Origin of the sequence: Stenotrophobium rhamnosiphilum, from assembly GCF_003052265.1 — a bacterium.
In the GTDB taxonomy this organism is placed as follows: Bacteria; Pseudomonadota; Gammaproteobacteria; order Nevskiales; family Nevskiaceae; genus Stenotrophobium; species Stenotrophobium rhamnosiphilum.
In genome coordinates this window covers 341,417-399,087 of record NZ_QANS01000003.1, presented here as the reverse complement: position 1 = coordinate 399,087, position 57,671 = coordinate 341,417, and the positions used below count along the sequence as shown (strand labels likewise).

Below are 57,671 nucleotides of genomic sequence, written 5' to 3'. Positions count from 1 at the left end.
GCTTCAGCATGATGGTGGTTTCCATCATTTCTAGCGGCGCGGGATCTGTTGCGGATTCTGCACGACCCATCTTGCCGAACACGCGCTCGACTTCCGGAAAGGTTTTCAGAATCCTGTCAGTCTGCTGCAAAATTTCTGCGGCCTTGCCGGAAGACAAACCGGGCAGTGCTGTCGGCATATACAAGACATCGCCCTCTTCCAGCGGCGGCATAAATTCACTTCCGAGTCGTGATGCGGGCCATGCAGTAATCAGCAATAACACTGTAGCGATTGCGATCACCAGCTTGGGACGATCCAGTGCCCAATGAATGATCGGCTTATAGCCCGCAATCAGCGCGCGATTGATCGGGTTGGCAGTTTCATCTGCGATCTTGCCGCGGATGAAATACACCATCAGCACCGGAATCAATGTGATCGACAAAGCTGCCGCTGCCGCCATCGCATAAGTTTTGGTGAAGGCGAGTGGCGCGAACAAACGGCCTTCTTGCGCCTCTAGCGTGAACACCGGCACAAACGACAGCGTGATGATCATCAAGGAGAAGAACAGCGCTGGACCGACTTCTGCCGCTGCGGACGCCATCAGGTTTACTTGCTGCTGCGTATTCGGCGACAAGCCCGGATTCTTGTGTCTCCACTCTTCCAAATGTTTGTGCGCGTTCTCAATCATCACCACCGCCGCATCGACCATTGCGCCAATCGCAATCGCAATACCGCCCAGCGACATGATGTTGGCGTTGATACCTTGCCAACGCATCACGCTGAAAGCCACCAGAATGCCGATAGGCAAGGTGATGATAGCCACCAGCGCGGAACGCAGATGGAACAAAAACAAAACGCAGACGACCGCAACGACAATGAACTCTTCAATCAGTTTTTGTTGAAGATTGTCGACCGCGCGCTGAATCAAAGCCGAGCGATCATAAGTCGGCACAATCTCTACGCCTTTGGGCAAACCTTTCTTCAGGGTTTCGAGTTTGGCTTTAACGGCGGTGATGGTTTCCATCGCGTTCTTGCCGGAGCGCATGACGATGATGCCGCCAACTACTTCGCCTTGACCGTCAAGCTCCGCGATACCGCGACGAATTTCCGGGCCCTTCTGCACCCACGCAATATCCTGCAACAAGATCGGCGTGCCGTTACTGCCGAGGCCTACAGGAATTGCATTGAAGTCATCAATGCTCTTCAGATAGCCACGCGCACGCACCATGTATTCGGCTTCGCCAAGATCAAGCACTGATCCGCCCGCTTCGCTATTAGCTTTCTGGATCGCATCAACCACACGATCCTGCGTGATGCTGTAAGCACGCAAGCGATCAGGACGCAGCACAATTTGATACTGCTGATTGAAGCCACCGAGCGTGGCGACTTCGGCTACATTCGGAACGGCCTTCAGCTCATAGCGCAGAAACCAATCCTGCAAAGCACGCAACTGTCCGATGTCATGTTGTCCTGTTCGATCAACAAGTGCGTACTCGTAAATCCAACCAACGCCTGTTGCATCTGGACCCAACTCGGCTTTTGCAGTGGGTGGCAAACGTCCTTGGACCTGCGACAAATATTCGAGCACACGCGAGCGCGCCCAATACAAATCGGTGCCGTCTTCAAACAGAACGTAGACATAGCTATCACCAAAGAACGAATAGCCACGAACGTTCTTAGCTCCGGGCACAGACAACATGGTCGTCGTCAGTGGATACGTCACTTGATCTTCCACCACTTGCGGCGCTTGGCCCGGATAAGTGGTTTTGATGATGACCTGCACGTCGGACAAATCCGGAATGGCATCCAGCGGTGTGGTCTTTGCCGAGTAAATGCCAATGGCGACAATCAACGCTGTCGCCATCAAAACCAGAAAGCGGTTGTGAACCGACCAATGAATCAGACGCGCGATCATGGCTTGTGCTCTGCATCTTGCATGCGCGCCAACGTACCGCGAAGGCTCGCTTCGGAATCGATCAGGAACTGGCCCGACACAACAACGGTTTCGCCTTCTTCAATGCCAGACAAAATCTCGCTACTGCCATTGCGCTCTTCACCGACTTGCACAACAGCAGGACGGAACTTGCCTTGGCCCAAGGCCAAGATCACAACATTGCGCTCACCTGTGCGGATCACAGCTTCGCTAGGCACTGATAAACCATCTTTCTGCGCAGAATTACCAGCCAGCGCCACATCCGCATACATGCCAGGCTTGAGCATCAACTTCGGATTATCAAAAATCATGCGTGCGCGAACGGTGCGTGCCTGTGCATCAAGACTGGGGTAAACGTAATCAACCTTGCCCTTGAGAGCTTCACCCGGCAGCGCACTCACTCGCGCTTCTACGACTTGCCCAATGCTTAAAGATGCGCTGATTGATTCCGGCACTTCAACGACGATCCAGACTTTGGACAAATCCGCCACGCGCATCAGCGGCATCCCCGGCGTAACCTGCTGGCCTTCACGCACATTGAGCTCTGTCACCACACCATTTAGTGGCGCGGCGATTAATGCACGACGTTGTGCTTGCCCGCTCTTAAGCACGGCAGAAACTTGAGCCGTAGAAAGTCCTTGTAGCGATAAGCGCTGACGTGCGGCATCAACTAGACGTTCATCCTGAGAACGCGTTGCCAATGCGAGTTCCTGCTGCGCTGCATAGAGATCGGGCGAGTACACACCCGCAACACTTTGTCCGCGCTTGATCGTATCGCCCACTGCATTGACGTTGAGCTGCTCGACCCAACCCGCCGTGCGAGATTCAATAACGACGATCCGACTCTCATCAATCTGCACAGAACCTGTTGCGTGAATTCCTGTATTCGAGGAGCCACGTGTCACTTTCGCAGTGCGTAAGCCAAAGTTCTGCACCATCTGCGGATCAATCTTGACGGTGCCGCCAGTCGATGCCGAGACAGGATCTGCCTCTGCACTTTCATCGGCGTACATCGGCACCAACTCCATATCCATGAAGGGTGACGGGCCGGGCTTGTCGAAGTGCGCGTCTGGCTTCATTGGGTCGTACCAATAAAGCGGTTTTCGTTCTACAGGTTTTGCGGCCGCTATCTTGTTATCCGCAGAACTCGGGGCGGCGGATGAGTGATGACTCGCAATCCACCAAGCTTGTCCGGCAATCACAGAGATGGCCAGCGTTGAAAGAATGAATGTGCTGCGTTTCATGACGCATCTCCAATGAAATAGTCGAGGGCCAATCGATTGCGCAGAGCATCAACGGCGAGAGTGAGGCGTTGCAGTTGCACATCCAGCAAGCTGCGACGCGCATCGAGCAGCGAGGCGAGCGTGCCGCGACCTGCGCTGTAGGAAATCAAGGCGGCATCAACACGGGCACGCGCTTGCGGCAGCACCTTGTCGTCGAAGTTTTTTACGCGCTCATTCACGCGTTCCCAATCGTGATGAGCGACGGAGGCCTGCGCGGTGAAATCACGCAACGCGTCTTCACGTCGTGCGTCTGCTTGCTCAGCATCGGCACGTGCGGCGGCGGCATCGCTGTCTTGTCGATTAGCGGTGAAGACCGGAAGGTCAATGCCGACTCTGAGCGTGACAAGATCGGCATAGTCAATGCGATGCCCATAGCCAAGCTCCATACGCCAGTCCGGTTTATAAGCTTGCTTGGCTTGCGCGATTTCGTTTTGTGCGACATCACGACTGCGCTCAAACATGCGCAGCGCCGGATGCTGAGGCAATGTGGACAGCACATTAGCCAAGGGCTGCGGCTCTGCGAGCATCGGCATCATTGAACCGACGGGTCGATTGGCGGCGGCGCCAATCCAGCGCATCAGATCTTCACGCGCATGGCCGGCCATCTGCTGATACTCGGCTTGCTTGTCGAGTAGCAGTGACAAAGAAACATCCGCAGCCAACACGTCGGCCTGCTCATTCTTGCCAGCGCGATAAGCGATCTCGGCGGCTTTCTGACTGCGCTCAGCCTCGATCAACATCGCGCTCACCAAGCGCTGCGCCTGCTCTGGAAAATACAGATCCAAATAAGCCAGACCGGATTCACGCTGGATACGTCGCTGAAGCTCTTGCAGTTGATCTTCTGCGCCACGCGCCATCAGACGCTGCTTTTCCCCACGCAATTCGCGCTTGGCGGCACGCGGAAATTCTTGCGTGATGCCGACACCAATCATCGTGAAATCATCGCGACGCAGACTGTAGGCGTCCTCGCGATTGACCGGCAGATCTTGCACACCCGCCATTAACTGCGGATCGGGCAACTGACTTGCCGAAACAGCGCGCGCATCAAACGCACGCACTTCGGCCGCCTGCGCTGCGAGCTGCGGCTGATCATTAATTGCCAGACGCTGCACTTGCGCCAGCGTTAACGCAGGCGATGCCAGATCAGCAGAAGATTGCTCATGTATCTGCGCTTGCACAGCGCCGACCACGAACAGCGTGACAAATCCCAACGGGGACATTTTTCGCGCAAGCGCGCGACGAGTATTTGAAAGCATTGATCCATCTCCACAGGAAACACCAACGACGCACGAGCGCCGCTACGGGTTTAGCTGTGGAATGAGATCGGTGGCCTCAGGAGTGAGGTCGGCGGGCGTACAGCCGCAATGGGCGCCTGAACTGCTGGCGCATTGTGTTCAATCGAGGAATGAATCATCGGCACAACGACTGCGGCCAATGCTGGTTGTGCATGTGCACAGCGCGACATATCGGGGCAGGCTTTGCCATCGCAGCACTTCGACGGACATTTGCTGGGCTGGTCTTGATCGCCCATATCCATCATGTCCATGCAGGGCGCGTCTGCGGCCATTTCCATCTTCATGGACGAAGTTTTAGCAGGCGCTTCCATCGGGCTACTTGCCAATGCCGCAGCCACGAACATGCTCTGGGTCATTAATGACAACCCTAGTAGCAAGCTCAGTAGTAGACGGAATCGGCGCATGAGGCTTCGACTATAGGCCTTAAATTTTAGTTCCGCAGCCTTACTGCGGGGCAGCAGGCGCAGGAGCTGGTGCGGGAGTTGGAGCAGGCGTTGCCGCAGGCGGAACCGGTGTAGCCGTCCACGACGGCATGGTCGCTTCGCTCACTTCTTCAATGCCGGTCACAAAATAACTGGTGTCGCCAAAGCAGGAAGTCGGCAGGCCCACTTTCTGTTCATAGTGCAGCGACACGCGATGTCCCATCAGTTCTTGAATCTTCTTGGCGACTTCCGGATCACGAACCGTGAACAGGAATTTTTCTGGTGCCGCGCCAGGCACTGCGATGAGCGACAACTCGCCTTCATCGGTTTTGCAGATCACGCCCTTGTGCGAAAGCTTTTGCAGCCAGCCCGCGCGCTCGCCGGTGGAATAGCTCCAGCTCAACATGGCCCAGATGTAGAGCACCGGCAGAATGATGACGAGCGCCAACACAATAAGGCCTATACGTTTGGCGTAACCCTGCTGTAACTGGTATCCGTTTGAAAGGCGCATCGGCAATCACTCTAAGGTTGTGCGAAAAATCGTTAGTGAATACTAGCAGGCCCTTTCTGCGGAGTGATGCCCGCGACCGTCGTTAAAAGAACCCAGCACATGAAAAAGGCGATGGAGCACGCTCCATCGCCTCTATTCCATCTATTTCGCTCTCTACGGTCTTACCATATCTTGATGCGCTGCTCCGGCGCCTTGTACATCTTGTCGCCCGGTTTCACGTCAAAAGCTTCGTAGTAGCCCGGCAAATTGATCACGACACCATTAGCGCGATATTCGCTCGGTGAATGGGGATCGGTTTTGATGCGGCTCACCAGATTGGCCTCGCGATAATTGCGGCGCCAGACCTGTGCCCAACCCATGAAGAAGCGCTGATCACCGGTGAGGCCATCCAACACCGGTGCGGGCTGGCCATTGAGTGAGAGCTGGTAGGCCTTGTAAGCGATGGTCATGCCGGCCAGATCGGCAATGTTTTCGCCAATGGTGAATTCGCCGTTGAGCTTGTAACCCTTCACCGGCTCGTACTGGTTGTATTGCTCGATCAGCGCTTTGGTGCGCGCTTCAAAATTCTTGCGATCATCGGCCGTCCACCAATCACGCAGTACACCGTCACCGTCGTACTGACTGCCTTGATCATCAAAGCCGTGACTGATTTCGTGCCCAATCACTGCGCCGATACCGCCGTAGTTCACCGCATCATCTGCTTTCAGATTAAAGAAAGGCGGCTGCAGAATTGCAGCAGGGAACACGATCTCGTTCATCTCCGGGTTGTAATAAGCATTCACGGTTTGTGGCGTCATATGCCACTCCTCGCGATCAATCGGTTGGCCGAGCTTGTTGATGTCTCGCTGATAGTCGAACTCGTTTGAACGATAAACATTGCCAAGCAAATCATCCGGCTTGATCGTCAGCGCGGAGTAATCGCGCCACTTAGTTGGATAACCAATCTTGGGCGTGAACTTGGCAAGCTTCTGCTGCGCAGCCTTGCGCGTCTCCGGACTCATCCACTCCAAGCCATCGATGCCTTCTTTATAGGCAACGATCAAGTTCTTCACCAAACCATCCATACGCTGCTTGGCTTCTGGCGGGAAATATTGCGCGACATAAATCTTGCCGACGCTTTCACCCAATGCGCCTTCTACCAACGCCACACCGCGCTTCCAACGTGGGCGATCTTCTTTGATGCCATTGAGCACGCCACCGTTGAACTCAAAACTCTCAGCCGCAAAGTGTTGATCCAAGTAAGGCGCTGCATCACTCAGCACACGCCAGCGGAAATAGGTTTTCCATGTTTCCAGTGAAGTCTTATCAATCAACTTGCCGAAGCCTTTAATGTAAGACGGCTGACTGACGACTACGCGCTTCTGGCTGCCCGCGCCGACTTCTTTCACAAAAGTCATCCACGCAAAATTCGGCGCCAAGGTTCCAAGCTTGTCGACGTTGAACGGGTTGTAACCCTTCACCGCATCGCGCGCTTCAACCTTGGTCCACTGCACTTTGGCTAGCTCTGTTTCCAGCGCCAGAATTTTCTTTGCGGCTGCTTTGCCATTAGGCATGCCTGCGAGGCGATAAAGATCTTCAATGTGCGAAAGATACTTGGCGCGAATGTCTTTGAACTTGGCATCGTTCTGCAAATAGTAATCACGGTCCGGCAAGCCAAGACCGGCTTGATAAAAGTCGATGATGTATTTGGTCGGATCCTTCGCGTCCTGATGCACACCACCCAGAACCGGCACGTTGATGCCGATGCGCTGGAGATGTGCCATCAAAGCTGCGATATCTTTTTTGTTATTCAGCGCATCGATACGCTTTAACTCCGGCTGCACCGGACGCGCGCCTTTGATGTCTGCGGTTTTTTCATCCATGAAGCTGGCATAAAGATCGCCAACCTTCTGCTCATCCGTGCCCGGCGCTTTGTCCGTCTTTTCTGCCGCCGTCTCGATAATGCCGCGCAGCTGCGCTTCGGCATCGTCGGTCAACTTGGTAAACGCGCCATAGTTGGATTTATCAGCTGGGATTTCAGTCTCGCTGAGCCACTTACCGTTTACAGCACGATACAAATCGTCTTGCGAGCGAACCGCTTTGTCTGCATTGCCAATCTCAATGCCCGACAGCGGGTACGTCTTGTCATAACTCAGCGCAGGTTTACTCGCAGGCACATGGATGCGTGCAACGGCCTCATTAGGCTGCGGCGCAGGCGTGCTGCACGCCGCGACAAGCAATGCACTGCAAGTACCCAGCAAAATCTTATTCATAAATCCTCGCAATATTTTTCAGCTTTATTATGTAATGCAGCTCGCACCTGATCAGAGCGTTGATTCTGTCAGAGGTTCCAACATCAGTCCGTAAATCACGCCCACAGTTGTGGACTGCTGCGGCCCTGTTCGATTCCATGTTAACTTTTGTCAAACAAGATAAGGGCATGATTCGCATAAACATGGGCATTCAATTTCCAAATTACATGCGCACGCGAGCAGGTCATACGACATCCCGGGTTCCATCAAAATTGTTGTTTGGAATTTTTATGGCAACTATCTCAGTAAATTCTGCAGCAGCTGTCGTTCTTTCCATTTTCAGCACGGCCGTGATTGCCGCTCCGACTGACCGCGACAGCCCACCGCTAAAGCAATGGGCTGACACACACGTCATAAGCGACAAGTTCACACAAGATGTGCTTAAACCATTGCGCTTGGAGGGAGCAACGGTTCGGCTAGCGATAGGACGACTGGTTGATATTGGTTTTCGCTGTGGAATCGAAAAGGGTAGTTACGACTCAAGGTTCAAAGAAATTCCTTGGATGTCAACTCACATGCCCTATGTGAGATGCACGCGAAAATTGGCGGGGGGCTTGACCGGATACCCCACTCTCAACGTGACACTTCAAGTTTCGTCTTGGACCAAATACAGCGATTCAGTAGAACAACTTTACGATACCTTGGAAACCGCAGTCGTTGAAGATGCTCATTCGTCGACTCTAGCGATACCTGCTGATGATTTTGGGCCTGTGTTCTCCTCCGACGGTGCGGCACAACTAGAAAAAAAACATAGGAAGCTGATCCAGCAGTCAGCCCTAATGAGCGATGTTGCGCGAACTCTAGTGCTGAACGGGTTTTATTGCGGCGGCCAACGACCACAGGATCGCAATGATTTCGACGAAGAAACGACCGAAACCCCAGCCTTAGTGTGTTCAATTAACGGAGGCTCGGATCAATGCAGAGTGGGCTTTGTATCAGTCCAATCTACATCTGACATAGCTGAGGCGCCCTCCTCAATGCTGTCTAAAAGCGCACTGCATGTTTTGCGCACAAAATGGCAATGCCTCGCAAAACAGTCCTAGCCTGACCTGGCATTCGACACAAAGTCCTGCATCCAGAGGAAGCCTCGCTATCAAGGATTCCGGTGACTTACGCGTATGGCATACATGATCTCTGGGATGTTGTTCCTGAATTCAAGCAACACTTTTAAGGCGCCACGATGAAAACGCTTGTCAGCATTGTTGTTGGAATCTTAGCCGCGTATCTCACGCTGGCGTGGGCGGTTGGCCACTTGGATGCGGTATCCAACACAACATGCAATCAGGAATTCACGCTGCCCGCTATCGCCTGCGGGTTTGTCGGGTTGGGCATCACGATCTTGCTGATTCCAATTGCTGGAATCGCAGGCTTCTTTGGCACACGATGGGCGCTCGCAAAAAAATCGTGAGCGCCCATCGCGCGGATTTAAACCGTTAGCGAAAACGCCATCAATCCAATTGCTGACCAGTACGTGCTGAGAATCAGCGCTTGCGCGCCGCGATAGCTGCCGACGAATTTACGTACGGATAGTGCGGAATCTGAAATCACAAACAGGATTGCGCCAACAAGTGCGAGGCGTGCTGCTTCTGTCGGCGCTACGTTCCATCGCGCGATTGCGGCTAATGCCAAAGACATCAGAATCGTGCCGTAGACCAGCACGGCTGGCTTGAGTGGGCCCGTCTTTGGCAACAGCCAGATGAAGAAGCCCAAGCCCCAAAGCACGATACCCGCGCTCCACAGCGGCAAGGTTGGTGAATCAACGCCATAGAGCAAAGCAGGAATGAACGCGAGGTGCGCGAGCAGAAAACTGGAGAGGCCCCCAACAAACCAACCATTGCCTTCAAACATCAAACAAATATCGCCGATCAAGGACAACACCAAGGCCAGCAACATGAACGCGCGCGCATTGCCTTCTGGCACGGTTGCTGCGATGCCAATGATGAAAATAGTGGTGAGCGGCTTGAGGACGTAGAAGGTGAAATGACGACGCTCGTTCCAATCCGCGATGATCGCGGCTAGTGCCGAGATGGCGGCGACTATGGCAAAACCAACTGCAATAGGCATGGGCTCTCCTTGATTCTTATCGTATGGGCCGCAGTATAGTTGTACAGCGGGCTGACTTAGGAGTGGGTGATGAGCAAAATCGAAAAATCTGACGCGGACTGGAAGGCACAACTCACGCCTGAACAATATCGCGTGACCCGTCAGCACGGCACCGAGCGCGCTTTTACCGGTGAATATTGGAACCACGAAGCCGACGGTGTTTACGTTTGCGTTTGTTGCAAAGCGCCGCTATTCGATTCGCTGCACAAGTTTGATGCGCACTGCGGTTGGCCGAGTTTTAATCAGCCACTGAGCAAGTCCGCGCCCGTCGCCGAGAGCCACGACAATAGCCACGGCATGGTTCGCACCGAAGTGCATTGTGAACATTGCGGCGCGCACTTGGGCCACGTATTCAACGATGGCCCACCACCAACGGGTCTGCGTTATTGCATCAACTCGGCTTCCATCGATTTTCAAGAACGTAAGGTCTGAGCTTGCGCGTTCACTGGCTACAACACGCGGACTTTGAAGACTTGGGCTGCATCGCGCCCTGGCTTGCATCGCGCGGCGATGTGGTCACGCAGACGCGCTTATACGCAGGCGAACTCCCGCCATCGGCCGACGATTTCGATTTTCTGATCGTGATGGGCGGACCGATGAATATCTATGAATACGATATTCATCCTTGGCTCAAAGCCGAGAAGGCGCTGATCAAGCAAGCCATCGCTGCGGGCAAACGTGTACTCGGCATTTGTCTGGGCTCGCAGTTGATCGCTGATGCGCTGGGCGCGCCGACCACACGCAATGCGCACACTGAAGTCGGCTGGTTCCCTGTGGAGATGAATGACAGCGCACGGCAATCAAAATTATTCGCGGGCTTCCCCGAGCGCTATGTAGCGTTTCACTGGCATGGCGACACCTTTGCGATTGCAGAGGGCGCACGCAATCTCGCATCCAGCGAGGCTTGTGCGCATCAGGCTTACGATTACGGCGAGCGCGTTGCTGCGATTCAGTTTCACTTGGAAGTCACCGCCGCCAATGCGCGTGACTGGTTTGCACACGAGCGGCCCGCGACTGCGGCCTATGTGCAGACGCCGGAAAGCATTCTTTCCGATATTTCCCGTTTTGCCGAAAACAATCGGCTGATGATTCGATTACTGGAAAATCTGACATCTTCTGGCTGAGTTCTGCCTTAGTGTGAGGACACTATAAGAACACTCAGTCGGGGAGTGCATGTCGAGATATTTCGTCGCCGATCATGGCGTGTCTACGGGGCCGTTTAATTTTGAGCAGATTCGCGAGAAGGTCCGCAAGGACGAGATCAACGCGTTTACTTTGATGTGGAAAGACGGCATGGCTGACTGGGCCATTGCCCAGAATGTGCTGGCCAGCGCTGGCTTGTTGCAACCCAAGTCGTGGCCAGAAGAAGCCGTCGCTGTCGAAATCGATCAGCCGGTTATCGCTGCGTTTGGGCGTCGCATTGCAGCGGCGTTAATTGATGGCTTGGTGATGTTCATTCCAGCCACCATCCTGATCATCTTGCCGCAGGCATTTTTGGCAGACACATCAGCGATGATCGTTGGTCAGCTGCTGGCGGTGCTTGGCAATCTGGCCTACTTCACCTTGTTACATGGCGGCTCTCACGGCGCCACCATCGGCAAACGCGCGTTGGATATTCGTGTGGTACGCGATGACGGCAGCCAGCTCGGCGACATGCTCGCGCTCGGTCGATATCTGTTGCTGATGCTGTCTGCGCTGATGGTGATTCCACTCTTGGTGCCCTTGTTTAATCGTCACCGCAAAGGTCTGCACGACATGGTTTGCGGCACGGTCGTGCTGGAAGCCAGCAGCCTAACGAATGAAAATTTGGATCTGAACGAAACCGTCATCGGCACCTGGGGCTCGTTGAGCTGGGTGATGGTGGGTTTGATGGTTGTGATTCCATTTGCGGGCGGCGTAGTTGCAGCAGTCTCTGTGCCCGCTTACCAAGACTATGTGATTCGCTCAAAGGTCGCGATGGCGATTGAGCAGGCACGCGACACCAGTGAAAAGGTGGTGGCGTATCGCAGCGAGCACGGCCAGTGGCCGACCAAGCCAACAGACATCGGCTTGCCAGATGCCTTGGATATTGCGGATGTAGCGACTTTGCATCTCGACGCTAACGGCACCGTGGCGCTCAATTTCACATCGACACTGATCCGTGGACGTGCGCTGCACATTCGCATGAGCGAAGACGGTCACCGTCAATGCACGACTAATTTGCCACGCAAATATACGGACCGTGCTTGCTCGCGCTCGGCACAGAGTCCGTCACTCGCTAGAAGCACTCAGCCCACGATGTAATCAGGCGTTGGCAATAACCGCAGCTTTGCGCTGCGGTTTTTTAATGTGAACTTTCACCGCTTTTTCGCCGTGTGTTAGCTCGGCGATATAGCGCTGCAAAGTTTCAATCGCTTCGGCGCGGCCATCACCGGCATGCTGACGCATATTGGATCGATACCAGTCGCCGTGCCCGAGAAAACTATCTACATCGCTGGGCGTTAGCTGGTTCATCTCGGCGCGCATGCCGACACCCATGCGCTCAATCATCTGTGCGTTGAGGCGTTGCTCAAACGCATCTTCCGGCATTGCCAGAATCGGTTTGCCGAAATGAATCGCCTCGCCAATCAGCTGATTGCCTGCGGTTGAAAGCACGCCGCGGCAGCTGGCGAGATCGCGCACAAAGCCTTCACGACTCGGCGCGCGGAAGTCGAGGTTGTCGATCTTGTCGCGATAAGGCGTGCCGTAAACCACAACCGGGCAATCCAGTTGGCGCAGCACGCCATCCAGTCGCGGCAGATATTGATGTTGGCCTTTATTGAAGTAGGCCAGCAGGAAATCGCCCTTGCTTGGTTGCACGCGCAGAACTTCGTCTCGCAACATCGGGCCAACAACTTTCACACCGGGATAAGCGCCTTCTGCCGGATAAAAGCTCGAAATCAAAATGCGTTCAGGAATGCCCATCAACGTGCGATAGCCCCAGGCATCACGCTGGCCAGCCAACCAAAGGTCCGGCGGAAAGTGAGACTTGCAGTAGGCGATGATGCCGACGTGGTCAAAGCTGATGCGTGGAATCTTCAGCTTTTGGGCGACGCGGTGTGTCCACGCTTCTGAATCCGAAATCACCAGCTGAATGTCGCGTGCCTTGAACTCGCGCTCGACCTGCGCCATGCCTTGTCCGTGGAACAGCAAATCCGCCACTGGCGAGAAGTTGCTGGCGATGGTTTTCGGAAAGGAATGGCTGCCGCGGTCGTTGTACTGGTAGCCGATGATGGGAATTCGCACCGTCGGGAACCGGGGCGCCAGCTCCTCGTAGGCGTCGCCGCCCGCGAAAACGGTGACCTCATGCTCCTTCATCAGCGCCGGCAGCACCGCGCTGGTCCGCATGGCGTGGCCACGTCCGTAACCCATGACGCCGTAAGCTATACGCATGGTTTGGCTCCATTTTCCATGCGGACAGACTGATTGCGCGGTGTAACAATTGCGTTACATTTTCACGAAACTTGCGTGACAAACGGGCGTCCAAGCCGCCGCACCGTTATCATATGCATAATCTTTACAGGAAATTTACGCGATGGAAGCTTTAGCACAACCCGAACTTTGGATGGCCTTACTGACGCTGACTGCACTCGAAATCGTGCTCGGCATCGACAACATCATTTTCTTGTCGATCATCGTCGCCAAACTTCCCGTTGAACAACAGGCCCGCGCCCGCTTCCTCGGACTTGCTGGCGCGCTGCTGACGCGCGTCGCCCTGCTGTTCTCACTGGCTTGGTTGGCCAGCCTGACGCAAACCATTTCCTGGCTTGAATTTATCCCGACCGAAATCTCCGGTCGCGATCTGGTGCTGATCCTCGGCGGTCTGTTCCTGCTCTATAAAAGCGTCAGCGAAATCCACGAAAGCATTGAAGGCAATGGCGGCGGTGGCGAAACCCCCACCGTGCGCGCCGTCACCGGCTTTGCCAGTGCGATTATCCAGATCATGATTCTCGACATCGTGTTCTCGCTCGACTCAGTCATCACCGCCGTCGGCATGACCAACAATCTGCCAGTGATGGTCACCGCGATCGTGATCGCCATCATCACCATGATGTTCTTCGCCGCCCCGCTCTCCGCATTCGTTGATAAACACCCGACGGTCAAAATGTTGGCACTCGCCTTCTTGATCATGGTCGGCGGCGCACTGGTTGCTGAAGGCTTTGGCGCACACGTGCCTAAGGCTTACATCTACTTTGCGATGGCGTTCTCGGTGGGCGTGGAAATGCTCAATCTGCGTTTGCGTCCGCACGCTCCTAAGCTGAAGTAACAAATGCTTTCAAAAAGCCCCGGCGCTCTGAGTGCCGGGGCTTTTATTTTGCCGGTCTATTTTCAATCAAAGCGTCAGAGCAGCGGCCAAGCCGGTAAAATCAGCGAATGAATGATTTTGCTGACGATCTTGCACCCCTTATTGACCATCTCAACCCTGCCCAGAAAGAGGCGGTAACGGCGCCGACTGAGCATCGTTTGGTTTTGGCTGGCGCGGGTTCAGGTAAGACGCGCGTGTTGGTGCATCGCATTGCTTGGTTGATCGCGAAAGAAGGCGTATCGCCGCTGTCGATTCTTGCGGTGACATTCACCAATAAAGCGGCTGCTGAAATGCGTGGGCGCATTGAGCAGTTGGTGACCATTCCAGTTCGCGCGATGTGGGTTGGCACTTTCCACGGCACCGCGCATCGCATGCTGCGACTGCATTGGAAAGAAGCCAAGCTGCCGCAGAATTTCCAGATTCTCGATTCCGACGATCAAGTGCGTTTGGTTAAACGCGTATTGCGCGCGATGGAATTGCCAGAAGATAAATGGGTTCCGAAAAGCGTCACCGGCTTTATCAACTCGCAGAAAGAAGAAGGTCGCCGCCCGCAGCATCTGCAAGATCAAGGCGACTTCACGCAGCGCACGTTGGTGCGTGTTTATGCCGCGTATCAAGAACAGTGTGAACGCAATGGCTTGGTGGATTTTGCAGAACTGCTGCTGCGCGCTTACGAACTGTGCCGCGACAACGTTGAAATTCAGCACCACTATCGCAATCGTTTCCGTCATGTCTTGGTCGACGAATTTCAGGACACCAATACGCTGCAGTATCAGTGGCTGAAAGTACTCGCAGGCAAAACCGGCATCTTGTTCGCCGTTGGCGACGACGATCAGAGCATCTATAGCTGGCGCGGCGCGAAAGTTGAAAACATGATGAAGCTGGATCGGGATTTCCCCGGCACAGAAACCATCAAGCTGGAACAGAACTATCGCTCCACTGGCACCATCCTTAAGGCTGCGAACGGCTTAATCGAGAAGAACAGTTCACGACTCGGCAAAGAGTTGTGGACGGATGGCAACGAAGGCGAACAGATTCAGCTTTACGCTGCGTTCAACGAATACGACGAGTCGGAATTCGTGATCAGCCGCATGAAGGAACACATCGACGGTCGCTCGCGTTACTCCGATCTCGCCGTGTTGTACCGCATGAGTGCGCAGTCTCGTGTGCTAGAAGAAACGTTGATCCGCGCGCGCATTCCTTATCGTATCTACGGCGGCCTGCGATTCTTTGAACGCATGGAAGTTAAAGATGCACTGTCGTATCTGCGACTGCTGCACAACCGCGACGATGACACCAGCTTTGAGCGCGCCGTAAACACGCCGCCGCGCGGCATTGGCGCCACCACCATCGAGCGTTTGCGCTTGCTGGCGCGCGAACAGAATATTTCGATGTGGGTTGCTGCAAAGACTGGCCTGCCTTCACTCGGTCGCTCTGCGAATAGCGTTGGCGCGTTCTTGTCGATGATTGAAGAGCTGCATGCGGATACACGCAGCCTCACGCTCAGCGAAGCTACCAAGATGGCGATTGAGCGCAGTGGCCTGCGCGAGCACTACAAGAAAGAGAAAGGCGAACAGGCTGAAGCGCGTCTCGAAAACTTGGACGAATTGATCAACGCCGCGCGCGGCTTTGAAGAACTGCCGCCGGTTGAAGGCGAGCCAACGCTCGAACCTTTAACCGCATTTATTACGCACGCCTCGCTGGAATCTGGCGACGGACAAGCAGGCCCGGGCGAAGACTGTGTGCAGTTGATGACGCTGCACGCGGCAAAAGGTTTGGAGTTCCCCGTCGTATTTATGGTCGGCCTTGAGAACGGTTTATTCCCGAGCCAGCGCACGATGGATGAAGGGAATCTCGAAGAAGAACGCCGCCTTTGTTACGTCGGCATCACGCGTGCACGCGAGCGCTTGTACATCAGCTACGCCGAGATGCGTCGCTTGCATGGCCAGGAACAAATCAATCTGCCGTCAATGTTCCTCAAGGAAATTCCGCCTGAGTGCGTCAGCGAAACACGCCCGCGCGCCGGCATCGTGCGACCCGCTTTTGCTGCGCGTAGCAATACATCATCGTGGAGTGGCGGCGGCAACTTCGGTGGCAGCAGCTATCGCAGCCCGAGTGTTGACGGCAGTAGCTACAGCAAAGATGGCTATCCGGCGCGCGGGTCCGCGCCAGCTGGACGAGTCACTGATGTTGGCCCCGGTGGTTACAAACTCGGCCAACGTGTTTCGCACGAGCGCTTTGGTGAAGGCACGATTCTGTCGTTTGAAGGCGATGGCGATCGCGCTCAGGTCGAAATCCGCTTTAAGGCGCATGGCACTAAGCGCTTGATGATCAGTTACGCGAATTTGACGGCGCTTTAGGCTTAGTCCATGTCATCCCGAGCGCAGCGAGGGATCTCGCTGTAACGCTCTGCTAACTGGCGAACGGCAAGATTCCTCGCTGCGCTCGGAATGACAAATCCCGGCCAAACCGTCCGTGCAGGCGAGCATGACGCGCAGGTCCGAAACCCTTCTTTACCCAATCCGGCTTGCTTTAGGCTTAGTTAAGATATATCTTAAGATCGTTACTTAAGACTAATCTTGAGTAACTCATTCAAGATTTTTTAGGAGTACCCCATGAGAAACCCTTTCTCTACATCAGACCGCCACGACCGCCGTTCACACGCCGAGGCACATTTTTCACACCGTCATGGCCATCACCATGAACACCACCGCCCCGATCACCACATGATGATCGGCCGTCGCGGCCACGGGCCTTTCGGACGCGGTGGCGCAGACTTCCCCGGTGACGAGCGCGGCGAGCATCGCGGCGGCGGGCGCATGGGCCGCATGTTCGGCCAAGGCGACCTCAAGTTGCTGCTGCTCGCGTTGATCGAAACCCAACCACGTCATGGCTACGAATTGATTCGCGCGATTGAAGATCTTTGCGGCGGTGCTTACTCACCTAGCCCCGGCGCGATTTATCCGACGCTGACTTTTCTCGAAGAAGCAGGCTACGCCACTGTGCAGATCGCAGATGCCAACGCGCGAAAGCAGTACGCGATTACCGATGAAGGTCGACAGCACCTTGAGCAGAACCGGCTCGATGTTGAAGCCGTGATGCAGCGACTCAAACTTTCATCTCGCATGATGGCCAAGCTCAGCGTTCCAGAAACGATACGCGAGAGCATGCATCAACTCAGACATGCACTGATGGGACATGACCGCGCTTGGGATGCCGCAGAAGTGAAACGCGTAATTGCGATCATTGAGAAAGCAGCAAAAGACATCACGTCTGTTTAATCGTCATCAGGGAAGATCCACATGTATTCGATAACGCCCGCAGGTGAACGCCGCCTGCTCTGGCTGCTCGCACTCACGCAGTTCACCATCATCATGGATTTCATGGTGATGATGCCGCTGGGCCCGCAGATCATGCAGGCCTTTCAGATTTCGCCTGCTGCATTCGCGACAGCGGTGTCGGCGTATTCATGGTGCGCGGGTTTGTCGGGATTATTGGGCGCGACTTATGTGGACCGTTTTGATCGACGCAAATTGTTGCTCGTCGTGTACGCGCTGTTCGCTGTATCCAATCTGATCTGCGCCTTGGCACCAAACTTTCACTTGCTGCTGATCGCACGTGCGTTTGCTGGCATCACGGGTGGCGTTCTGGCTTCCGTGATCATGGCGATTGTTGGTGATGTGATTCCGGCACAACGTCGTGGCGCTGCGATGGGCACGATCATGACGGCGTTTTCACTCGCAGCCATTGCGGGTGTTCCCGCAGGCGTCTTGCTTGGCGCGCACTTTGGTTGGGCGACGCCATTTTTTATGCTGACTGCGATGTCCGCTCTCATCTGCTTTGCAGCTTCAAGCATCGTGCCTTCGCTAGCGGCGCATCTACAGCAGAAACAACCGGCACTGAAAGAAGTGCTGCCAAACCTTGGGCGTTTGCTCACCAAACCTGATCACGTCAAAGCGTTTGCGCTGACGTTCACGCTGATGGTTTCGCACATGATGGTGATTCCATTCATCTCGCCAGTACTCGTCGCCAACTACGGCGTAGCACCTGCAGATTTATCGTGGATTTACATGGCGGGTGGTGCGGCCGCTTTCTTCAGCTCACGCATCATCGGACGCATGGCGGATCGTTATGGCAAGCGTGATCTGTTCCGCGTGCTTGTGCTGTTGTCGATGTTGCCGGTGTTGTTCATGACGCACATGCCACATCTGCCATTCATTGTGATGCTGTTGTTCTTTCCATTCTTCATGGTGCTGGTGGCTGGGCGCATGATTCCGATGCAAGCGCTGCTCACCACTGTCCCCGTGAATACACAGCGCGGCGCATTCTTGAGTGCGAATAGCGCGCTGCAAGCACTCGGCAATGGTTGTGGTGCTTGGCTCGCCGGGCTAATGCTCAGCACGACAGCGACAGGTCAGATCAGTGGTTACAGCACTGTTGGCTTAGTCGCCGTTGCGCTGTTGCTGCCCGTGCTGTGGTGGGTCGGCAAAGTGAAAGCTGCAGACGATCAAGCGCTTCCGACCTAAGTCGGAGCGATGATTATTTGAGCTTCATCAAAACGGCTTGCACGCCGTTCTGTTCAAGACGTGCCATCAGCGTATGCGCTTTAGCGAGACTCTTTTCAGGGCCAACACGGACACGGTAATAAGTGTCTTTGTTGTCGATGGTGACTTTCTCGATGCGTGATTCCATGCCGAGTAAAGCGAGCTTCGCTTTTTCGGCATCGGCATCCGCTTGCGTGCGATACGCAGCAACTTGAATTACATAAAGGCCGTCATCTCCTGGCAGCGCTTTGCCTGCGGCCGCGGCGACGTTGGACGGCACCACCACTTCCTGACCCGGAAGAATGTCGTAGAAGGTGAAGCGTGGTTTTTCTTTAGGCGGCAATTTGATTGCGCCTTTCTTGCCTTGTGCATCTGCCTTGGCAGATGACTTTGCGTCGGGCGTATTTTTGTCGCCGCCCTTTGCGGCTACTTCGTCTTCGTTGTCTTGTGATTGCTCAGCGGCTTGGCCGGGCATCGGCTGTGGCGGACGCGTGATGTAAACCAGCGCAGCGATGGCCAAGCCAAACGACAAGCCCAGCACCATCCAGATCCAACCGGGCATGCTGCTACCGCCCTTGCCTTTACCTTTGGATGAACGTGCCTGGTTGCGGCCGTTGCCACGCTGTGCGTAATCACCACGTGCCATTACATTTTCTCCGGCGCAGATACGCCGAGTAGCGTGAGACCAACATGCAGCACCTGACGCGCCGCACTTATCAGCGCAAAGCGTGCGGATTGCAGCTCTGCATCATCAACGATGAATTTGTGCGCGTTGTAGTAGCTGTGGAAAGCATCAGCCAAACCATCACGCAAATAGAACGCAAGCGTGTGTGGTTCGTACTCGGCTGCCGCTTTGCGAATCACTTCTGGGAAGCGATTCAACTGCACCAGCAATGCTTTCTCGTGTTCGTTGTCGAGACGATGCAACGCCGCAAGGCCTGCGGCCTCATCGTAGTTGCCACCTTTTTCTTTGAGCTGTGCAAACACACTGCACACGCGCGCGTGTGCGTACTGCACGTAGAACACTGGATTGTCATTGCTCTGCGAGCGCGCGAGATCAATATCAAATTCCAAATGCTGTTCGTGTGAACGCATCAGATAGAAGAAGCGCGTGGCGTCTGTGCCGGCTTCATCAATCAAATCTTGCAGCGTGACGAAGTTGCCACTGCGCTTGCCCATACGACCGGACGAGAGCGTGACGAACTGGATGAGCTGCACGTTGAGTGCATCTTTGCGGTCTGTGAGCGCTTCAATCGCTGCGCGCACGCGTGCAATGTAACCGTGGTGATCAGCACCCCACACGTCCATCAACAGCGGGTAGCCGCGATCCAGCTTGTCGATGTGGTACGCAAGGTCGTTGCAGAAATAAGTTGCGGCACCGTCAGCCTTCACCAACACGCGATCTTTTTCGTCACCGAACTCTTCGGTGCGCATCCACTGCGCGCCATCTTTTTCGTAGGTCAGGCCTTTCTCAGCAAGACGCGCGAGCGCCTTTTGCACGAAGCCGCTGTTGACCAGCGCGGCTTCTGAAGACCACTGATCAAAACGTACGTTGAAGGATTGCAGCGTGCTGCGAATCACTGCGAGCTGATCATCCAGCGATGAGCGAACGATGGCTGTGTAGCCATCACCGAGCAGCGACTTGGCGCGCAAGATCAATGCGTCGGCGTAACTTTCCTGACGCAGCTTGATTGCATCTTTTTCTTTGTCGCTCGCGCCTTCAGGCGCGACGGGTTCTTCTGGCAGATCGGCCATCACGACTGATGCTGCGTGACGGAATTTTTCGCCATGTGCATCTTTGATTTTCTGCGCGGCGCGATTGATGTAATCCGCTGGATAACCGCGCTTGGGGAAAGGCAGCGTCTCGCCGCACAGTTCCAGATAACGAACCCACGTCGAGATCGCGAGAATATCGACCTGACGACCGGCATCGTTGATGTAGTACTCGCGCCACACATTCCAGCCGGTGGCGGCCAACAAATTCGAAATCGCATCACCGTATGCAGCGCCGCGGCCATGACCGACATGCATCGGGCCGGTCGGATTGGCAGAGACAAACTCCACCATGATCTTGCCTTTGCTGCCGCTGTCGTCGCGACCAAACTTGTCGCCCGCTTTCAGCACGTCCGCAACAATCGCTTGGAAGGAATCTGCAACGAGGAAAAAGTTGATGAAGCCAGGGCCTGCGATTTCTACTTTGGAAACACGCGGCGAAGCAGGCAGGTTTTTGACCAACAACTCAGCGACTGCACGCGGCGACTTGCCGAGTGGCTTGGCCAGAATCAGTGCGAGGTTGCTGGCAAAATCGCCATGCGTTTTGTCTTTGGCGGAGTCGATCTGGATGCTGTCGGGCACACGCACCTCTGTCCCGGCAATGACCGGTAACACGGCGGCACGCAACAGCTCTTGCAGATGGGATTTCATCTTGGGAATCTAAATAACCTGATAAGGGCGCGAATTTTACTTGAGTAGGGTGCGCCGTGCGCACCGTTGACGCAGGACCTAGGCTTTTGCAGCTACCGGCAGAATCAGGGTCATGCTCAACCCGCCACCTTCGCGATTGGCCGCCAAACAACGGCCGCCATGAACCTGCACGATACGTTCGACAATCGCCAAACCCAGCCCCTGCCCATTCGCGCGTAAACCATTGCTGCCACGATAGAAGGGGCTGAATAGCTGCGGCAGTTCAGCCTCTGGCACGCCGGGGCCGCGATCTTCCACGCTGATTTCTATGCTCTGCGCCAGTGCGGCGACCCGCAATTGAATCTCGCTGCCCGCAGGGCTGAACTTGATAGCGTTGGAGATCAAGTTATCGAGCGCGCGGCCCAACAGAACCGAGTGACCCTCCAGCACGGCCGTCTCTGGCGCATCCAGACTGGCTTTCAACCCGCGGTTATCGAGTTCGATCTGCGCTTCGGCGAGGCGATCACGCGCCATTTCGGCGAGGTCGACCGCTTCTGGCGCCATACCGGCCGCGCCTTCTTCGGCACGCGACAAGGCCAGCATTTCGGCGATCAATTCATCAAGCCGGACAATCTCGCGGCTGGCGCGCTCAAAGTAAGGCTGCACTGTGGACTGCGCTTCACCGCGGCCCAGTTCCAACGCTAATTGCAGACGCGCCAGTGGCGAACGCAATTCATGCGATATGTCGCGCAACAACCAGCGATTACGCTCAACCAGCGATTCAATGCGATTCGCCATGTGATCGAAATCGCGCGCCAACTGACCCAGCTCATCTTTTGATTGCGCCAGCGGCGCGCCGATGCGTGCGCTCAAATCGCCTGCGGCAACACGTCGTACCGCGCGCTGCAGTTGCTCCACTGGCTTACCCATGCTGCGTGCGATCAGCCACGACACCACGCCAATCACAAAGAGTGAAACCAGAATTTCGATCAACATTGGTAACTGGCCGCGCGGCGAGAAGAAGCGCGGGCCCGCACCACGCGGAGGCGCGCGCATCGCTAAAAATCTCAGCGTCCGATCACCGCTGACAACGTCCAGGCCGACCAAGGTGACATCTGACTTGGGGTGCAAAATGATTTCGGAGTCGCGCATCAGTCGTGGAAGGCTGTCTTCCATCGGCGGCGGCAACGGCGACATCAACAAATTGCGGCCGTTCTCCAACAAAGCGATTTGAATGCCACGCCGCTGCAACGGCCGCGCCCATGACGCTACGGCGTCGATACCAGCGGCGTCATAAATTGCTGCGGTATCACTGGCGAGGTCATGCCAGTCTGGCGTCAGCGTGGTGTAGTTCTCGCGCGCGATGCGGCCCATGACGAGCGCACTGATCATCAGCGTCACCAGATTGGCGACACAAAACCAAAAAAATAATCGCGCGTGGAGACGGTTCAAAACTTATGCGCTGGGCCGGGTTAACAGATAACCAGAGCCTCGCACGCTCTCAATGCCCGGCGCTAGTGCCGAGGCCGTGCTGAGTTTGCGGCGCAGGCGACTAACGTGGACATCGACGCTGCGGTCAAAACGTTCAATCGGTCGGCCCAAACCTTCCTCCGTCAACGAAGCTTTATTGACGACATTGCCCGCCTGTCGCGCCAGTGCCAACAGCAACGAATATTCTGCGCCAGTGAGTTTTAACTCTGTCTCGCCAACCCAAGCGCGGCGCTCGGTGGGCTGCAAACGTAATAGTCCAACGCTCAACGGCTCATCCGAACCGGCACTGCCACGGCGCAGCAAAGCACGCACGCGCGCCAGCAATTCTCGTGGTAAAAACGGCTTGGACAGGTAATCGTCAGCGCCCAGCTCAAGGCCGACAACGCGATCCGCAGGATCACCACGCGCAGACAAAATGATCACGGGGAGTTGATGGCGCTGACGCAGTTCGCGCAGCGCGGTGAGGCCGTCTTTGCCGGGCATCATCACATCGAGGATCAAAAGATCAGGCGGATGTTGATCGCGGGCAAAGCGCGCTAACGCGGTCTCGGCGTCATGCGCCAGTTGCACTTCAAAGTCTTCACGCCGCAGATAGTCCGCCAACAGCGCGCAGAGCTCGAGGTCGTCATCAACAATCAAAATCGTCCGCATGTCCTGTTCCACTCAAGGTGTCCAGCATTTCGACCATGCTGAAGCAAAGAGGTTGCTTTAATTTTTTCTTTACTCATATTTACGGCGTCGCGACGATCCTTTACACGCCCTCAGCCTATAAATCTCCCACCCCCACAGGAGATTTCAATGCTTAAAAAAATAACCCTCGTTACCGCCCTTGCCGCTGGCCTGATTGCATCGACCGCCGTCCTGGCCCATGACCCCGGCTCGCGTGGCGATCATGGCCGCCGCGGCCACGGTGGCCCCGTTGCTGGACTCAGACAGCTGGACCTTAGCGAAGCTCAGCGCGATCAAGTTCACAAAATCATGCTGGACCACCGCAAGGCTTCCGAGCCTCTGCACGATGAACAAAAAGCGCTGCACAAGAGCTTCGCCAGCCTGAATCCCGGCAGCGCCGACTACGCCAAACAAGTCGCCGCCCTGCAAGACCAGTCCGCAAAAGTCGCCCGTGATCGCGTCAAAGACATGGCCAACCTCAAAGGCCAAGTCTACGCCGTACTCACCGACGCCCAGCGCACCAAGTGGGCTGAACAGAAAACCAGCTTCCGTCGTCACGACGACAAGGATCATCCAAAAAACTAAGGCTGCAAATAAAAAAACCCCGCCGATTGGCGGGGTTTTTTTTAACTAGCCAACTAACTTAGTTGGTGTCGTAAACCATCAAGCGTGCGTTGTTCGAATCGACAATGTAGATGCGGTTCGAACCGGCCGTGGCAAAGGTTGCCATGCCCAGCGGGTTGCTCAGCGTACGCTCAGAAGCTTCTTGCTTACCGTTGCCGTTGTTCAGCAGGTCAGGCGAGTTGTTCTGATCGTCATCGTTGGCGGTCACGTGGTTGTAATCACCCTGACCATAAACAGCAATAGCGCTAGAACCATCAGCGGTTGGCGTGTTGAAAGCCAGAACGCGGTTGTTGCCAGCGTCAGCTACGTAGATGTAGCTGGTGTTCTTGTCCAACCAAACGCCACGTGGCTGCTTGAGTGCCGAAGGGCCGGAACCAAAACCACCCTGGTTCTTCATGTTGGACTGACCGATTACGCGAGCAGCGGCAGTCTGATTGGCAGCTGGAACCTGCGTGAAGTACAACACGCGGTTGTTAGCCTGATCGCTCACAACGAGCTTGGAGCCGTTAGACCACACGTCGGACGGACCGCTGATCGAGTCTGCAGTGATCGCGAAATCGAGGGTGCAATCTGGGATCGCAACCGTGTCTTTCGGGCAGTTCGGGGTCAGCTGGCCGGTGGTGAAGTTACGCTGGCCGAGGACGACGTTTGCTGATGCGAGAGCGCTGATGGTGTTGTAGATCAGCACGCGGTTATTACCCGTGTCTGCAACCACCAGCTTGGTGCCTGCAAAGGTCGCGCCGAGCGGACCAAACAAGGTGTCTGCTGCTGCTGGCTTGCCAGCGCCATTACCGATGGTGAAGCTTGGAGCAGCATTAGTTGCCGGCAGCGTGTTCCAAACCAGAACGCGGTCGTTACCAGAATCAACCACGAGCAGACGGCCTGCATCAATGCTGACTTTGCTAGGTTGGTTCAAGCTCGACAGGGTCGTGCTGATCGGGCAATCGCTAGCAGCAATTGCGATGCATGGATCGTTCTTGGCGAAATTGCCGTTAGGCTGACCAATCACGAAATCGGCGGTCGCCGACAATGACGTCGGAATGCTGTTAAAGCCCAGCACGCGATTGTTGTTGGTGTCAGCGATGTAGAACTTCACGCCGTCCGTCGCGACGCTAGCGGCGCCGCTGAGCGTGTTATTGCTTGGAGCAACACCGCGATTCGGGGTGATGTCTTTGAAATCGGCCTGACCGAACTGATAAATCGCTTTAGCAGCTTCGTTCGATGCTCCGTCCCCACCACCACAACCCGCCATAAAAACGGTTAGTGCCAGAGCTGCGCTGATACCAACGCTCCGGACCAATTGCATATTTCGCAGCATCTGAGTCTCCGTTCCAAATAACCCGCTTCATGCGGGTGTTAAAAGTAAATTCTATCGGTAAATCCGATGATCTTTAAGGTAAAAATTTGTAAATCGATACTGCGTCAACTGATTACCCGGCGCGCAAGATAGCACTACAGGCACCCCACAGGCTTGTCAGTGACAGCCCTGAGGACAAAGCGTTCAATGTGTTTGGCTGGATGCCAGCTCCAAGCCTTGGCGATACAGCTGCACAGCCTGTTCGCTATTCTGCGTCTCTGCGCTGAGTTTGGCGAGTTCTAAATAAGCGACCGGGGTCGGCGACACCCGCAGCACGGCCTCCAGATAGCTGCGGGCCTTACCCCAGAGCTTGTTACGCAGGCAGACCCGCCCGGCGGTGGTCAAAAGCTCCGGCTTTTCACCGTACTGGCCCAACCAGCTTTCGATCGTGGCCAGCTGGCTCAGGGTGTCGGTGGCGTGCAAATCGCCAAATAAGGTGACCAGCTCGCCATCCCAAACTTTGCGGAGCGTCGTGGTAATCAGGGCCAGTGCCTCGGCGTCGGCATTGAGACGAGCCAAGCCACGGGCATAGATGCGACGCAGATCCGGGTCGACGCGGAACTCTTCAGCGGCAGCGTCCCAAATCGCTTTGAGTTGATCGAGCTTAGCAGCGGCCAGCGCCTGCGCCATCAGCTCGCGCAGAGCTTGCAGCATCAGCTCGTTATAACGTGCGGGCGCCAATGCTTTGAGCTTGGCGGTGTCGGCCAGCAATTCACGCAGCGCGACCCAATCACCCAACTCGGAATAAGACTCGGCCAACAGCTCAATCGCATAAGGATGTTTTGCGTCCTGCTCACGCAATTGAAGTGCGGTGTCACGCACTTGCAGATTCTCGCCACGCTCACGCTGCAGCTCAGCCCGCGTCAGCATGGTGGCGAACTCCAGCTCTGGCGCGCTTTGCGCGGCGAGCTTGAGGTAATGATCGCGACGATCGCCAGCGCCCATGCGCTGTGCGGCGCGTGCGGCGCCGAGATAATTCAGGTGACGCGCGTGATGATCAGCAGCGCGACGGACCAGCTCAATCTCAGCCAGCTTCCAGTTGCCTTCCAGCAGTTTCAGTAAGCCACTTTCAAATGAATCACGAGCGCGATTGGCGCGGCGGCGGCTGACATTGCGGCGCATTCTGGCCGGCAGACGCACACCCGTCATCACTAGCTTCAGGCCGTAATACACCGACATAAAACCCACGCAAACGCTCAGGATCAAACCGAGCAGCGAGGTCTCAATAATCCAATCGCGATAGCTGATCAGCACATAGCCAGTTTCAGCGCGCAGATAAAACGCTGCCGCGGCGCCCGCTGCCAGCATCAACACGGCCAACAGGAAAAAACGAATCATCGGACGCCCGGCTCCATCTGCGCACGCAGCAGAGTTAAGCTGCGGCTGATGTCAGGAATCGGCGCGTTGAGCTGCAAGGGTCGCAGACGTTCCAGCTCTGCTTGCGCGGCGAGTACGCCCGGATCATCTGGACGGAAATAATCTTTGATCCAGCTACCTGCGGAATCGCAAAGATCACGGAAGCTGGTGGCATCACCACGCAACAGCGCCAGACGTGCGCCTTCAAGCTTGATCATCAGCACCTGATAGACCAGCGATTCCTGATCTGGAGGCAGCAAGCGTGGCGCGGGGCCGTTGTTACGGCGCACATTAAATACACCGGTCATCGCTTCTTTCACGCTGGCCCACATGCGAGCAGCCCAACCGGATTCTGGCGCAACATCTTCATGCTCTACACGCGCTTCAAAATGATCGGGCACTCGTGCCCGCAGCGGTAAACGAGCAACGCGGCTGATCAAGCTGGAGAAAGTGAGCGCAGCGGCAGCGCGATCCACATGCGGCACTGCACGTAACGCAGCACGCTCTTCGCTAATCGCGCGACGCACTGCAAACAAACGTGGCTCGCCGAGTGCGCCGAGACGTTGGTCCGCCAACTCCAAAGCTGTGGCGGCGCCATCCAAATCATGTTCCAACAGCAGACGGTCATTGGCCGTCAGCAACAGATGCTCAACCACCGCCATCTGCGTACGCGTGCGGCCGCCTTCGTATTGATCATTCAGGCGTGAAACGATTTGGCTCTGCTCGTCCAAGCGTTTGTTCAGCGCCGCAACTTCCAGACTGTTGTTGCGTGAGGCATCGATGATGTCGGACTGACGCCCTTCAAGCTTGGCGTTTTGCACTTCCACTTCATTGAGGCCACGAACCAAACCACCGAGCTGCTGGTTGTTGTCGCGAATCATGTGAACCAGCACACCAATCTGCCAGGCCACGAGGGCCAGCACGGCCAGCGAAACCAGCCACAGCCAGTAACGGCGGTGAGGGGTGGCAGTGGCGGAGGTGTCTTGATCGTCTGTCATTTAATTTCTATTACTTACTTAAGTGGTCTGCGCCTGTTCCAGCGATTGAACAATGCTGGCATCGGACATCTTTTCTGGCGCGATCAGGGCGCGAAAGCCCAATTCGGACGCTTTTTCTACCATACGCGGCCCCGGCACAACTAGTTGCTTTTGTAACAAAGCCTTACGCATGGGCTCCGGCGTTAGCCGCAGGAGATGATCCAAGGCCTGACCGCTGGTGATGACGATGGCATCAATCGCTCGCAAGGTTTCACCAATGCGCTCGCCGTCATACGGCAATGCCACGCGCCGATAAACCTCAGCTAACTCAACCTTTGCGCCACGTTCACGCAGGGCCGGGCCCAGCACCGCCAAGCCGTCTTCGCCTGTGACAATCAAAATGCGCTGACCGTTCACTTGCTGAAATTGCGGTAGCTCCAACAAGCCCTCGCTGGAATACGAACCTAAAGGAGTCGTGGCCGATTGCCCTGCATTCTGCAGCGCCGCCGCAGTCGCCGCGCCAACAGCCGCCAGATTCGTCGCCCATGGTTCCACGCTCAAATTGCGCGCGTGTTGCACGGCGTTAACGCTGGTGAAAATCCACCAATCCCAATCGCGCGCGCCTTCCAAAGTGCGCCGCGCCGCACCCGCTTGTGGCACCGGCACAATCGACAGCAGCGGCAAACGCACGGCTTTGCCGCCACGCGCTTCAATCAGTCGGCACAAGTTATCGGCCTGATGCGCAGGCCGCGTCACCAGCACCCGCAGCTTGCGCAGAGAATCCGAGCTGTCGGGCATGGTCATGTTATTCGCGAATCAGACTGCGACGCCGATGCTACGCAGAATGTCTGCAGCACCCATCGTCAACAAGCGTTCAGCCAAAGTAATACCCAAGGTTTCAGCTTGATCCGCTGGCCCTTCGATTTGATCACGCACGATGCGCGAACCATCAGGCGCGCCGACCAAAGCCTGCAAACGCAACTGACCGTTTTCAACGCGGGCATGACCGGCAACCGGCACCTGACACGCGCCGCCAAGACGACTGTTCAGTGCACGCTCGCAACGCAAACGCGTTGCAGAAAGATCGTGATGCAGCGGCGCGAGCAACTTGTGCGTGGCGGCGTCGCCTGTGCGGCATTCGATGCCAATGATGCCCTGGCCAATCGCGGGGATGAATCGCTCTGCATCAAGGCTTTGCGTAATGCGCTCGCCAAGACCCAAGCGCGCAAGGCCCGCATGCGCGAGCAAAATCGCGTCGTAATGTTTCTCGTCGAGTTTGCGCAGACGCGTACCGACATTGCCGCGCAAATCTCTGATCAGCAGATCAGGTCGTAGCGCACGTAGCTGCGCCTGACGACGCAAACTGGAGGTGCCGACGCAAGCGCCTTGCGGCAATGCATCGAGATTTGGATACGTGTTGGAGACAAAAGCATCGCGCGGATCTTCGCCTTCCAGAAACACGGCCAATTCGAGGCCGGGCGGCTGCTGCGCGGGCACGTCTTTCATCGAGTGCACGGCAATATCGGCGCGCCCTTCGAGCATCGCCGTTTCCAGTTCTTTAACGAACAGGCCTTTGCCGCCCACAGTAGAGAGCGGCGCGCTGAGCATCTGGTCGCCGCTGGTCGTCATCGCCAACAGGCTGACTTCCAGTCCGGGATGCGCGCTTTCGAGCAGTGCTTTGACGTGATGGGCCTGCCACAGGGCAAGCGGGGATTCGCGGGTGGCGATTCTGAGAAGCATTGGGAGATATGAGATACGAGCGTGAGCACCGGCTCACCGGATGCTTATCGTCTCATATTTTGTAGGGTGCGCCGTGCGCACGGCGCACCCTACGATCGCTCTTTTAATTATTTTCGGTGAGGAAGCGCCTCACTTCAGCCAATCGACGACGCGAAACCGGCAGGGCTTCGTTGGAATGCTTCATCTTCAGCCAGTGGTGTTGTTCGCCCTGACGGTCGCGCTCCATGCTGGAGATAAAGCGCGTGGCGACCAGCGCCTTGCGGTGAATGCGCAAGAACCAAGGCGCAAAATCTTCTTCCAGCGTCTTCAGCGATTCTTCAATCAGTACTTCGCCGTGCAGATGGCAGACGGTGGTGTATTTCTGATCGGCGAGAAAATAAACGATGTCTTCAGCAGGCACGCGGATCAAGCCATCACGCGTGGTCGCGGTGATGACGGAGCGTTTCGGTTTGCCTTCTGCCGACGTCGATGCAGCCGTCGATTTATGTGCGCGCGTGGGTTTGCGTACACGCAGCAAGGCGTCTTTGAGTTTTTCCAAACGAATCGGCTTGAGCAGATAGCCCTGCGCAGCAGCGTCATACGCGGACAATGCGTGTTCGGAGTAGGCGGTGGTGAAAATCACTGCTGGCGGCATTTCCAACTCAGCGAGTTGGCGGCCAACCTGCAGACCATCCATGCCGCCCATGCGGATATCCATCAACACCAAATCGGGTTCTTCGTCATCGATGACGTCGAGCGCGGTTTCGCCATCGGCAGCTTCGCCAACAATTTCGTAGCCCGGGAATTCCGCCAACAGACGGCGCAGTCGCTCACGCGCCAGTGGTTCGTCATCAACGATCACTACTCTCATTGCTATCCCTCGCTTTACGCTTCTTTTAATTGCGCCGCCAAAGGCAGCGTCATGCGAGCGCGAAAAATCGCGCCCTGAATATCACGGTCGAGCCCTAACTCGAGCAACGCCCTATCACCGTAAATGAGTTGCAGACGTTGAGCAATATTATCAACGGCAATGCGGTTGCCGTGCTTCTTCTCAACATCCTGCGGTGGCAATGGGTTTTCCACCTCAATAATTAGACGATTGCTGATCTCGCGGATACGGATGCGGATGATCCCCGGCTCGCGCAATTTGGAAATGCCGTGATGCACAGCGTTTTCCACCAGCGGCTGAATCACCAGCATCGGCACGCGCCAGCCGAGCAGCTCTTCCGGCACGTCCCACTCTACGTTGAGGCGATCAGACATGCGCACTTTTTCGATGCGCAAATACGCATGCACCAGCGCCACTTCATCGCCCAACGGCACGATGCGATCGCGCTTTTCCATGCTGGCGCGGAAGAGGTCGGACAAATCCTCAACCATCAACTCCGCCTCGGCAGGCTTGATCGAAATCATCGCCGCGATACTGTTAAGCGAGTTGAATAAGAAGTGCGGCTGAATGCGCGCGTTGAGCGCCTGGTAGCGCGATTCGCCTTCGAGCGTCACCTGCGCGCGCCACTCATGGCGCAGCCAGAAATAGCGCAGCAATAACAAGGAAACAATTGCGGAAATCACCGTGCTGCGAATGATGAATGCGCCGCGTGGCTCATCCGGAAAGCCGGGATAGATCGGCACCGTTTCACAAAGGGTGTACGCAATCTGACTGATGAAAAGCGCAATCAGCGTCAACATGCCCCAACACACAAAGAACACGATGCCGGGTCGCGCAATCTTGAGCCAGCGTCGCGCCCAACACAGCGCCGCAGCACTGCACAACGCAATCCATTGCAGATACAAGGAGAGCAGCGCGAGATGAAAGATCGCCGCTTCGCCGCGCGCATTGCCAGCCAGCGTCAGCACAAACGCCACCAACTCCATCGCCAGCGCCAACATAAAGATCGTGCGCCCGCGACAAAAGTCGGGGATCAGCTGCGTCTGCGCGATGGCCTGTGGTTTGATGTTTTCCAAGCGTTGATCCGGTTTTAGTCTTCTGTGTTTGTTCTTAAATGTAAGACGGTTGATTATTAACTAATATTTAATAACAAACTACATGCCGCCAAAGACTGCAGCGGTTGCGCTAAAAATACCCGAAATCTTGCCTGTTGACGGCGACTTGCGCTCACCGCCCCTATAATTGCGCCCTTCTATCGTTACGCAAACCTGTGATCCATCGCCATGACCCAGTCCGGCCCCGATAAAAACGCCATGTGGAGCGGCCGTTTCAGTGAATCCAACACTGAACTCGTCGCGCGACTCTCCGAGTCCGTGAGCTTTGATAAGCGCCTGTACCGTCAGGACATCGCAGGCAGTCAGGCGCACGCGCGCATGCTCGCCAAGGTTGGCGTGCTAGCGCAGGCCGATGCCGACAAGATCGTCGCCGGTCTTGATGAAATCCGCGCGGAAATCGAAAGCGGTAAGTTCGAGTGGAAGACCGAACTCGAAGACGTGCACATGAATATTGAATCACGTCTGACCGAGCGTATCGGTGACGCCGGCAAGCGTCTGCATACCGGTCGCAGCCGCAACGATCAGGTCGCCACCGACATCCGTTTATATGTGCGCGATGTCATCGACAACGTCGTCATGCTGATTGATCGCCTCGCTGCGGGCCTGTTGGATTTGGCCGAGCGCGAAGCGGATTCCGTGATGCCCGGTTTCACGCATTTGCAGATCGCACAGCCGGTTACGTTCGGCCATCACATGCTGGCCTGGCGCGAACAGATCGTGCGTGACCGCACGCGTCTGGTTGATTGCCGCAAACGTCTCAACCTGCTGCCGCTCGGTTCCGCCGCGCTGGCGGGCACCGTGTACCCGCTCGATCGTCACTACGCCGCAGAGCTGCTTGGCTTTGATGGCGTCACCGAAAATTCTCTTGATGCAGTGAGTGATCGCGACTTCGCGATTGAGTTCTGTGCGGCTGCCAGCTTGATCATGGTGCATCTGTCGCGTTGGAGCGAAGAGCTGATTCTGTGGTCGACGCCGATGTTCGGTTTTGTGAATCTGCCGGATCGTTTCTGCACCGGCAGCAGCATCATGCCGCAGAAGAAAAATCCAGACGTGCCCGAACTCGTGCGCGGTAAAACCGGCCGCGTCATTGGCGATCTCAATGCATTGCTCGTGCTGATGAAAGGCCAACCACTGGCCTACAACCGCGACAATCAGGAAGACAAAGAACCGCTGTTCGACGCCTGCGACACGCTGAGCATTTGCCTAGAGGTTTACGGCGAAATGGCTCCGCACATTCGCGTCAATCGCGAAGCTTGTCGTGCGGCTGCGGCGAAAGGTTTTTCGACGGCAACGGATCTTGCGGATTATCTCGTCGGTAAAGGCTTGCCGTTCCGCGATGCGCATCATGTTGTCGGCGCGACGGTGGGTTTTGCGGCGAAGAAGGGTTGCGATATCTGCGAGCTTTCGCTGGAAGAATTGCAAACGTTTTCGGCACTGATCCAGAAGGATGTGTTTGATCACATCACGTTGGATGCGAGTGTGGCTGCGCGTAAGACTTATGGTGGCACTGCACCAGAACAGGTTCGCGCGGCGATTGCGCGGGCACGCGCTAAGCTCTGAGTTTTCGTAGGGCGGGAGCATCTTGCCTTTCGCGGGCCTTTGTCTTTTGAGCTAGTGCCTGTTGCTCTTTGAAGTGGCGTGTTTCGCACGCCGTGCGAGTTACTTTCTTTGCTTGTGCAAAGAAAGTAACCAAAGAAAACACACCCTGCGTCTACGCCCGCACGATGAAGCTGTGCGGGTACCCTGCGCTTCTCGTCTTGACCGGGGTGCGTGACAGGACATCCCTGTCCAGACACGCACGCTTCGGCATCCTGCCTTCGCCCGCGCTATTCGCGCGGCTATTACCGGCCAAGCCTGCGATGCTCGGCGCTGCCGAAGGGGCCCGACATCAAAAGCAAAGCGACTCTTGCTGTTAATGAGGAGAGAGTCTCCTCAATGGCCTGAGCGATTCTTTAGAAGAGTAAAAGTGTTGGCGGCACTTTTGGTCACATTAATCACTGCATCACGGCTCATTCGCTCGCTAGCTGATGAGATGTACAAGTGGCTTTGCTTTGCCGGGTTCCCTTCGACAACGCCGAGCATCACAGCACTGATCGGTTAAATGCCGACGCTTCGCGTCGGGCGAGGCAGGAGCCGAGCGTGCATGCCTGGCCATGGATGGCCTGTCATGCACCCCGATCAGTGCGAGAAGCGCAGGGAACCGGAACGTCTTTTGTTCCGGCGTAGTCGCAGGGTGCCCTTTCTTTTGGTTACTTTTCTTTGGGCACGCAAAGAAAAGTCACTCGCGCCTCAGCGCGAAATACGACACCTCAAAAAACAACAGGCAGTAGCCCGCGAAGCGCGTAAAAAGCTAGAACTGGATTCCCGCCTACGCGGGAATGACAAGCAAAAACCGCGACGTATCAGCCCATGTTCTTGAGAGTGCTCTTGATGCTCTCAAACAAATCCTCAAGCTGCTTCCTAGGCGCATCATTCATAAACTTGAGCAACGGCAAAAGCTGATTCCACAAACCATGCTCCTTCGCCGCAGTCGCCAACGCAGATAACGCTTCCGGCGATTCAACATCTGCAAGAATCAGCACACGTCGCTGCGACTCCACACTCATCGCCGACAACACCCCAACCCACGCGCTCCACATGCCGCCGCGTTCAACGGCTGCAATCACAGCAGACAACTGTTCGTCGCTGAGGCTCGCCGTGATGTCACCCATCTTGCCGCGTAGTTTGTCGCCAACTTGCGTCATCATCGACAGCGCTTCTGGCCACAGATTATTTTCATCATTCGCTGCGGTGACGATGATGCTGCGTAGGCGTTCTTCCGGAATCATGCCGATCAGTGCTTCGAGCCGATCTGGCGATTCAACGAAGAAAGCGATCTCCAACAACGCGCGATCGTCTTTGATGATGTCCATCACGGCACGAATGACTTTGTCCGACAGCACGTCAACAAAGCGCGCCATCGTGATGTGTTCGCGGCGCTTCAGCATTTCTTTGGCGACAGTGACAACGAGGCTTGCGGGCAACAGCGCGATCACTTCTTTTGCGCTGCGCGGATCGAGTTCAATTGAGAGGTCAGCGAGAAATGTTGCGGGCAGTTTTGCTGCGACTTCGGCAGCGCGCTCTGGCGACATCAGGCCGGTGACGCGTGCACACAGCAAAGGACCGTAGAATTTTTCGCCGATCGCCGCGATTAGCGCGATTGGGATCAGCTTGGTTGCCGCAGCAACGCGCACCAAATGAGGGCGACTGCTGTCGTATAGCGCGGCAGACATGCGCTCGCGTAAATCACGCAGTTGCGCCACTTCGTATTTTTCCAAACTCGCGAGCTGCGCTTCTTTGAGCTTGAGCAAGCGCGCCAGCTTGATGATTTCTGCGCGGGTGGAGAGTTGGCTCATGGGAACAGAATCTTTTTGAAGGCGCCGCGAAGCAGGAATGGGATCATCGTCATCGAGCCTTCGATGGCTTTATCCAAGGCCTGATGCTCGCTTTTTTTGGCGTCGTCCAAACCCTTGTTGAGCAGCGTGAGGCTGTCTTTATCGAGTTCGTTTAAAAACTCCAAGCCCGCGCCGGGTTTGAGTTTGCTGCGCAACTCATCCGCTTGTTTGTTGGCCATCTGGCACTCCCAATGTAGGTCTTAAGTGTCATATCAACGCGGCCTGACTTCAATGGCCACGCTGACACAGTCATTATTACTACCCGTCTTTGGCTCTTTTTCGTTGTGTCTTGCGTCACGTAGATACAGAATGAAAACTTATATGGAGATGAGCGTTGGCTGACCCGCGCTACGACGAAGCAATTTTTCCGACGGACCTGCTGCTGGCGCTGGCGATGATCGCGCCTGAGCGCGGCGTGCAGCCGGAAAACTTGTGCCGTGGCCTCGGCTTTAGCGTTGAAGATCTGAGCAAACCGTCCACACGCGTTTCGTATCGTCAGGCCAATTTGATGGTGCAACGCGCGCTCGCCGCCATTCCTGATCCTTCACTCGGCCTCACCTTGGGCGCACGCGGCACACTCGGCTCAATGGGATTGATCGGTCACGCCATGGCGATGTGCAAAACACTCGGCGATGCCATGGGCCTCGGACTCGAACATTTGGTGCTCACTGGCGCGCTGGGTTATCGCGTTGATCTACGTATTGCTGGCCCACAAGTCTGGCTGGAGCTTGAGCACAACTTCCCGGATCCGGAAATTCAGGCCTTCATCACTGAAGAGGCTTTTTCCAGCACGCTGACTTACGCACGCGCCCTCACCGGTGGCGTCGCCCAACTGACGCAGGTCGAGTTTGTTCACAGCGAACGCGGTAACGCCGAGTTCGCAGAGCAAGTGTTCGGCGTGCCAGTAAAGTTCGGCGCCGCCAGCAATCGCTTCATCTTCGACGCCAAACTGCTGGCACTGCCAGTGCCGACGCACCATCCGCTCGGCCTGCATCAAGCGCTGGAGTTATTGGAAACTTTCTCGCAGCAAGAAAAAGCCAAAGACGATCTCTGTAGCGCCGTTGAACGCGCCGCTTATAAAACGCTGATGCAAGGCATCACGCTGGAAGACGTTGCACGCGAACTGAATATGTCGGGCCGCACCTTACGCCGACGTCTCGCTGCGGGCGGCATGTCGTTTGAAGCCTTGGTAGAAAACGTACGCAAAACACGAGCGCTGAGTTTGCTAACGCACTCAAGCGTTGCGGTGGAACGCATCGCCATCGAAACCGGTTATAGCGACGTGCGTAATTTCCGTCGCGCTTTCAAGCGCTGGACGGGCGTTAGTCCAAGCGAATACAGGCATTGAGCCTGCGATGAATATCAGAATTAAGTTTTTATAAACCGTACTGGCCGGCCCGGTAGATCAGGGTTGAGTAACAGTACGAAATATCGTGCGGGGAGAATTGTTGATGACACATTTAAAATTTTTGGCCACGAGTGCCGTGGTGTTATTGAGCTTAAGCGCGTGTAGTCGATCGAGTTCACCTGATCAGAGCGTGACGCCCGGCGTGCCGTCGGTGCCAGTCACGCGTTACGACCTCGCGAATCGTTGCTTCGCGCTCAAATCCGTCGCTGCCAACGCGCATGCCGTGCATGCCACCGATGGTAGTTACGCAGCCACAGCGCCAGCCGTCGCCGATGGTGAGCCGCTTTATTTGAAACCGACTGCGCTCGGCAAATACATTTGCTACGCCACGGATAAAACCATGCTCGCCGCCAACGGCAGCAATGTCGGCAGCGTCAGTTCGCCATCCGATGCAGCAGACTGGACGATCGAAACCACCGGCAGCGGCCAGTACACGCTGTTTTCAAAATCAGCCAACAAATCTTTAGCCACGGACGCCAGCGGCAAGCTGGTGCTGTCGGATGCGCCGGGCACTTTCAAATTTGCGCCGACCACTGGTTGCACGCCTTATCCAGAAATGCCGGTCGATATCGACGGCGAAACCTACAAGGGCTCAGGCGTTAACAAGCCGGTGATCGGTTTTGCTGACGGCCACACGCACATGATGATGTCGAGCGAATTGTCGGACGGCAGTCGCAACGTCGGTCCTTCTGCAGGCGGCGTTCTTTACGGCATGCCATTCAACCGTTTTGGCGTTGGCGAAGCGTTGAAGAATTGCGAAGCTGTGCACGGCCCGAATGGTTTGCTTGATCCAGACACCATCATCCACACCGCACCAACGCCGCATGAAACGCCGGGCTGGCCGACGTTTATCGGCTGGCCTACCGCCGATAGCAACACGCACCAAGGCATGTACTACAAGTGGGTCGAGCGCGCTTGGAAAGCAGGCCTGCGCGTGCAGGTCGATCTGGGCACCAACATCAACGCACTGTGCGAGTTGGGCGCAGCGTTTATCGGCGCCACACATCCTGGCACGCCGATTCCTGACTGCAACGACATGAGCATCGGCACCAAGCAGGTGCAGTACATGTACGAGATTCGTGATTATGTCGACGCACAAGAAGGCGGCCCGGGCAAAGGTTGGTATCAGCCAGTTAAGAGCCCGGCGGAAGCTCGCAAGGTCATCAACGAAGGCAAGCTCGCAGTCGTGCCTGGTGTTGAGTTCGCAGATCTTTTCGACTGCACCGTTAACTTTGTTGGCCCGATTGAATCGATCGGCTGCACCAAGGAAGACATCGATACAAAACTCGATGAGCTCTACGCACTCGGCGTACGTCAGATTTATCCTTTCCACGATGTGAACAGCGCACTCGGCGGCACTGGCATCTTCAATGGTTTGGCGATCAACCTGATCGGCTTCCTGCAGACGCAAGCGTTCTGGAAAACCTACAACTGTCCTAGAGGCGGCGAAGGCCCAACCTACTTCTACAACGCAGGCGCTGAGATGACCACGGCGATTCCAGGCACGGGTTCTGATCCACTCACGCAAGCCGTGTTCGCGGCGGGCGGCGGTGTATTGCCGGTGTATCCAGCGGGTCGTCAGTGCAACTCGCGCGGCATCACCGAGTTGGGTCGTTACGCGATCGAACAGATCATGAAGAAGAAGATGGTGATCGATATCGATCACGCAGAACTGTCGATCAAGCAAGACATCATCGACATCGCCAAAGCGCAGAAGCCGCAGTATCCACTGGTGTCGATGCACGGCGGTCACGGCGGCATTAGTCAAGAGCAAGCGATTGACGTGCTCAAGCTCGGTGGCGTGATCTATCCATACGCACCGAACGGCAAGGGCGCAGCGGAGTTCATTCAGAAGATCAAACCGATCTGGCCAGCAGGTCGCCCTCTCGCGATGGGTTATGGCTTTGACGGCAACGGCTTCGGTGGTTACGCCGGTCCTCGTGGCGCAGGCTCAAAGGGTGACATCGTTTATCCGTTTACCTTGTTCAAGGGTCCAGGTTGGGGTCCGCAGTTTGCTGCGGCGGGTATCAAACCGATCACCGTGAACAAGCTGACGATTCCAGAAAGCGGCAAGAGCTGGAATCCAGACGAAGTCGGCACGGCGCACTACGGCTTGATCGCGGATTACGTTGAACAGACCCGCATCGAAGGCGGACAAGAAGCCATCGACGCGCTCTACAACTCAGCCGAAGCGTATTTGCAGATGTGGGAAAAAGTCGTTAATCGCTAAACGCATCAAACACAGGCCCGGCAGTGGAATGCATCCGCTGCCGGGCCTTTTGTTTATATAATTTTTATATAAAACAGCATTTTGGGCGTGACTTGTCCGTCGCTGCGCCCACAAGAGGCCGCAACGGCCCTCCCGACAACGGGTTCATAGACCTAGCCTCAGCTATTCCGATGGCGGCTTTAGCCATCTGCATATAGATTCTAAAAATCGTAACGGTCTGCTTGGGGCTCAAGCGGACTGTCTTTGCGAAATCACTGGGGAATTTTTCATGCGTCATTTCAAATTCTGGACGATCAGCGCTGTCGTATTGCTGAGCTTGAGCGCTTGCAGTCGATCGAGCGCGCCCGATCAAAGCGTCACGCCGGGCATCCCAGAAACTCCGGAATCACGCTACGACCTCGCCAACGGTTGCTTCGCACTAAAGTCTGTTTCCGCCAATGCATTTGAAGTGCAAGGCAGTGATGGCAGCTACGCCGCGACTGCGCCTGCTGTTGCCGGTGCTGAACCGCTGTATCTGAAACCCACAGGCTTGGGCAAATACATTTGCTACGCCAAAGATAAAACCATGATCGCCGTCAGCGGCGGCGGTGTCGGCAGTGCAAACGCGCCATCAGAGGCCGCCAACTGGACGATCAACACCACGTCAAACGGCAAGTACACGATCACATCTGAATCAGCAGGCAAGTCACTCGCGACCGATGCCAGCGGTAAACTGATTTTGTCTGACACTGCGGGCACGTTTAATTTTGTTCCCACAAGCGGCTGCACGTCGTATCCAGAAATGCCGGTGGACATCGAAGGCGCTACTTACAAAGGACAAGGCGTTAATAAGCGCGTGATCGGTTTTGCGGATGGTCACACGCATATGGGCATGTCGAGTGAAATGTCGGATGGCAGCGGCAACATCGGGCCATCTGCTGGCGGCGCTTTATACGGCATGCCATTCCATCGTTTCGGCGTGACTGAAGCGTTGAAGAATTGCGTCGGCGTACACGGCCCCAATGGCTTGCTCGATCCAGACACCATTGTTCACACCGCGCCAACGCCACACGAAACGCTCGGCTGGCCTTCATTCATTGGTTGGCCAACCGCCGGTTCCAACACGCACCAAGCCATGTATTACAAATGGGTGGAACGCGCTTGGATGTCGGGTCTGCGCTTGCAGGTGAACCTCGGCACCAACATCAACGCACTGTGCGAACTCGCAAAAACTTTTGTCACCGTCACCAATCCCGGCAATATCACGTCGGAGTGCAATGACATGGCCGTGGGCGTGAAACAGGTCAGCTATTTGCACGCCATCGAAGATTACATCGACGCGCAAGAAGGTGGCCCGGGCAAAGGTTGGTATCGCATTGTTGAAACGCCAGAAGAAGCGCGCAAAGTCATCAACCAAGGCAAGCTCGCTGTGGTACCTGGCGTTGAGTTCGCAGATCTTTTCGATTGCACCGTTAACTATGTCGGCCCGATCGAAACGATTGGTTGCACCAAAGAAGATATCGACAAACAAATTGATCGCCTCTACGCGATGGGCGTGCGCCAGATTTATCCGGCACATGACGTCAACAGCGCCCTCGGCGGCACCGGCATCTTTTCACCGCTCGCACTCAACCTGATTGGCTTCCTGCAGACCGGTGCATTCTGGCAAACCAAGGATTGCCCCGCAGTTCCTTATCTGACCGCAGCGCCCGGCACGCCGGATGGCGGCAACAAAGCTGACTTCTATCAAGCAGGCGCTGTGATGACCACGGCGATTCCTGGCACCGGTAACGATCCACTGACGCAAGCGGTGTTCGCACTCACCGGTGGCGTGTTGCCGATTTATCCGCCGGGTTATCAGTGCAACAAGCGCGAAATTACAGATCTCGGTCGCTATGCCGTGCAGCAGATCATGAAGAAAAAAATGATCATTGATGTGGATCACGCCGATATTCTGGAAAAGGGCGTGATCATCGAAATGGCCAAGGCGCAGAAGCCAGGCTATCCATTGGTATCGATGCACGGCGCACACGGCGGTCTCTCGGTGGAGATGGCCAAAGACATTCTCAATCTTGGCGGCGTCATTTATCCATACAAACCTAACGGTCGTGGTCAGGCAGAATTTTTGCAGCGTCTGAAACCAATCTGGCCAGCAGGTCGTCCATTGGCAGAAGGCTACGGCTTTGATGGCAATGGTTTTGGTGGTCTGGCAACGCCACGCGGCGCAGGCTCAACGCCGGTGAAATATCCATTCACAATGTTCAGCGGCCCAGGTTGGGGCCCACAGTTTGCTGCCGCAGGCATCAAGCCAATTACGGTAAACAAGTTGACCATTCCAGAGAGCGGCAAGAACTGGGATATCGATGTCGACGGCACCGCGATGTACGGCATGGTTCCAGACTTCGTTGAAGAGACTCGCATCGAAGGCGGACAAGAAGCCATCGACGCGCTCTACAACTCAGCTGAAGCGTATCTGCAGATGTGGGAAAAAGTCGTTAATCGCTAAGCAAAAAGAAAGATGTAAGCCCAGCAAGCGGAGCTACAGCAACAGTCATTTTTAAGTTGCGTGGTATCCGCTGCTGGTTTGTCGCAAATCGGCGGGTAATGCGGTGCGAGGAGAGTTTCATGCGTCATATCAATGCCCACACGGGCCTGTTGTCGTTGCTGGGCCGCGGAAAAATGCAGATCGCATTTGTCGTGCTGGCCTCCATCTTCTTGATCAGCTGCAGTCGTAGTTCTCCCGTTGAGAACAGCGGCACTGGCAGTGGTAGCAGCGGCCCGATCTCAGGCGACGCTATTCATGTTTTATCGAACCGCGCCGATTTGGTCAGTGGCGGCGATGCATTGATTGAAGTGGTATTGCCGAACAGCGCCGCGGCTCCGTCCGTGAAGATGTCGCTCAATGGCAAAGACGTGACCCATCAATTTGCGCTGCGTGATAACGGCCGCTACATGGGCTTGATCACCGATATGAAAGTCGGCCGCAACGTACTGAAGGCACGCATCCCGGGTGGCAACGATTCGAGCTACGCCATCGTTAATTATCCGAACGGCGGCCCGATTTTTTCTGGCCCACAGTTACAACCTTGGACCTGTCAGGAAACCGCCGTTGATGCGCAGTGCAATCAAGCACCGGTCTATACCTATCTGTATAAATCCGTCATCCCGTTTCTGACGCTACAGCCTTACGATCCAGCGCATCCCGCTACTGATGTCGCCAACACAACAACGGACACAGGCGTCACCGTGCCGTTTATTGTGCGTGTTGAAACCGGCTATCAAGATCGCGATCAATATCGCATCGCAACTTTGTTCCAACCCGGACAGCCTTGGGAACCTTGGGCACCGCAAGCGCAGTGGAATCACAAACTGCTGATCAGTCATGGCGGCAGTTGCCGCGCCACTTATGGCGTGGGTGTTGCACCGAATGCAGATCAGTCCGGCACCTTCCCGCCTGAATTGCAGTTTGTCACTGGCGACAGCATCACCGCAGCGATTAGTCGCGGATACGCAACAATGTCGACTGCGCTCAACAACAACGGCCACAACTGCAACATCGTGTTGCAGGCCGAGTCATTGATGATGGCCAAAGAACGCGTCGTCGAAAATTATGGCGAACTGCGTTACAGCGTTGGCACGGGTTGCTCTGGCGGTTCGATCACGCAGCAACAAGTTGCCAATGCTTATCCGGGTATTTACCAAGGCATTACGCCGCAGTGCTCGTTCCCGGATTCTTTCTCCAGCGCAACGCAGGTGCTCGACTATCACTTGCTGCGTCCGTACTTTGAAGATCCTAGCAAGTGGGCGACCGGCGTTGTTTGGACACCGCTGCAGTGGGCAGCCGTTGAAGGCAATCTGTTGCCGGTTGACGCGATCATCAGCGACATCGGTTTCTTCAGCGCATTTGTTCCAAGCAATCTCTGCGGCGATATCGCTTACGTCAACGCCGATCAGGTTTACAACGCCGAGACCAATCCGGGCGGCGTTCGTTGCGCTGTTCCAGACACGATGATCAATGTGTTTGGTCCGCGTCCGAAAGATGTGTGGTCGGAGAATGAAAAGAAACTCGGCAAAGGTTTCGCGGGTCTCGCTGCTGATAACGTCGGCGTGCAATACGGTCTTGCGAGCTTGCAGCAGGGCATCATCACACCGGATATGTTTATCGACTTGAACGCCAAGATCGGTGGCGTCAACGTCGATATCCAACCCGTCGCACACCGCCTCAAAGGCGACGAAGCTGCACTCGGTCGCGCGTATCGCAGCGGCGCAATTAACGTTGCGAACAATCTCAAAGACACCGCCATCATCAGCCTCACCGGACCTGATCCGGGCATCGCGCATGATGCGTATCGCACATGGGCGATCCGTGCGCGCATGGATCGTGAACAGAACGGTCAGCATCCCAATCATTTAATTTGGTTTGGCGCAGTGCCGATCATTGGTGATACCACGTTCACCAACGAAGCTGTGTTGGCAATGGATCGTTGGTTGACCGCAGTCGAACCTGATCTTCGCGAAGTACCGCTGTCGCAAAAAATTGCGCAGAACAAACCCGGCGATCTTCACGACCGTTGCACACAGCTCGACTCCGTCGTGAGCCCGGATGGTTTCTTCCTGCCAGTCGCTGGCGTGCTGCTTGATCCGATTCTTGGTCCAGTACTCGGCCCAATTCTCTCGCCTACTTTGTATGCAGCGTTGAATCCCGCCACGGGCCTCATTGTTGATCCGCTACTCAGCACCGTCTGCGGTATCAATCTGGTACAGACGCTGGTGCAGATGCGTTTTGAAACACCACGCATGGTCGCTGGCGATGCGATTACCACCGACGTCAACAAGTGCCAACTGAAACCACTGAATCGCGCTGACAACTACGGCGTGTTTGGTTTAAGTGACGCACAGTGGGCGAAGATGCAGACGCTATTCCCAGAAGGCGTTTGTGATTACACACAGCCCGGCGTCGGCGCTCAAAAAACGGTTCCTTGGCTGACTTACCAAGACAATAAAGGCAAAGTGATTTATGGCGGCGTGCCGTTGCCCGCTGCGCCAGAAAATTCAGGTCTCGGCTTGGTTGCTCCTGCGTTCCGCACCACAGGGCTATAAAACTTCGATGCGATTAATGGCATCAAAAAGCAAAACCTTACTGCTACTCGGCGCGTTATCGCCGAGTGCAGTACAGGCGCATTCATTCGGCAAGCTCTACAACCTGCCGGTGCCTTTGTGGATGTATGTCTACGGTGCAGCGGCAGCATTGCTGCTGTCTTTCCTGATCGTCGGTTATTTTTTACAAGCGCCTAAACATTCAGATGCAGCAGCACCGGGTGGCGATTTAACGCAGTCGAAGTTCATGCGCGCATTGCGTCGCATCAAGCTTCTTTCTGCGCTCAAGTTTTTCAGCGTATTCATGCTGGGGCTGTGCATCGTCACCGGCTTGTTCGGCAGTCAGGATCCTTATCGCAACATCAACATGACCTTCTTCTGGGTCATTTTCATGTTGGGCTTTAGTTACATCACGGCGCTGATTGGTGATCTGTATTCCGTAATCAACCCCTGGCGCGTGATGGCCGAAGCGCTAGGCAAAGTGTTTAAGCGCTACACGCAGGGCTTGTGGCGTTATCCCGCATTACTCGCGTATTGGCCTGCCCTGGCGTTGTATGCAGGCTTCATCTGGATTGAACTCTTCATGTTCAATCGCCCTTCATCGCTGGCGAAGATGTTGCTGATCTACAGCGCCATCAACTTGCTCGGCGTATGGCTGATCGGCACACAGGCATGGTTTCGCTACTGCGAGTTCATGAGCGTGTTTCTGCGCCTCACTGCAAAGATGTCGCCACTGCACTACGAAGAAGGTCGACTGCGCTGGCGCCTGCCTTTTGCTGGCTTGCTGGAAGAGCGCGCGGAACATTGGAGCCTGCTGATCTTTGTGCTGTTCATGCTCTCGTCCACCGCGTTTGATGGACTGCACGCAACCAAGTCATGGTTCATGTTGTTCTGGACTGATCCATATGGCCTTCTCGCACCGTGGGTGAAGACGGTGCCGATCGCGTCTTACGCGATCCTGCGTCCTTATTACGTCGCTTATGAAACGCTGTGGCTGCTGCTGTCGCCATTAATCTATCTGGCGTTCTATCTGCTGTTCATCGGCTTGGCCAAACTGATTACCGGCAGCAAGTTGTCATTGCGTGAATTGGCGCTGAGCTTTGCGTTTTCTCTGTTGCCGATCGCTTTGGTCTACAACATGACGCACTACTACACGCTGCTGCTCACGCAAGGCGTGCAGATCATCAGCCTGTTTTCAGATCCGTTTGGTATGGGCTGGAATTTGTTTGGCACTGCAGGACGCTATCGCGCGCCAATTCTTCCGGCGATGGGTTTGGTCTGGCACAGCCAAGTCGGCCTGATCTTGTTTGGCCATATCGTCAGCGTCTATTTGGCCCACGTTGAAGCGCTGAAAGTTTTTCCAACTCGCGGCAAAGCCGTGCTGAGCCAGATTCCGATGCTATTCCTGATGGTGGTCTTCACCGCGGCAGGTTTGTGGATTCTGGCGCAGCCGATCACTGCGGGCTGATCTAGCAAAGTGCCGCGAATAGCTGATTTCTTTGCACAATTTTTACACCGGCGTGGCCGTCATAGCGACCCCGTATGGCCCTTGCGGCCCTCGCGTTTGCACGTTGTTGCGTAGACACTCATTCACGTACGCTGCCGCCAAGTGGCAAATAAATACGGCAGTCATCAATAGAGGAAAGGGACAATGATGAAGTTCAGCAAGATTTTCTTGGCAGCGTCGGCGGCAATGCTCACTTGTGGCGCTTATGCCGCATCAGACGCAGATATCGCCAAACTCGGCAGCACACTCACGCCGGTAGGCGCTGAGAAAGCCGCGAACAAGGACGGCAGCATTCCAGCCTGGACCGGTGGCTCCATGCAAGCACCTGCGGGCTGGAAAATCGGCCAGCTGCGCCCGAATCCTTATGCAGCTGAAAAACCGCTTTACTCCATCACTGCCGCCAACGCCGCGCAGTACCAAGCCAAGCTTTCGCCCGGTCAGATTGAATTGCTGAAGACCATCAAGGGCTATCGCATGGATGTGTATCCAACGCATCGTTCTTGCGGCTATCCCGATATCGTTTATCAGCGCACCAAAGAAAACGCCAAGATCGCCAAGATGGCTGCGGATGGCTTTCAACTCGGCAGCGCAACCGGCTCCGGCTTTCCTTTCCCGGTTCCGAGCAACGGCGTTGAGCTGATCTGGAATCACAAGCTGCGCTACGAAGGCCAAGGCCGCATCGAACCGAACTACACGATGCTGTCGCCACGTAAAGGCTCTTCAGATTTTCTCAAACTGGAATACACCGCCAAATATCTGGTGCCGTTCCAATCTCCCAACACCAAGGCGATTGCTGATGCCAACGGCGTTGAGTTCTATTTCTTCCAAGAAAGCACCGCACCGGCTGCACTCGCGGGCACGTTGTTCGCTGGCGTTTACAAACTGCAAACCACCAACGAAGGTTGGCAGTATTTCCCTGGCCAACGCCGCGTTCGCAAGCTCTCGACATACGCTTATGACGCACCGCTGATTGGCTTGGAAAATACCTATTACGTCGATCAGGCGTGGATGTACAACGGCATGCTCGATCGTTACAGCTACAAGCTGATCGGCAAGCAAGAGATGATCGTCCAGTACAACAGCTTCTCACTGCGTGACAGCAAGCGCTTCACCGACAAGACCATGTTCGGTCTTGATCAGATCAATCCAGATGCACGTCGTTATGAAACGCACCGCGTGTGGAAAGTGGAAGCCACGGTTCGTCCGGGCCAGCGTCACTCTGCACCGAAGCGCGTGTTCTACATCGACGAAGACACTTGGGCAATTATCGTTGTCGATATGTATGACGCGCAGGGCAAGATGCAGCGCGTGCAGGAAGGTAGCGTGACGCCGATCTGGGAAATCGGCGCTTGCGATGCCAGCCAAGACTTCGTCAGCTATGACCTGCCAAGCGGCCGTTACTTCGCCGACATCTTCACGCTGGGTCAGCCAGAAACCGATTGGCTCGCAGGTGCACAGGGACGCCTGAAGCCAGACATGTTCAGCGAAGATTTTTTGCGCCGCGCAGGTTCACGCTAAATCTAGTCATGTCAGCCCGAACGTTACGTTCGGGATGACATATGAAAGCAAATTCACGTAAGGGGAAAGTTCGTGATGAAGCAACAAAAATTGAAGCGCCAGGTCATACCGGCGCTGGGTTCCGCTCTCGTACTGGCGATGAGCCCAAATCTGGCGCAGGCCTTTAAGTTCAGTATCACTGACGATGTGCAGGCCAGTTTCGACTCGACGTTTTCTTACGGCGTGTCGATGCGCATGCAGGATCGCAGCTGTCGCTTGATCGCACGCGATAACGGCGGTTGCGCTTCGATCGGCGCGGAGTTGCCTGAAGCCTCCCAAGATGCGTTCTTCATCAACACCGACAACGGTGACTTGAACTACAACCAGCACGACATCTTTTCGCAGGTGATCAAAGGCACACACGAACTCTTCGTGAAAGCGCCGAATGACTGGACGGGTTTTGTTCGCTTCACCGAGTCTTACGATTTCAGCGTTGATCACACCCGTCGCACCGAACTCAACGGCGATGCGCGCGGACTGGCTGTTCACAATTTCCAGATGCTGGATTTGTACGTCAGCAAAAACTTTGACCTGTACGGCCACAACAGTCGCATCCGTATCGGCAACCAAGTGATCAGCTGGGGCGAAAGCACTTTCGTCCTCGGCGGCATCAACTGGGCTAACTCGATTGACGTCCGTCGCGCACATGTGCCGGGCACGCAGCTCAAAGAAATTTTCCGTCCTGCGCCGATGATCTCACTCAGTGCAGACGTGATTGATAACGTCAGCTTTGAAGGCTACTGGCAGTGGAAGTGGAATGGATTCCAGCTGGATCCAACCGGCACTTACTTCTCCAGCGCTGATATCGCTGGCAAGGGCAACGATGGCGCGATCTTCCTTCCGACTTCAGCGATCAATGCTGGCGTTGCAGCGAATCCGGCAGGCGCTGCACTTCTTGCTGCAGGCCTAATTGTGCCTGCGGCTGCAGGAACTGTTGGCGATCCAGGCGGCACGGGTCTGACCAAAGCGCAGTTGATGACGACTGGCGCCGTTGGCCCACGTTTGATTGATGGCTTCTCTGGCTTGCAACATCCCGGTGATCCGGACACGCCAAACAGTTTGATTCGTCGTCCCTTCGCCACTGTGTTGGTGAATGCTGCACTCGCCACCGGCACAGCATTGCCGCTTGAGAGCATGAAAGAACCACGCAGCAACGGTCAGTTCGGTCTTTCGTTTCATTACAGCCCTGAATGGACCGACGCCAGCTTTGGTATTTACTACCTCAACTACAGCGAGAAGATTCCTTTCATCAGCTACGTCGTTGATCCCAAGTACGCGAGCAACAATCCAGTTTCTGCTGCATACAAAATCGAGTTCCCAAAAAATCGTGAGTTGATTGGCATCTCCACCAACTTCAACGCAGGCGATTGGGCCATCGGCGCAGAAGTGTCGTATCGCCCACGTGAAGCCACTGCGATTGATGCCTCTGTTCCAACCGCTGCCGGCAAACAACCGCTGTATGCCTGCGTAACCGACGGCGGCGAAGCCAATGGTCACTACTGCAAAGGTTGGGTGAATGAACAGAAGTGGCAGACGCAATCCACCGCGCTGCAAATCATGTCGCCGACTAGCGGCATCGGTCAGTGGATTCTTCCGGTATTCGGCGCTAGCGAAGGTGTGTTTCTCGCTGAAGCAGGCGTGACCTACTTCCCTGGCCTCAAGCCACTCGGCGGCATTCCATGGTCGCTGCCTGCTTATGCAGTGCCGGACAAAGTCTCTGCTGGTTATGTGATTTCCAGCTCTGTGACTTATCCGAACGCGTTTAACTCGGGCTTTAACTGGTCGCCGCAGATCGACTGGTCACACGGCGTATACGGCAATTCACCGAATGCGCTTCCTTGGCAGGGTGGTGCAAAAGCTGCGACCGCAACGCTGAACCTGAATCGTCAGAACCGTATCACTGCTGCGCTGGCCTACACCTGGTACACCGGTGGTGGCTCGCAGAACATGGCAGCGGATCGTGACTTCGTCAGCTTGTCGGCCGCATACAACTTCTGAGAAATTTTCTATGTTGACCGCCTTTGTTCGTCGCCTCGAAGAATTTTTGTTCGCACATCGCGGCGTCGTGCTGGGCGTGTTTGCGCTGCTCACGGTGTTCATGGCTTGGGAAGGTTCGAAGCTGCGCATCTCTGCAGGCTTCGACAAGATGTTGCCCTCGGGTCACGAGTACATCCAAACATTTGATGCCTACCGTGATCAGTTGCAAGACGCCAACAGCATCGCCGTGGTCGTGCATCCACGCCACGGCGATATTTGGAACGCAGGCTCGCTAAAAACACTGCTTGATGTAACGCAGGCGCTGACGTTCTTGCCGGGCGTGAATCGCGGCAGCGTTACTTCGCTATGGACGCCGAACATCTTTGTCACCGAGATCACTGAAGAAGGCTTTAAAGCCGATCCTCTGATCAGCGGCACGGTAACGCCAGATGCGCTGACACCGGAAGTGATTTCACAGATTCGTGGCCGCGTTGTTGAAGGCGGCTACATGGGAAAATTGGTTGCGCGTGATGGTTCTGCGGCTTTGATCGCAGCGTCGCTGCAAGATCCTGATCCACGCACAGGCGAACCACTCGACTACATCGCACTGGGCCACGCGCTCGAAGCACAGATTCGCGGCAAGTTTGAAAATGCGGATGTTGAAATTCAGATCATCGGCTTTGCAAAAGTCGTAGGCGATATCGCAGATGGCGCATCGGGCGTATTGCTGTTCTGCGCGATTGCACTGCTGCTGACGATTCTCGCGGTCTATTGGTATTGCCGCTCATGGGTTCTGACCTTTCAGAAAATCATCTGCTCGATGACGACGTTGATCTGGCAGTTCGGCACCATGCATTTGCTCGGCTTGGGTCTTGATCCACTCGCGATCCTTGTCCCGTTCCTGATCTTCGCCATCGGCGTTTCGCATGGCGTACAGCAAATCAACTTCATGGTTCGTGAAGTCGCTGGCGGTTATTCGATGTACGACGCCGCACGTCGCAGCTTTAGCGGCTTGCTGATTCCCGGCGTGCTAGCACTGACGACAACACTGGTGAGCTTTATCACCATGGTGCTGGTGCCAATTCCAATGATTCGCGAACTCGCGATCGTTGCTTCGATTGGTGTCGCTTATAAAGTCGTCAGCAACCTGATCATGCTGCCACTCGCCGCGTCCTACTCGACGGTGACGCAGGACTGGAGCCGTCGCTCACAAGAACGTCGTGACAATCGCGGCGATTGGATGACGGTGATTGCACGCATCGCCAAGCCGCGTAATGCCTGGATCATGTCGGGACTGACACTGCTGGTTTTCTTTGGCGCCGTCACCATGTCAAGTGATCGCGTTGTCGGCAGCTTGCAGCCGGGCTCGCCAGAACTGCGCGCCGATGCGCGTTACAACCAAGACTCGCGCGCGGTCGCGGACAAGTTTGATATTGGCCTGGATTGGCTCACCGTTGTTGTCGAAGCGCCAGAAGAATCTTGCGGCAATGTCGAGCTGGTGAAGTTGGTTGATCAATTTGGCTGGGAGATGCAGAACGTTCCCGGCGTAGTGTCTGCAGAATCGATTGCTTCGTTGACCAAGCTCTATAACGTCGGCCTCAACGAAGGCATTCCTTTGATGGGCACGGTTCCGCGTGATGGCCAGACGCTGGACTACATCATCGCGCAAGCGCAGGAAGCTGCGGCGCTGCGCGGCAAAGGCTGCAAGTGGTTGGCGGTCAATCTGTATCTGACCGATCACAAAGCCACGACGATTCATGGCGTAGTCAATGCCGTCAAAGATTTCCGCGTTTCGCATCAGATGGAAGGCGTCAAATTCCGTCTTGCCAGTGGCAACGCCGGTGTTGAAGCGGCAACCAATGAAGTGCTGGAACACAGCGAACTACCGATGATGCTGTACGTCTACGGCGCTATTGTGTTGCTGGTGTTCTTGGCGTATCGCGACTGGCGCGCAATGTTAGCTTGCTGCCTGCCACTCACCGTCGCCACCTTCCTCGGCTATGCCTTCATGAAATGGCAGGGCATTGGCCTCACCGTCGCTACGTTGCCAGTGATGGTGCTATCAGTCGGTGTCGGAGTCGATTACGCCTTCTATATCTACAACCGTCTGCAACAACATTTGGCGGCTGGCGAAGACATCGTCTCTTCGTTTGAGCACGCGCTGAAAGAAACCGGCATCGCCACCGTATTCACCGCGCTGACGCTTTCTGTTGGTGTTGCGACATGGAGTTTCTCGGCGCTCAAGTTCCAAGCGGATATGGGCAAGCTGCTGACGTTCATGTTCATGGTCAACATGATCATGGCTATTACCGCGCTGCCTGCATTCGCGGTGGTGCTTGAACGTCTGTTCCCGCGCCGCGGCCCAGTGCGCGTACCCGGCCTGATGAATCACTGAGTACGGCCATGATCATGAAAAAAACTTTTATCGCCGCTGCTGTTGCCCTGCTTTGCGTGGGTGGTCACGCGATTGCAGCTTCCGTACAGAAGCCTGCTGTCGCCGTTGCACACGCATCACAGGCACCTATTCTTGCGGCTGCACGCGCAGGTCAACGTGTTGTTGCTGTCGGTGATCACGGCATCGTGCTGTTGTCAGACGACGGCGGCAAAACATTTCGCCAAGCCAAAACTGTTCCTACACAAGCCCTGCTCACCAGTCTGAGTTTCATCGACGATAAGCAAGGCTGGGCTGCAGGTCACGATGGCGTGATTATTCACACCACTGATAGCGGCGAAACATGGACGTTGCAACGCGAAGATCTTGCGGGCGACAAGCCATTGTTCGCAATTCGCTTCAACGATGCCAAGAATGGTTTTGCAGTCGGCTTGTTCGGCAACGCTGTGCAAACCGTTGACGGCGGCGCTCACTGGAGCGCACTCACGATTGAATCAGGCGAAGTTACGGATCATCACCTCTACGGCATCTTCGGCGATGCCAATAGCGCGCTCTATGTCGCGGGTGAAGCAGGCTTGGTTTATCGCTCTGCAGATCGCGGTCTGACATGGACCACCATTCAAACCAGCAACCCCGGATCTTTCTGGGCTGGCTTGCAGCTCAAAGATGGCAGCCTGCTCGTTGTCGGCCAGCGCGGTCACATCTTTAACAGCGTTGATCAAGGCACGACGTGGACTGAAGTGCCCTCCGGCACGCAACAGTCGCTGACCAATGTTGTGCAGCAGAGCAACGGCGATGTGCTGGTGGTTGGACTTGCAGGCACCACGCTGCGCAGTACCGACGCTGGAAAAACTTTTGTAATGCACGAGCGCGCAGATCGCGCGCCTTTAACCGCTGCCGCAGTCGGCAACAATGATGCCGCGCTGCTGTTTGGCGCAACCGGCGTCATCGCAGCCAAGTAAGGAGAACATCATGTACTCAACACATATTCGAAATGCGTTCGTCGCAATCGCTCTGACGATGACGCTCGCTGCTTGCGGCGGTGGTACGTCTGCACCTGCTCCGGCCGCAGCACCAGCGGCGCCTGCTGCTCCTGCAACACCCGCAACGATCAAGCTTTACGGACAGACCTGTCACAACTGCCACAGCATTCCGGGCACGGGCGCACCGCAAGCGGGCGACACCAAAGCTTGGTCAGGCCGTCTCTATAAAGGTCGCGAAGCGCTGCTGAATAACAGCATCAATGGCTACAGAAGCATGCCGCCTATGGGTGGCTGCACACAGTGCACGGAAGAAGATTTTGCCGCGCTGATCGAATACATGTCGGGCTCACAGCTCAAGTAATACAGACGCAAATAAAGGCATCGTCATGGCACTTACACGCAGACAACTGATTAAACAGATCGGCGCACTCACTGCGCTTGCAGGCACGGGTGGCTTATCGAGCGTGGCGCAAGCTGCGCGCGAACGCCTGATTCCTTGGAAGAACTGGTCTGGCGGACAGACCTGCTTGCCTGCTGCGAAGCTGGCGCCAGCGACCGAAGATGAATTGTCCAGCGTGTTGAAAGCAACGCGCGATATGAATGTGCGCGCCGTTGGCTCTTCACATTCTTTCAGCCCGCTGATCCCCACCGACGGCAAGCTGATCTCGCTGAGCAATTTCAGCGGCCTGCTGAGTCACGATCCTAAAACCTTGCAAGCAGAGTTTGGCGCTGGCACGCCGATGTCGCAGATGGGCGAGCCACTGCTGAAAGTCGGTCAAGCACTACTGAACATGGCGGACATCGATTACCAGACGCTCGCAGGTGCAATCTCTACCTCAACGCACGGCACTGGCCCCAAGTTCGGTTCTTACTCCAGCAATGTCGTTGGCCTGCGCATGGTCAAAGCCAATGGCGATATTGTCGATCTGGACAAGAATCGCCAGCCAGAATTGTTCAACGCCGCTCGCGTATCGCTCGGCTCACTCGGCATCATCACGCGCGTCAAACTGCAGAATCGCAAAGCGTTCCGTCTCAATCAGAAGCAGTGGGTGCAAAACACTGACGAATTAATTGAAGACATTCCACGTCTGGTCAAGGACAACGATCATTTCGAGTTTTCGCCAATCCTGCACTCCGATGTATCGCTCGCACAGGCGCAGAACGAAACCACTGACACCAAAGTCATGCCACTTCCAACGGGCGGCGACGGTGACAAAGTCAGTAAGTTGTCGATGGCCAACACCTTCTTGCGCAATCATCCAGACGCGCATGCGTCGTTGCTGAACTTCCTCGTCAAGCACATCGATTTCCCTGAAGTGCAGGACATCTCGTACAAGGTTTTTGCGAACGTACGTGATCAGCGCTTTAACGAAATGGAATACGAAGTTCCGGCTGCTGCGGGCCCTGAATGTGTTCGTGAAATCATGAAGCTGGTGCGCGAGAAGAACCTCAATAGCTTCTTCCCGCTGGAATATCGCTACGTCAAAGCTGACGACATTCCTTTGTCGATGTTCAGCGGCCGCGATAGCTGCGCGATCTCAGTGCATCAGTCTTACGACATGGCGTATCAACCTTTCTTCGCCGAGATCGAGCCGATTTTCTGGAAGTACGAAGGTCGCCCACACTGGGGCAAATTGCACACGCTGAATGCTGCGCAGCTTTCCAAGCTGTATCCGCGTTGGAAGGAGTTCCAGGATATTCGTCGCAGTGTTGACCCCACCGGCAAATTCCTCAACGGACATTTGCGTTCTATCTTTGGCGTTCAGTGCTGAACCACGTCTAGAAAAGTCGCATATTCGTAGGGTGGGTAGAGCGTAGCGAAACCCACCGTCTATGAAAGTTGCGCACATGGTGGGTTTCGCTGCGCTCTACCCACCCTACAAAAGCAGTTCATGCGTTATGTGTTTGGAGCTTTTATGAAACGACGTTCTGTTCTGCTTGGTGGCCTCGGCGCTGTTGTTCTCGGCGGCGCGTTGCTACGCCCCAAAAACAACGGCGCGCCACACAACGACTATTTTCGCGCGCTCAATGATGAGCTGAAGAAAAATGGTCCGATGCGCCCAAGTCTGGTCATTGATCTGGATCGCCTCGATCACAACATCGATCTGGTGAAGAACTCCGTCGCGCGCGTGCCGAATCGGCATTACCGCATCGTTGAAAAATCACTACCTTCCGCAGGACTGATTGATTACATCGCCAAGCGCGCAGGCACCAATCGTTTGATGTCGTTTCATCAACCGTTTCTGAACATTGATGCTCAGACGCGACCCGACTCGGATTTGCTGGTTGGCAAACCGCTGCCAGTGCGTTCGGCTGAAATCTTTTATCAACAGCACAAAGGTTCTTTCGATCCTTCACGTCAGTTGCAATGGCTGAACGACACGCCAGAGCATTTGCAGCAATATCTGCAGCTCGCCAAAGGCTTGAACACCAAGCTGCGCATCAATATTGAAATTGATGTGGGCTTGCATCGTGGTGGCGTCAATAACGAAGAAACGCTGGGCGCGATGCTGCAAATCATCGAAGCCAATCCGCAGCACCTCGAATTCTCTGGCTTCATGGGTTATGACCCACATGCAGGTATGGCCGTGCCATCCATCATCGGCACGCATGAAGAATTGTTTGCCAAAGGCATGTCGATCTATCAGCGCTTTGCGGATTACACGCGCGCGCAGCATCCGAAGCTTTGGAGCGACAAGCTCACGCTGAATGCAGCCGGTAGCCCGACCTATCACCTGCACGAGGCTGAAACGCTATCGAACGATATTTCCGTAGGCACGGGTCTGCTCAAGCCGACGCACTACGATCTCGACACGCTCGCCAATCACGTGCCTGCGATTTACATCGCAACGCCCGTGCTCAAAGCCACCGGCCCTGTGATGATCCCGGGCCTCGATAACAAATCGAAAATCTTTTCATGGTGGGACGTTAATCAGCGTCAGACTTTCTTCATCTACGGCGGTTATTGGATGGCGGATTACGAGTCACCCAAAGGCATGCAGATCAATACCATTTATGGCCGCAGCACCAATCAGGAAATCGCTAACGCATCCAACTCGGTGGGCTTGAAGGTGGATGATCAGGTGTTCTTGCGTCCAACACAGAGCGAATTTGTGCTGCTGCAATTCGGCGACTTGCTGGCCGTACGCGGTGGCAAGATTGTTGATCGCTGGCCGGTGTATCAGCAGACCGGCTAGTTAGCTCTAGTCCATCTTTTCTACACCCGCCGCAGCAAGGCGGGTAGTTGTCCACGAAAAGTGGCGAGATATAGTGCCTGCCAGCCCAGTCAGCGCTTATTTGACTGGAGCCTCAATGTTTAATGAGGAATCGCCATGGTCGCTCGCCGCCTGTCACTGCTCGACACTAATTTTCTTCAACTAGAATCCGCTCGTCAGCCGATGCATGTGGCTGGCTTGATGATTTTTGAATTGCCCGCGAACAACAAACTCGAATTTGTTGGTGAGCTGGTTCAATGCTTTCGCGGCTGCAAGGTTTTTCACAATCCTTGGAACTATCGCCTGCAGAGCGCGAGTCGCATGCAGTTCATGCCGCTGCTGCAAGAAGTGCACGACATCGATATGGAATATCACGTACGCCATCTCGCGCTGCCGCGTCCGGGTGGTGAGCGTGAACTGGGGCAAATGATTGCGCGCTTGCATAGCCAACCATTAGATCTTCGCCGCCCGATGTGGGAAGTCCACATCATCGAAGGTCTTGAGAATGATCGCTTTGCAATTTATTTGAAGATTCACCATTGCTTGGTCGACGGCGTCTCTGCCACCAAGATTCTGATGCGTGCACTTGCGACAGAACCAGACGCTCTTGGGCAATTGCCGTTCTGGGCCGTGAGTGACGACAGCAGCAAAGGCATTCCGCGCGCGCAACTCAAAGCGGAGCGCAAGAAATCATCGCTACCCACTGCCGCCGATGTTCTGGCTATCTCTCGCACACTGGCATACACCTGGTTCGGAAAAAGCGATGGTGAAGAAGTTACGCTGCGTTCTGCTCCGCGTTCCATCATCAATGATCGTATTCACACGCAACGCCGCTTCGCCACTCACGCAGAACCGCTTGATCGCATTAAGGCGATTGCCAAAGGCGCTGATGCTTCACTCAATGACATTGTGCTGGCACTGACCGGCACTGTGCTGCGTGAATATCTTGAGAATCACAACGCACTGCCAGAAGAAGGCCTCACCGCTTCCATTCCGGTTTCTTTGCATGACCCTAACGCGAAGGAAATCAAAAACAATATCGGCATGATCTTCGCGACCACCGGCACTCACATTGCTGATGATCGCCGTCGCCTTGAAGTGATCAAGGCCTCAACCAATAAAGCCAAGGCAAGACTGCAGGCGCTGCCTAGCGGCACGCAGAGTCTTTATTCCAACATCATGCTGCTGCCTTACGTTGGCAGCCTGATCACCGGTATGGCAGGTCGTGCAAAGCCTGCGTTTAATGTGGTGGTCTCCAATGTGCCGGGGCCGAAAGAGCCACGCTATTTGTTTGGCGCGCGACTCACCAATCTTTATCCGGTCAGCATCCCCATGCATGGCGGCGCACTCAACGTGACCTGCTTTAGTCACGCAGGCATCCTCAACTTTGGTCTCACCGCCTGCCGCGACAGCTTGCCGCAGATGCAGCAGATGGCGGTGAGTTTGGGTCGTGCAGTGGATCGCTATGAAGAGTTGTACTGCGGCAAGGTCACGCCAATTCGTTCCGCATCTGGTACCCATTAAACCGCCTAACTCTTTATTTTTAATAAAAATGCCCTGGCCAACCGGGGCATTTTTTTGCCTTCAGGATTTGATTTTTCCAACTGGTATGATAAGTTGACCACATGAGCAAGCACGCATTTAACGCGGTTAAGAAGGAATCTCTGTCGGAGTCGGTCTACCGCCAGCTATCCGACAAGATTCTTCGTCATGAGCTTTCGCCGGGCGATTCGCTGCCTGCGGAACGTGCGTTGTCGGAGGCGCTTCAGGTGAATCGCGGTGCGGTGCGTGAGGCGATTAAGCGGCTGCAACAGGCTGGGCTGATTGCGGTGCGTCAGGGCGGCAATCACGTGGTGCGTGATTACCTCAGTGAAGGAGGAATGGAATTGTTACCGAATCTTTTGGTGGATAAAAAAGGCCAGCTGAATGGCACTGTCGTGCGTTCAATCATGGCGATGCGTTCGTCACTCGCGCCAGACATTGCGGCTGCCGCGGCAAAGAAAGGTGGCAAGCCACTCGCCGATGAACTGGATGCGCTGCTCACGCAGATGAATGCAGACATCAAGAATTCCAAAGCGCTGCAAGACCACGCTTTGGTGTTCTGGCAAAAGCTGGTGGCGCGCGGCGGCAACATCGCGTTTCGTCTCGCGTTCAACTCGATGACCAAAACCTACACGCAGGTTTGGGATGTGTTGACGCCGGTGTTGGAAAAAGAATTTCGTGACTTCGAAAACTTAAGCGCTATCGCCAAAGCCGTGCGCAAAGGTGATGCCGATGCTGCGCGCGAAGCCGGTCTTCGCCATGTCGAAATTGGACGCACAGAGTTGGAACGCGCGCTGAAAGTAGCGGAAGCAAACGGAGCAGCACTATGACGACGGATCGTAGCCACGATGGCGCAATGATTGCGGCGACTGAAACCGCCAAGCTCAATCCGATGCGCCCACCCGATACACTGCCACGCACAGGTCGCGCGGCGTTCAATATTTTTGTGCGTCATCCAAGCGGTTGGTTGATTGCGCTGTTCGTTTTGATCTGCGGCGCAGTGCGTTTGTCTTGGGGTCCGCTAGGCTGGAGTGATGCGATTGTTGCGCTCGCACTGCTTGCGTA

The 57,671-nt window shown here is 55.4% G+C and carries 47 protein-coding genes (2 of these 47 running past the window's edge); 26 read left to right on the top strand and 21 right to left on the bottom strand.

Annotated elements, in window-relative coordinates:
- The 6 genes from CJD38_RS09425 to CJD38_RS09400 all read right to left on the bottom strand — a co-directional run.
- Nucleotides 1-1,894: the 5' portion of an efflux RND transporter permease subunit gene (locus tag CJD38_RS09425; protein WP_107940081.1), read on the bottom strand. Its footprint begins 1,238 nt before the window's first position; only the first 1,894 of its 3,132 coding nucleotides appear in the window; its start codon is at nt 1,892-1,894; its stop codon lies beyond the left edge, outside the window.
- Nucleotides 1,891-3,156, bottom strand: coding sequence for an efflux RND transporter periplasmic adaptor subunit (locus tag CJD38_RS09420; protein WP_107940080.1), 1,266 nt, complete (start codon nt 3,154-3,156; stop codon nt 1,891-1,893). The genes CJD38_RS09425 and CJD38_RS09420 overlap by 4 nt, the downstream gene beginning before the upstream one ends.
- On the bottom strand, nt 3,153-4,451 hold the full coding sequence (locus CJD38_RS09415) for a TolC family protein (RefSeq protein WP_107940079.1): 1,299 nt from the start codon (nt 4,449-4,451) through the stop codon (nt 3,153-3,155). Before CJD38_RS09415 ends, CJD38_RS09420 begins: the two co-directional genes overlap by 4 nt.
- 50 nt (nt 4,452-4,501) lie before the next feature.
- Nucleotides 4,502-4,846 carry a hypothetical protein gene (locus tag CJD38_RS09410; RefSeq protein ID WP_146165968.1) on the bottom strand — a complete coding sequence of 115 codons (345 nt, stop codon included), beginning with the start codon at nt 4,844-4,846 and terminating at the stop codon, nt 4,502-4,504.
- An 88-nt stretch (nt 4,847-4,934) separates the two neighbouring features.
- Entirely contained in the window at nt 4,935-5,423 is a 489-nt protein-coding gene (locus CJD38_RS09405; protein WP_107940077.1) for a hypothetical protein, read from the bottom strand.
- A 161-nt stretch (nt 5,424-5,584) separates the two neighbouring features.
- Nucleotides 5,585-7,675 carry a M13 family metallopeptidase gene (locus CJD38_RS09400; protein ID WP_107940076.1) on the bottom strand — a complete coding sequence of 697 codons (2,091 nt, stop codon included), beginning with the start codon at nt 7,673-7,675 and terminating at the stop codon, nt 5,585-5,587.
- Between the two features lie 167 nt (nt 7,676-7,842).
- Here CJD38_RS09400 and CJD38_RS09395 point away from each other — a divergent pair, with 167 nt between their 5' ends.
- Nucleotides 7,843-8,757, top strand: a complete 915-nt coding sequence (locus CJD38_RS09395) for a hypothetical protein (RefSeq protein ID WP_146165967.1) — start codon at nt 7,843-7,845, stop codon at nt 8,755-8,757.
- Between the two features lie 137 nt (nt 8,758-8,894).
- The gene (locus CJD38_RS09390; protein WP_107940074.1) at nt 8,895-9,122 is read left to right on the top strand and encodes a hypothetical protein; all 228 of its coding nucleotides are present in this window, start codon (nt 8,895-8,897) and stop codon (nt 9,120-9,122) included.
- Between the two features lie 17 nt (nt 9,123-9,139).
- Here CJD38_RS09390 and CJD38_RS09385 read toward each other — a convergent pair whose 3' ends face one another.
- Nucleotides 9,140-9,778, bottom strand: a complete 639-nt coding sequence (locus CJD38_RS09385; protein WP_107940073.1) for a lysoplasmalogenase — start codon at nt 9,776-9,778, stop codon at nt 9,140-9,142.
- Nucleotides 9,779-9,847: 69 nt separating this feature from the next.
- Between CJD38_RS09385 and msrB the strand changes: the two genes are divergently transcribed.
- Genes msrB through CJD38_RS09370 form a run of 3 tightly spaced genes read left to right on the top strand, consistent with a single transcriptional unit; the run spans nt 9,848 to nt 12,100 of the window.
- Nucleotides 9,848-10,249 carry a peptide-methionine (R)-S-oxide reductase MsrB gene (gene msrB / locus CJD38_RS09380; RefSeq protein ID WP_107940072.1) on the top strand — a complete coding sequence of 134 codons (402 nt, stop codon included), beginning with the start codon at nt 9,848-9,850 and terminating at the stop codon, nt 10,247-10,249.
- Between the two features lie 2 nt (nt 10,250-10,251).
- Nucleotides 10,252-10,941 carry a type 1 glutamine amidotransferase gene (locus CJD38_RS09375; RefSeq protein WP_107940071.1) on the top strand — a complete coding sequence of 230 codons (690 nt, stop codon included), beginning with the start codon at nt 10,252-10,254 and terminating at the stop codon, nt 10,939-10,941.
- A gap of 49 nt (nt 10,942-10,990) precedes the next feature.
- Nucleotides 10,991-12,100, top strand: coding sequence for an RDD family protein (locus CJD38_RS09370; RefSeq protein WP_107940070.1), 1,110 nt, complete (start codon nt 10,991-10,993; stop codon nt 12,098-12,100).
- Here the strand turns inward: CJD38_RS09370 and CJD38_RS09365 are convergent, their stop codons facing one another.
- Entirely contained in the window at nt 12,101-13,228 is a 1,128-nt protein-coding gene (locus CJD38_RS09365; protein ID WP_107940069.1) for a glycosyltransferase family protein, read from the bottom strand.
- Between the two features lie 142 nt (nt 13,229-13,370).
- On the opposite strand from CJD38_RS09365, the gene CJD38_RS09360 reads away from it, so the two are divergent.
- The 4 genes from CJD38_RS09360 to CJD38_RS09345 all read left to right on the top strand — a co-directional run bounded on the left by CJD38_RS09360 (nt 13,371) and on the right by CJD38_RS09345 (nt 18,667).
- Nucleotides 13,371-14,102 (top strand): TerC family protein, encoded by a 732-nt coding sequence (locus tag CJD38_RS09360; protein WP_107940068.1) that lies wholly within the window; start codon nt 13,371-13,373, stop codon nt 14,100-14,102.
- A gap of 107 nt (nt 14,103-14,209) precedes the next feature.
- The gene (uvrD, locus tag CJD38_RS09355; RefSeq protein WP_107940067.1) at nt 14,210-16,501 is read left to right on the top strand and encodes a DNA helicase II; all 2,292 of its coding nucleotides are present in this window, start codon (nt 14,210-14,212) and stop codon (nt 16,499-16,501) included.
- Between the two features lie 255 nt (nt 16,502-16,756).
- Complete coding sequence (locus tag CJD38_RS09350) at nt 16,757-17,422, top strand: PadR family transcriptional regulator (RefSeq protein WP_206362932.1); 666 nt, start codon at nt 16,757-16,759, stop codon at nt 17,420-17,422.
- 21 nt (nt 17,423-17,443) lie between these two features.
- On the top strand, nt 17,444-18,667 hold the full coding sequence (locus CJD38_RS09345; RefSeq protein ID WP_107940065.1) for an MFS transporter: 1,224 nt from the start codon (nt 17,444-17,446) through the stop codon (nt 18,665-18,667).
- 13 nt (nt 18,668-18,680) lie between these two features.
- Here the strand turns inward: CJD38_RS09345 and CJD38_RS09340 are convergent, their stop codons facing one another.
- The 4 genes from CJD38_RS09340 to CJD38_RS09325 form a co-directional block, all read right to left on the bottom strand.
- Nucleotides 18,681-19,331: an SPOR domain-containing protein gene (locus tag CJD38_RS09340; protein ID WP_107940064.1), complete on the bottom strand. Its 651-nt coding sequence runs from the start codon at nt 19,329-19,331 to the stop codon at nt 18,681-18,683.
- A complete protein-coding gene (argS, locus tag CJD38_RS09335; protein WP_107940063.1) occupies nt 19,331-21,109 on the bottom strand; it encodes an arginine--tRNA ligase in 1,779 nt (592 codons plus the stop codon). The genes CJD38_RS09340 and argS overlap by 1 nt, the downstream gene beginning before the upstream one ends.
- A gap of 78 nt (nt 21,110-21,187) precedes the next feature.
- Nucleotides 21,188-22,480 carry a HAMP domain-containing sensor histidine kinase gene (locus CJD38_RS09330; RefSeq protein WP_146165966.1) on the bottom strand — a complete coding sequence of 431 codons (1,293 nt, stop codon included), beginning with the start codon at nt 22,478-22,480 and terminating at the stop codon, nt 21,188-21,190.
- A 63-nt stretch (nt 22,481-22,543) separates the two neighbouring features.
- Nucleotides 22,544-23,230, bottom strand: coding sequence for a response regulator transcription factor (locus CJD38_RS09325; RefSeq protein WP_107940061.1), 687 nt, complete (start codon nt 23,228-23,230; stop codon nt 22,544-22,546).
- Nucleotides 23,231-23,377: 147 nt separating this feature from the next.
- Here CJD38_RS09325 and CJD38_RS09320 point away from each other — a divergent pair, with 147 nt between their 5' ends.
- On the top strand, nt 23,378-23,833 hold the full coding sequence (locus CJD38_RS09320) for a Spy/CpxP family protein refolding chaperone (RefSeq protein WP_107940060.1): 456 nt from the start codon (nt 23,378-23,380) through the stop codon (nt 23,831-23,833).
- Between the two features lie 58 nt (nt 23,834-23,891).
- On the opposite strand, the gene CJD38_RS09315 is transcribed toward CJD38_RS09320, so the two are convergent.
- From CJD38_RS09315 to CJD38_RS09285, 7 genes are all read right to left on the bottom strand, one after another.
- On the bottom strand, nt 23,892-25,190 hold the full coding sequence (locus CJD38_RS09315) for an NHL repeat-containing protein (protein ID WP_146165965.1): 1,299 nt from the start codon (nt 25,188-25,190) through the stop codon (nt 23,892-23,894).
- A gap of 183 nt (nt 25,191-25,373) precedes the next feature.
- A complete protein-coding gene (locus CJD38_RS09310; RefSeq protein ID WP_107940058.1) occupies nt 25,374-26,567 on the bottom strand; it encodes a heme biosynthesis HemY N-terminal domain-containing protein in 1,194 nt (397 codons plus the stop codon).
- Nucleotides 26,564-27,583 carry a uroporphyrinogen-III C-methyltransferase gene (locus CJD38_RS09305; protein WP_107940057.1) on the bottom strand — a complete coding sequence of 340 codons (1,020 nt, stop codon included), beginning with the start codon at nt 27,581-27,583 and terminating at the stop codon, nt 26,564-26,566. Before CJD38_RS09305 ends, CJD38_RS09310 begins: the two co-directional genes overlap by 4 nt.
- 18 nt (nt 27,584-27,601) lie before the next feature.
- Nucleotides 27,602-28,366: a uroporphyrinogen-III synthase gene (locus tag CJD38_RS09300; protein ID WP_107940056.1), complete on the bottom strand. Its 765-nt coding sequence runs from the start codon at nt 28,364-28,366 to the stop codon at nt 27,602-27,604.
- A 12-nt stretch (nt 28,367-28,378) separates the two neighbouring features.
- Entirely contained in the window at nt 28,379-29,302 is a 924-nt protein-coding gene (gene hemC / locus CJD38_RS09295; protein ID WP_107940055.1) for a hydroxymethylbilane synthase, read from the bottom strand.
- 103 nt (nt 29,303-29,405) lie between these two features.
- On the bottom strand, nt 29,406-30,152 hold the full coding sequence (locus CJD38_RS09290) for a LytR/AlgR family response regulator transcription factor (RefSeq protein ID WP_107940054.1): 747 nt from the start codon (nt 30,150-30,152) through the stop codon (nt 29,406-29,408).
- Nucleotides 30,153-30,166: 14 nt separating this feature from the next.
- A complete protein-coding gene (locus CJD38_RS09285; protein WP_240783580.1) occupies nt 30,167-31,246 on the bottom strand; it encodes a sensor histidine kinase in 1,080 nt (359 codons plus the stop codon).
- A gap of 207 nt (nt 31,247-31,453) precedes the next feature.
- On the opposite strand from CJD38_RS09285, the gene argH reads away from it, so the two are divergent.
- Nucleotides 31,454-32,845: an argininosuccinate lyase gene (gene argH, locus CJD38_RS09280; RefSeq protein WP_107940053.1), complete on the top strand. Its 1,392-nt coding sequence runs from the start codon at nt 31,454-31,456 to the stop codon at nt 32,843-32,845.
- A gap of 842 nt (nt 32,846-33,687) precedes the next feature.
- On the opposite strand, the gene CJD38_RS09275 is transcribed toward argH, so the two are convergent.
- Together CJD38_RS09275 and CJD38_RS09270 are read right to left on the bottom strand one after the other, a co-directional pair.
- Nucleotides 33,688-34,680 carry a hypothetical protein gene (locus tag CJD38_RS09275; RefSeq protein ID WP_107940052.1) on the bottom strand — a complete coding sequence of 331 codons (993 nt, stop codon included), beginning with the start codon at nt 34,678-34,680 and terminating at the stop codon, nt 33,688-33,690.
- Complete coding sequence (locus CJD38_RS09270; protein WP_107940051.1) at nt 34,677-34,898, bottom strand: hypothetical protein; 222 nt, start codon at nt 34,896-34,898, stop codon at nt 34,677-34,679. Before CJD38_RS09270 ends, CJD38_RS09275 begins: the two co-directional genes overlap by 4 nt.
- 155 nt (nt 34,899-35,053) lie before the next feature.
- Between CJD38_RS09270 and CJD38_RS09265 the strand changes: the two genes are divergently transcribed.
- From CJD38_RS09265 to CJD38_RS09190, 15 genes are all read left to right on the top strand, one after another.
- Complete coding sequence (locus CJD38_RS09265; RefSeq protein ID WP_107940050.1) at nt 35,054-36,067, top strand: AraC family transcriptional regulator; 1,014 nt, start codon at nt 35,054-35,056, stop codon at nt 36,065-36,067.
- A 103-nt stretch (nt 36,068-36,170) separates the two neighbouring features.
- Nucleotides 36,171-38,357 (top strand): amidohydrolase family protein, encoded by a 2,187-nt coding sequence (locus tag CJD38_RS09260; protein WP_146165964.1) that lies wholly within the window; start codon nt 36,171-36,173, stop codon nt 38,355-38,357.
- A gap of 268 nt (nt 38,358-38,625) precedes the next feature.
- Nucleotides 38,626-40,842, top strand: coding sequence for a peptidase M19 (locus CJD38_RS09250; protein WP_107940047.1), 2,217 nt, complete (start codon nt 38,626-38,628; stop codon nt 40,840-40,842).
- Nucleotides 40,843-40,961: 119 nt separating this feature from the next.
- A complete protein-coding gene (locus CJD38_RS09245) occupies nt 40,962-43,436 on the top strand; it encodes a DUF6351 family protein (protein WP_107940046.1) in 2,475 nt (824 codons plus the stop codon).
- A gap of 16 nt (nt 43,437-43,452) precedes the next feature.
- The gene (locus tag CJD38_RS09240) at nt 43,453-44,901 is read left to right on the top strand and encodes a hypothetical protein (protein ID WP_107940045.1); all 1,449 of its coding nucleotides are present in this window, start codon (nt 43,453-43,455) and stop codon (nt 44,899-44,901) included.
- A 183-nt stretch (nt 44,902-45,084) separates the two neighbouring features.
- Nucleotides 45,085-46,458 (top strand): DUF1329 domain-containing protein, encoded by a 1,374-nt coding sequence (locus CJD38_RS09235; protein WP_240783579.1) that lies wholly within the window; start codon nt 45,085-45,087, stop codon nt 46,456-46,458.
- A gap of 75 nt (nt 46,459-46,533) precedes the next feature.
- Nucleotides 46,534-48,495, top strand: coding sequence for a DUF1302 domain-containing protein (locus tag CJD38_RS09230; protein ID WP_107940044.1), 1,962 nt, complete (start codon nt 46,534-46,536; stop codon nt 48,493-48,495).
- Between the two features lie 10 nt (nt 48,496-48,505).
- Nucleotides 48,506-50,869: an efflux RND transporter permease subunit gene (locus CJD38_RS09225; protein WP_107940043.1), complete on the top strand. Its 2,364-nt coding sequence runs from the start codon at nt 48,506-48,508 to the stop codon at nt 50,867-50,869.
- An 8-nt stretch (nt 50,870-50,877) separates the two neighbouring features.
- Entirely contained in the window at nt 50,878-51,828 is a 951-nt protein-coding gene (locus CJD38_RS09220; protein WP_107940042.1) for a WD40/YVTN/BNR-like repeat-containing protein, read from the top strand.
- Between the two features lie 10 nt (nt 51,829-51,838).
- On the top strand, nt 51,839-52,210 hold the full coding sequence (locus CJD38_RS09215; RefSeq protein ID WP_161554200.1) for a c-type cytochrome: 372 nt from the start codon (nt 51,839-51,841) through the stop codon (nt 52,208-52,210).
- Nucleotides 52,211-52,229: 19 nt separating this feature from the next.
- On the top strand, nt 52,230-53,621 hold the full coding sequence (locus tag CJD38_RS09210; protein ID WP_107940040.1) for a D-arabinono-1,4-lactone oxidase: 1,392 nt from the start codon (nt 52,230-52,232) through the stop codon (nt 53,619-53,621).
- A gap of 144 nt (nt 53,622-53,765) precedes the next feature.
- Nucleotides 53,766-55,046 carry a DSD1 family PLP-dependent enzyme gene (locus CJD38_RS09205; protein WP_107940039.1) on the top strand — a complete coding sequence of 427 codons (1,281 nt, stop codon included), beginning with the start codon at nt 53,766-53,768 and terminating at the stop codon, nt 55,044-55,046.
- A 135-nt stretch (nt 55,047-55,181) separates the two neighbouring features.
- Nucleotides 55,182-56,588: a WS/DGAT/MGAT family O-acyltransferase gene (locus tag CJD38_RS09200; RefSeq protein WP_107940038.1), complete on the top strand. Its 1,407-nt coding sequence runs from the start codon at nt 55,182-55,184 to the stop codon at nt 56,586-56,588.
- Between the two features lie 101 nt (nt 56,589-56,689).
- Entirely contained in the window at nt 56,690-57,436 is a 747-nt protein-coding gene (locus CJD38_RS09195; protein ID WP_107940037.1) for a FadR/GntR family transcriptional regulator, read from the top strand.
- A protein-coding gene (locus tag CJD38_RS09190) for a sterol desaturase family protein (RefSeq protein WP_107940036.1) crosses the window boundary here: on the top strand, nt 57,433-57,671 show its 5' portion. It continues 475 nt past the right edge of the window; the window shows 239 of its 714 coding nt (coding positions 1-239); the start codon lies at nt 57,433-57,435; its stop codon lies beyond the right edge, outside the window. The genes CJD38_RS09195 and CJD38_RS09190 overlap by 4 nt, the downstream gene beginning before the upstream one ends.

Bases quoted from the DNA above. Each gene is read 5' to 3' on its own strand.
- CJD38_RS09360 (WP_107940068.1), top strand. From the start codon at position 13,371: ATGGAAGCTTTAGCACAACCCGAACTTTGGATGGCCTTACTGACGCTG.
- CJD38_RS09400 (WP_107940076.1), bottom strand. From the start codon at position 7,675: ATGAATAAGATTTTGCTGGGTACTTGCAGTGCATTGCTTGTCGCGGCG.
- CJD38_RS09385 (WP_107940073.1), bottom strand. From the start codon at position 9,778: ATGCCTATTGCAGTTGGTTTTGCCATAGTCGCCGCCATCTCGGCACTA.
- CJD38_RS09310 (WP_107940058.1), bottom strand. From the start codon at position 26,567: ATGATTCGTTTTTTCCTGTTGGCCGTGTTGATGCTGGCAGCGGGCGCC.
- CJD38_RS09300 (WP_107940056.1), bottom strand. From the start codon at position 28,366: ATGACCATGCCCGACAGCTCGGATTCTCTGCGCAAGCTGCGGGTGCTG.
- CJD38_RS09235 (WP_240783579.1), top strand. From the start codon at position 45,085: ATGATGAAGTTCAGCAAGATTTTCTTGGCAGCGTCGGCGGCAATGCTC.
- CJD38_RS09290 (WP_107940054.1), bottom strand. From the start codon at position 30,152: ATGAGAGTAGTGATCGTTGATGACGAACCACTGGCGCGTGAGCGACTG.
- CJD38_RS09215 (WP_161554200.1), top strand. From the start codon at position 51,839: ATGTACTCAACACATATTCGAAATGCGTTCGTCGCAATCGCTCTGACG.
- CJD38_RS09205 (WP_107940039.1), top strand. From the start codon at position 53,766: ATGAAACGACGTTCTGTTCTGCTTGGTGGCCTCGGCGCTGTTGTTCTC.
- CJD38_RS09230 (WP_107940044.1), top strand. From the start codon at position 46,534: ATGAAGCAACAAAAATTGAAGCGCCAGGTCATACCGGCGCTGGGTTCC.
- CJD38_RS09410 (WP_146165968.1), bottom strand. From the start codon at position 4,846: ATGACCCAGAGCATGTTCGTGGCTGCGGCATTGGCAAGTAGCCCGATG.
- CJD38_RS09340 (WP_107940064.1), bottom strand. From the start codon at position 19,331: ATGGCACGTGGTGATTACGCACAGCGTGGCAACGGCCGCAACCAGGCA.
- CJD38_RS09270 (WP_107940051.1), bottom strand. From the start codon at position 34,898: ATGGCCAACAAACAAGCGGATGAGTTGCGCAGCAAACTCAAACCCGGC.
- CJD38_RS09350 (WP_206362932.1), top strand. From the start codon at position 16,757: ATGAGAAACCCTTTCTCTACATCAGACCGCCACGACCGCCGTTCACAC.
- CJD38_RS09200 (WP_107940038.1), top strand. From the start codon at position 55,182: ATGGTCGCTCGCCGCCTGTCACTGCTCGACACTAATTTTCTTCAACTA.
- CJD38_RS09345 (WP_107940065.1), top strand. From the start codon at position 17,444: ATGTATTCGATAACGCCCGCAGGTGAACGCCGCCTGCTCTGGCTGCTC.
- CJD38_RS09225 (WP_107940043.1), top strand. From the start codon at position 48,506: ATGTTGACCGCCTTTGTTCGTCGCCTCGAAGAATTTTTGTTCGCACAT.
- CJD38_RS09305 (WP_107940057.1), bottom strand. From the start codon at position 27,583: ATGACAGACGATCAAGACACCTCCGCCACTGCCACCCCTCACCGCCGT.
- CJD38_RS09395 (WP_146165967.1), top strand. From the start codon at position 7,843: ATGATTCGCATAAACATGGGCATTCAATTTCCAAATTACATGCGCACG.
- CJD38_RS09405 (WP_107940077.1), bottom strand. From the start codon at position 5,423: ATGCGCCTTTCAAACGGATACCAGTTACAGCAGGGTTACGCCAAACGT.
- CJD38_RS09390 (WP_107940074.1), top strand. From the start codon at position 8,895: ATGAAAACGCTTGTCAGCATTGTTGTTGGAATCTTAGCCGCGTATCTC.
- CJD38_RS09330 (WP_146165966.1), bottom strand. From the start codon at position 22,480: ATGATCAGTGCGCTCGTCATGGGCCGCATCGCGCGCGAGAACTACACC.
- CJD38_RS09320 (WP_107940060.1), top strand. From the start codon at position 23,378: ATGCTTAAAAAAATAACCCTCGTTACCGCCCTTGCCGCTGGCCTGATT.
- CJD38_RS09260 (WP_146165964.1), top strand. From the start codon at position 36,171: ATGACACATTTAAAATTTTTGGCCACGAGTGCCGTGGTGTTATTGAGC.
- argH (WP_107940053.1), top strand. From the start codon at position 31,454: ATGACCCAGTCCGGCCCCGATAAAAACGCCATGTGGAGCGGCCGTTTC.
- uvrD (WP_107940067.1), top strand. From the start codon at position 14,210: ATGAATGATTTTGCTGACGATCTTGCACCCCTTATTGACCATCTCAAC.
- CJD38_RS09195 (WP_107940037.1), top strand. From the start codon at position 56,690: ATGAGCAAGCACGCATTTAACGCGGTTAAGAAGGAATCTCTGTCGGAG.
- CJD38_RS09315 (WP_146165965.1), bottom strand. From the start codon at position 25,190: ATGCTGCGAAATATGCAATTGGTCCGGAGCGTTGGTATCAGCGCAGCT.
- hemC (WP_107940055.1), bottom strand. From the start codon at position 29,302: ATGCTTCTCAGAATCGCCACCCGCGAATCCCCGCTTGCCCTGTGGCAG.
- CJD38_RS09240 (WP_107940045.1), top strand. From the start codon at position 43,453: ATGGCATCAAAAAGCAAAACCTTACTGCTACTCGGCGCGTTATCGCCG.
- CJD38_RS09275 (WP_107940052.1), bottom strand. From the start codon at position 34,680: ATGAGCCAACTCTCCACCCGCGCAGAAATCATCAAGCTGGCGCGCTTG.
- CJD38_RS09250 (WP_107940047.1), top strand. From the start codon at position 38,626: ATGCGTCATTTCAAATTCTGGACGATCAGCGCTGTCGTATTGCTGAGC.
- CJD38_RS09245 (WP_107940046.1), top strand. From the start codon at position 40,962: ATGCGTCATATCAATGCCCACACGGGCCTGTTGTCGTTGCTGGGCCGC.
- CJD38_RS09365 (WP_107940069.1), bottom strand. From the start codon at position 13,228: ATGCGTATAGCTTACGGCGTCATGGGTTACGGACGTGGCCACGCCATG.
- argS (WP_107940063.1), bottom strand. From the start codon at position 21,109: ATGAAATCCCATCTGCAAGAGCTGTTGCGTGCCGCCGTGTTACCGGTC.
- CJD38_RS09220 (WP_107940042.1), top strand. From the start codon at position 50,878: ATGATCATGAAAAAAACTTTTATCGCCGCTGCTGTTGCCCTGCTTTGC.
- CJD38_RS09420 (WP_107940080.1), bottom strand. From the start codon at position 3,156: ATGAAACGCAGCACATTCATTCTTTCAACGCTGGCCATCTCTGTGATT.
- CJD38_RS09370 (WP_107940070.1), top strand. From the start codon at position 10,991: ATGTCGAGATATTTCGTCGCCGATCATGGCGTGTCTACGGGGCCGTTT.
- CJD38_RS09415 (WP_107940079.1), bottom strand. From the start codon at position 4,451: ATGCTTTCAAATACTCGTCGCGCGCTTGCGCGAAAAATGTCCCCGTTG.
- msrB (WP_107940072.1), top strand. From the start codon at position 9,848: ATGAGCAAAATCGAAAAATCTGACGCGGACTGGAAGGCACAACTCACG.
- CJD38_RS09325 (WP_107940061.1), bottom strand. From the start codon at position 23,230: ATGCGGACGATTTTGATTGTTGATGACGACCTCGAGCTCTGCGCGCTG.